This is a genomic window from Pseudomonas sp. OV226 (assembly GCF_003148705.1).
In the GTDB taxonomy this organism is placed as follows: Bacteria; Pseudomonadota; Gammaproteobacteria; order Pseudomonadales; family Pseudomonadaceae; genus Aquipseudomonas.
In genome coordinates this window covers 573,966-623,476 of record NZ_QGGS01000002.1, presented here as the reverse complement: position 1 = coordinate 623,476, position 49,511 = coordinate 573,966, and the positions used below count along the sequence as shown (strand labels likewise).

Here is a 49,511-nt window from a genome sequence, read left to right as displayed (position 1 = left end):
ACTACGAAGCGCTACTGCCGTGGAACTGCTCACCGGAAATGCCAAGGTAAACCAGAACTCCATCCTGAAGTAGGTGGGGTTTATGGATCACGTACGTTTAGATAGCATTGGATGATAGATCTTGTCGGATCCCACGGCGCAGTGTTAAACGCGACCCAGTGGTGGTTTTCTCCGATTTCAACTTCAACACGGGCGCCAATGTTTTTCCCATAAGCCCCAGCGGTTATCTCAACGTCTAACCTACCCGAGATCGGCTCAACGAGTTCAATTTCGACGATGTCTCCGTCGCTCCACGCTCCCCACTCTTCGATGAGCGATAAGCCATCGACGTGATCGACAAAGGCTGGGAGATCATTGACTCGAAAGTCGATGCCATCCTCCATCGTAGTTTGGGTATCGATGAAGGCTAGCGGATCCAAAAGCAGACGTCGTGGGACACGCTTGTATGTTGGGCTTCCACCACTCGATACCACTAGGGTGCTGTTAGCTGGATTCCGCATAAAATCGAGTAGACCGCTCTCAGCGAAGTTTTGTTTCCAAACATCCAGACAATAGGCTTCGGAAAATAGCTTACTCAAAATGCGCTGATCTTGCCTCACCGAATCAATGACATGTTGATCGCCTTCCAATATGGAAACGAGCAATTGGCGAGCGCGCTCAGTCGACTCTACGGCCCCCGCAATGGGGTGCCCGATCATGCGTGCGACAAGATTATCGGCATACAGGACAACGGGAACGCCAATCTCTGCCCCTTCGATAGGAGTGTAGTGAACGTGACGGGGCTCGTGCGAGTGGTAGTACATCGCCGCGCTTTTCTGCAATAGTTCAATAAACTGCTCATCGGATACAAAACCGCGCACATTTGGATCGTTCACTGGCGTCTTCTGTGAACCGATGATCACGTGAGGAAGATCGCCGAAGTCTCGTTTGAAGTCGTCATAAACCTGCTTATAATATTCGTCCGTCTCAATATTGGGACATACGAACAGTATGTGTTTGTCAGTGCCGCTCCAGGTATTTTTGTACAACTCGAAAGAGGCAGGCAACGCGATAGGCAGGAAGACATCGCGATCAGCTATCAGCTTCGGCTCGACCTCTTGAAGCTGCTCATAACTTGACGCAAACCAGAAGCGGTCCCGGACTGCATAAATCCACTTCATCGCGTCGGGATGCAGATATGTTAAAACACCCATATATGTCTTGGGCGATTCAAAGCCGAATGCACGCAGAAGAATGGCGCCGGTAAACCTTTGCAACCCACTTTCAAGGTGAATGGGCACCGGCATGATGAACGCCGCGCTGAAGTACTGATTCATATACCCAACGACTTCGTCTGACCACTCTTGCGTATATAGATCAGCCTCGTTAAGCACCTTAAGCACGTGATCCGGGATTGTCAGGTGCTTATCGTAGGAAAAGTCGACTACGCCACTACGGAAGCCTACGTCGTTCGGTATGATCTTCGGAATAAAAACTTCATATCCCATCGCTAACAAAATTGGAACTTCTGTCTTCAATAAGGTGACGTGGTTTAGCAACCAAAGCACCCGTTTGCTTTTCTTTTCCATTTATGATTTTCGCGGCTATTTGGAATGTCGGCCTCAATCTTACCGCATCTTTCAAAACTCACGACTTTAAAATGTGCAATTCAGCATCGGATGCCGCTTGTCACATCCTTGCCAACACTGACATACCGCTGCAGCGCAAACAGATAACTAGGCCCCTCCTTTGAGACAGAGATACCGACAAGCGCGCCGAACCGGCTCCATACTTGAAGTCCGGGCACTGTATAGGATTTGGCGACGATTGACCTCGCTCAAGGCCGTTGGCAGATAATCATGTGACGGTCACGGCACAGCGCACGAAAATCACACCCTTGCCGTGTTTTAATTGCATAGGCCTCGATAAACTGAAGCGTATGCCTTGGCCATTTCGTCAGCCGAAAAAACTTCTTCATAACGCAGCAAGGCACGCAGCCCCATAGACGCTGCCTGCTCAGGGTTTTTCCACAACGTCATCATTGCCTGGGCCAGCGCAGCCGAATCACGCGGAGGCACAACCAAGCCCGTCTCGTCCGCAATGTTGATATAGGTCGTGCCCGAACCAATCTCGCACGAAATCATTGGCTTGCCATACATCGCGCCCTCAAGCAGCGAAATGCCAAACGACTCGGATCGCAGATGCGACGGAAAGACGAAGGCATAACAAAGCGTCAGCAAAGCCGCTTTATCTTCGTCGGGCAGGCCGCCCAGGAAGTGCACATTTGAAAGACCGAGCTGGAGAGCTTGTGCCTTCAATTCAGCCTCAAGGTGCCCCCCTCCCAAGATAACAACGGGAAGTTGAGTTGCTTTGGCAGCCTCAAGCAGGTAGTCCAGCCCTTTGTAATAACGTAGCGCGCCTACAAACAGGAAGAATCGCTCCCCCAAACGAGTGCGCCAATATTCCAGCTTTTCAGCCGAAGGTTGTGGATAGGTCGCTCTGTCCAGACCATAAGGAATGATCTTGACCTTGTCCTTGAACTGCGTGAGCACAGGGCTGCTTTGGGCATAGTTCGGCGAGGAAGCAACGATGCAATCCACACTGGACAAAAAGCGATTCATCAGCGGCTGATAAAGCTTGAGCAGCGTCTTTTGCTTGACGATATCGGAGTGATAACTAACGACCGTTGGCTTACGAATACGACTGGCGAAATGCACCAGATCCATATAAGGCCAAGGGAAATGGTAGTGGATCACGTCGGCCTTCTTCGCAAGTTCGGCAAAATCCCTGAAGGCCGAAATCGAAAAACCAGTGGAAGCGATGTGAAAATCGAGCTTGGAACGGTGAGTAACATGGTGACCGACGACTTCATTACGTGCAGCACCACGATCGCTCAGGTACAAAACTTCGGATTCGAACCCGTACTTCGTACCGCCTTCAGCAATCTGAAAAATGACCTGCTCGATACCACCCATTGTTTCCGGATAGTAGGTTTTGAAAAAATGCAGAACCTTGATCATCAGCCTTTGAGCACCTTGTGATAAACCTGCAGCGTTTCCATTGCGCAGCGCTCCCAGGAGAAGCCAGCTGCGTGCTGCAATCCTTGTTCAATAGCCGTCATACGCCACGACTCATCTTCAAGCCCTCTCTGTAGAAGCGCAGTCAGCCCTTCGACGTCCAGCGGCTCGCACATCAGCGCAGCGTCACCAGCGACTTCTGGAAGCGATGAGCTGTTGGAACACACGACCGGCACACCCGAACTCATCGCCTCAAGCACAGGTAGGCCAAAGCCTTCATATAACGAAGGAAAGGTAAAAAGTCGCGCCCCAGCAAACAACAGTGGCAACTCTTCGCTCGGCACAAACCCGAGATAACGCGCCCAGCCTTCACGCCTGGCAGTCTCGAGTCGTTGATGAATAGCGTCATTTCGCCAGCCATGGTAACCGGTCAAAATCAACGGCCAGCGAGTTCGCACTGCCATCGGTAGCCGGCAATACGCATCCAGCAAGGTATCGATATTCTTGCGTGGTTCGATAGTGCCAACAAACAGGCTGTAACCATCGACCTCAAGACCATGGCGCGAAAGCGTATCCCGTAGCACTTCCGGACTGCGTGGATGGAACTCTGCGGAGCTGGCCAAAGGAACCGTATGGATACGCTCTATGGGCCAGGAGAAATAATCCGCCAATTCACGACGGGTGTATTCGGAGTCAGTGATCAGCGCATCGGCCCTGACCAACGTGGTCTTCAGCTCTTTTTGCAAATAGCGAACAAGCTGAGGAGCATGACAATGCGCCCAGGTAAAAGGCGATAGATCGTGGAATGTCGCCACGCTGCGACCGGCAAAGGGTGGCAGGTAATAATTCGGACTGTGGTACAGAAAATCCCCATGCCCCTTAAGCGCATGCTTCCTGAGCATCGGCATCAACAGCCGATAGGCTTCAACTGCCAGGAAGTTCTTCTGCACAGCACGCTTCAAGCCATAGCCATTACCCGACTCATCAGCTGCCGTCGGCAGGCTTGGCAAAAATCGCCGACCCGCAAAGAACTGCAGATCGGTAATTTCAGGATTCTGCTGGAGTCGCAGTGCCAATTCGTAGGTATAACGGCCAATTCCGGTCAGCGGAAAGCGGACCGGCTCAACAGACAAGACTAACTTCATTTATTTAGCCGCCAGCATCCAGCTCAGGGTTTCACTCAAAGCAGGGGTCTGCCAACCAACAACCAGCGAACGAAGACGCGAATTATCCCCGCACAGTATCTGCACGTCATTGCTACGTACAAACATCGGATTTACTTCGATATCGATATCGTGGCCGGTGAGTTCCTTGCACATCGCAATAACTTCGCGCAACGAGTGAGTGTTACCAGAGCTGACATTTACCGTCTGCCCTAATGGCTTCACCTCGATCAGGCCACGATAAGCCTTGACCACTGCCCGCACATCACTGTAATCGCGCCATACATCAAGATTCCCCAGTTCGATCTTTTCAGCCTTTCGACGGAAGTGAGCAACGATCTTGGGCAAGAGGAAGATATCCGTCTGCCCCACACCGGTATAGTTGAAGGGGCGCGTAATTACGATAGGCAGACGTCCATGCCATAAGTTGGCCATGTATTCCATGGCCAACTTGCTCACAGCGTAATCATTGGCCGGCGCGGGAATGGTGGACTCACTCAACAAACCAGCAGAAGCATTGCCATACACGTTGGCACTGCTTGCAAGCAAAACGCAATCGACTTGCTTGCCGCAGCGCTCGACCGCCTCGAGAAGATTATGAGTGCCTATCAGGTTGACTTGATAAAAAGCATCGGCAGTTCCATGCCCGACAAAAGCCATCGCCGCAAGGTGTACAACAATGTCAGGTTGAATGTCTGCCAGCAGCGCGCGCAGGCCAGGCCCATCAGCCAAATCCATCTGATGGTAGTCAGCATTGTCGGAAGCATGGCTACCCAATCCGACGACCTCATAACCATTGGCTTCGAGCTCGGCTGCCATATAGCGACCGGTAAAGCCATGAATACCTGTAATCAGTGCGCGCTTACCGGCAATTCTCATCAGAACGAAAATCCTTGCTCATTTCGACGAAGGTCGGCTTCAACCATCATACGGCACAGCTCTTCCAGTGTAGTTTTTGGCTCCCAGCCCAATACAGCCTTGGCTTTGGCCGGATCACCAATCAACAGTTCGACTTCGGTAGGACGGTAGAACTTCGGATTGATAGTCACAAGCACTTTGCCAGTGGCCGTATCAGTACCCTGCTCGTCTTCCGCCACGCCGCTCCAGACAAGATCGATCCCGGCAGCTTTGAACGCCATGGTCACGAAATCACGCACGGTTTCGGTACGGTTGGTCGCCAATACGAAGGTGTCTGGCTCGTCAGCTTGCAGCATGCGCCACATGCCTTCGACGTACTCTTTGGCAAAACCCCAGTCGCGCTTGGCGTCAAGGTTGCCCAGTTCCATCTTGTCGAGCAGACCCAGTTTGATTTTGGCAACCGAATCAGTGATTTTGCGGGTCACGAATTCACGACCGCGCAGTGGCGATTCGTGGTTGAACAGGATCCCGCTGGTGGCGAAGATGCCATAAGACTCACGGTAGTTGATGGTCATCCAGTGGGCATACAGCTTGGCGACACCGTAAGGGCTGCGCGGATAGAACGGCGTGCTCTCGACCTGAGGGATCGCCTGAACCTTGCCAAACATCTCTGAAGTCGAAGCCTGGTAAAAGCGAGCTTTCGGGTTGACGATACGGATTGCTTCAAGAAGATTCACACAACCCAAACCAGTAATTTCAGCAGTGGTCAGAGGCTGATCGAAAGACACGCCTACGAAACTCTGGGCCGCAAGGTTATAAACCTCAGTTGCTTCCGTGGTTTGCAGCAGGCGAATGCTGGCCGAGAGATCGGTCAAATCATATTCAACCAGATGCAGGTTGGGGTGCTGGCTTACGCCGAGCTCCTCAAGACGCCAGAAATTGACAGAACTGGTCCGACGGTAGGTGCCGTACACCGTGTAACCCTTTTCCAGCAGCAGTTCCGCCAGATAGGCGCCGTCTTGCCCAGTAATGCCAGTAACGATAGCTTTCATGCGAATCCTCTAAACTCCATTTGAGCGCCTAAGCAGGCTCTTATTGTGTATACGTTCAATCGGCTCATGCCGAAAGAGCCGCAAAATCTTGCAGATCATACAGAATGCAGCTCTGCACGACGAGACCCAAGCGGCACCCGACACGCATCCAGCGGCCTATTGTGCCAGCATCATGTGGCAGGCGCCCGACTTGACATCCAAAATGCGTGAAAACCCCACCGCTACCCCACCGACCAGAGTTTTCTTTCCATAAAAAAATCAAGCACCTGGAAGGTAAAACGCTGGCATCTGAGACTGAGCGTTTTTCGCGTGAAAGAAAAAATTTAGAAAGAGTGACACTCCCTGCACCCCAGCCTAAAATGGCGTGTTTTTTTACCAACAATCTGGTGCTTTTAATGCGCAACGGTTCAGTAAGTATCGCCCTGTCGGACATAATCGCAGCGACAGGACGATACGCTTTGATAGGGATGCTAGGCTGGCAAGATGTTCGTCAGCGCTACAGGAGATCGGCATTAGGCCCATTTTGGCTGACTATCAGCATGGGCGTAATGATCGGCACCATCGGCGTGGTCTTTGGGCAGATCTTCAACTCCCCGATGGGCGAGTTCCTGCCGTTCCTGGCGATCGGCATGATTTTTTGGGGATTCATATCGACGGTCGTCAGCGAAGGCTGCACCGGCTTCATTGCCGCCGAGGGCATAATCAAACAGCTTCCGATCCCTTTGTTCGTCCACATTCTTCGCATGATCTGGCGAAACATATTGATTCTGGGTCATAACATCGTGATTTTCCCGCTGGTGTTGCTCGCCGTTGGCAAACCGTTGACCTGGATCGCGCTCCTCAGTATTCCGGGGTTCGCTCTCGCCGTGCTGAACCTCACCTGGATTGCATTGCTGCTGGCCATTCTGTGTGCGCGCTATCGTGACTTACCGCAGATTATTGGCAGCCTGTTGCAGATAGTGTTCTATCTCACGCCGATCATGTGGCTGCCCAGCCTGCTGCCACAACGTGCCGGGATGTTCCTGCTGGACCTAAATCCGGCCTATCACATTATTTCGGTGGTTCGCTCCCCCCTGATCGGGCAACTGCCTAGCGCCACCAACTGGTGGTTTTCCTTGGGCATGGCCGCTGCAGGCTGGCTGGTTGCACTCGTGGTCTATGGCCGTTACAAGCGCCGCATCGCTTACTGGCTCTAAGAAGAACTCCTAATGTCCTTGATCGAATTCAAAAATGTTTGTGTAGATTTCCCTATCTACAACGCTAATGGGCGCTCCCTGAAAAAACGTTTGATCCAGGTAGCCACAGGTGGCCAACTGGGTGCAGACCAACAGGGTCGCGTTATCGTCAGAGCGCTGGAAGATCTGACGTTCACCTTGCGCGACGGCGACCGCGTTGGCCTGCTTGGACATAACGGCGCAGGCAAAAGTACCCTGCTGCGCCTGCTCAGCAGTGTTTATGAGCCCTCATCCGGCACCGCTCGAATTAACGGTGAAATCGGCTCTCTAATCGACATATCCCTGGGCACAGACCCGGAGGCCACCGGCAGGGAAAATATTTTTCTGCGCGGCGGCATCCTTGGACTGACCAAGGCTCAAATTGCAGAGAAGCTCGACGAAATCATCGAGTTTTCGGAACTTGGCGACTTTGTCGACATGCCGATTCGTACCTATTCCTCAGGTATGCACCTGCGATTGGCTTTCGCCGTCTCAACCACGATAAAACCGGAAATCCTGCTGATGGATGAATGGCTATCCGTCGGCGACGAAGGCTTCAAGCACAAAGCCGAAATACGCATGAACGAACTGGTGGAGTCGACCAACATCCTGGTCATTGCCAGCCACTCCCGCGAGATGGTCATGCACACCTGTAATCGGGTGCTCTGGCTGGAGCATGGGAAGATAAAGATGGATGGCGACCCGGAGACGGTCACCGCTGCCTACTTTGGAGCCAAGGCCGATGAACAGCATTAAGCGTAATGGTGTGGATATCGAGACGGCCTTTTCCATCGCGTCTAGCCGGCTGCACACCAAAACAAATGTAAGTTCCGGCGCCATTTCACTCGAGGACGCTCTTCTTACCTCCTTTTCGGGCACGAAACCAAGACTACTCCACCGCATCAAGCAAGTGATCCGGAGTATCGCTCGCGGAGTCTTCCGGTTAATAAAGCCAATTACGCGCCCGTTGCTTTTCCGTCTGCGCAACTATTTCACGGCGGATATCCGCCAGGAAATGATGGGAGAGCTCGCAAGGCTCAACGCCGAGCAGCATCAGCACCATCAGCACATCGTGCAGGAGCTTGAACGCCTGTCGAACGCGACAGGCTTACAAACACGGTTGTCGCAGAAGATTTTTTCCAGCCAGCTATCGCCGGAGGATATCGAACAACAACTGGACCGGATTGAGAAGTACAGTTTGGTGGACGCCAACCGTGTCGCAATTGATTCCGGCCTGGATGAAGTATTGGTCAAAGCCACAGTTGGATATGTGCTCTGTGCGGCAAAAGACTATGCACTGCTGACGAGCCTTCTCCAGGCAGGTGAACTGGAACCGGGCACTCGGCAGGTGATTGAACGAATCGTACAGCCTGGCGACGTGTTCATTGATGTCGGAGCCAATATCGGTTTGCACTCCATTGCCGCCGCCCGCGCCATGGCGGGACAGGGCAAGATTATCGCCTTTGAGCCTTTTGAGCAGACCTGTAAACTTCTTGAGAAAAACCTTTGGCTGAATGGTTTTTCAGCTATCAGCGAAATCTCGCGCCTTGCCCTCTCGGACAAAGCTGAAACTCGCAAGCTGCACCTAGGGATGACCAGCGGACACCATTCCCTTTATGAGCTGGAGAATCCGGCGTTTTACGCCTCGACTTCAGTGGATGTCACTACCATTGCGCTGGATGATTTCTTACCCGAGAACCTGACCGTCAAACTGCTGAAACTCGATGCAGAAGGCGCAGAAATCGATATCATCAAAGGCGCGAAAAAGTTACTGAAATCCAATCCGCAAATGTTTCTAATCGTTGAACTCGGCCTATCCCACCTGAATAGAAATGCGCTCACCCTCGAAGAGTGGCTCGAGCACTTCACGGGCCTGGGGCTGGTGTACAGCGTCATCAACGATCAGACGGGGGATCTTGAAAACTGGTCAGTCGAACAACTGAGTAAGGCAACCTCCGTCAACTTGCTGTTTTCATCATCCAATTCACAGCTTGCAGGAGGGGTGAATGCATGAAGAGTGAAGTCATTGTTGTAGGTGCCGGCGGACATGCCAAGGTATGCATAGAGCTACTACTGGCGCAAGGCGACAAGGTCGCCTACTGCGTTGGTAATCCGGACAGTCCGGACAAGTGCCTGGGCATCCCGGTGCTGAAAAGCGACGACCATCTTCCAGCATTGCTTAAGGAAGGGTACGAGCGTGTGTTCATCGCCATCGGATCAAATCCATTGCGCAACAAACTGGCGAAGAAAGCCACTGAAATGGGCTACCAGTTGGTCAACGCAATCAGTCCCGCGGCAGTGGTATCGCCCTCAGCCAGACTGGGCGTCGGAATCGCCGTCATGGCCGGGGCCGTTATCAACGCAGAGGCGACGATTTCCGACCTTTGCATCGTGAACACTGGTGCCACAATCGATCACGACTGTGTCATTGGACTGGCAGTACACATCGCCCCACAGTGCGCGCTGGCGGGCAATGTGAATGTCGGCAACCTAAGCTTCGTCGGCATCGGCAGCAAAATCGTCCCTGAGATTCAAATTGGTGAGTCGGTCATGGTCGGTGCTGGCAGCGTCATAATCTCGAATGTCGGGTCATCAACCACGGTTGTGGGTGTACCGGCCAAAGCAATACACAAAATTTGAAGGAAGAAACATGAAACGTATTTCCATTGCACAACCGAAGCTTGCTGGAAACGAACGCAAATACGTGCTCGATTGCCTGGACACAAACTGGATTTCTTCCAACGGCAAATACATCGGCGCCTTCGAAGAAAGCTTTGCGGCATTTTGCGGCGTCAAACACGCAATCGCGACCAATAACGGCACAACCGCCCTGCACCTGGCACTGGTCGTGTTGGACCTGCAGCCTGGCGACGAGGTCATCATTCCCACCGTGACCTACATCGCAACGGCAAACGCAGTGCGCTATTGCGGTGCAACGCCGGTGTTGGTGGATGTCTGTGCCGACACGATGAATATTGATCCGCAGACCATTGAAAGCAAAATTACGGCAAAGACCAAGGGCATTATCCCGGTGCACCTCTACGGTCATCCCGCGCAGATGGACGTTGTCAACGAGATCGCTCGCAAACATAACTTGTGGGTTGTCGAGGATGCGGCCGAAGCTCACGGAGCAGAAGTTCACGGCAGTAAAGTGGGCGGTCTTGGCACGTGTGCAACATTCAGCTTCTTTGGCAACAAGATCATTACCACCGGTGAAGGCGGCATGATCACCACCAATGATGACGAACTCGCGGCCAAGCTACGGTTGTTCCGCGGCCAGGGCATGGATCCGAATCGCCGGTACTGGTTCCCGGTAGTCGGTTACAACTACCGCATGACCAACATCCAGGCGGCAATTGGGCTGGCCCAGATGGAAGGCATCGCTACGGCATTGACTGATCGCGAACGCCTGGCTGGCTGGTATAACGAAGCGCTTGCAGATCTTAAAGACAAGATTGTCATGCCGACCCAGGCTTCATGGGCGAAACAGGTTTACTGGATGTACAACATTTTCCTCGCGGACGGAGATGAGCATAAGCGCGACGCGGTCATGCAGAAACTCGACGCGATGGGCATCGAAACACGGCCAGTATTCTACCCAATGCATGTTCTGCCTCCGTATAAGGAAGACAACGTCTATCCAGTGGCAGATCTGTGGTCGGGCCGTGGCATCAACCTGCCGACCCACCAGGACCTGACTCAGGAAGACATCATCAGAATCGCAGCCAGCTTGCGTGAGGTGTTGGCAGCCTGATGAAAATTGCACTTTGCTCAACGTTTGTTCCCTTCATCAGGGGGGGCGGCAGAAACATCGTCGACTGGCTTGCGTCAACCTTGACGGAGGCGGGACATCAGGTCGAAGTTGTTTATCTGCCCGAGCTTGACGTTCCAGACCTACTGTTTCAGCAGATGATGGCGTTGCGCTGGGTAGACCTTCAAGCCGCTGACCGGGTCATCTGCTTCAGACCCCAGGCTCACTTGATTCCGCATCCGCACAAAATACTGTGGTTCATTCACCACATTCGGGTGTTCTATGACTTGTGGGACACCCCCTATCGTGACTTTGCAGATAATGCGAAGCACTGTGCAATCCGCGAAGCTTTATTCGACGCGGATACTCGCGCGTTGAGCGAAGCAAAGGCAATTTTCACCAACTCAAAAGTTGTATCTGCACGACTCAAAACCTATAACGACGTCGACAGCGAAGTGCTGTATCCGCCCGTATTCGAATCAGAGCGTTTTTTCTGCGCCGGATACAACGACGAAATCGCTTATATATGCCGTCTGGAGCACCACAAACGTCAGCACTTGTTGATCGAAGCATTGAGTTTCACCACCACCCCGGTACGCATCCGGCTGCTGGGAACCGGCTCAGGACCCGATTACGGCATTGCCCTGCGACAAAAAATCAACGACTGCAATGTCGCGGATCGCGTAATCCTGGATGACCGCTGGATCACAGAAGAAGAAAAAGTGGAATGCCTGTCGACGTGTCTGGCTGCTGCTTACCTGCCGGTAGATGAAGATTCCTATGGTTATCCAAGCCTGGAAGCCAGTCACGCCGAGAAACCGATTCTTACCACCACGGATTCGGGCGGCGTGCTTGAACTGGTCCAGGACGGCTACAACGGATACATCGCGGAGCCGACTCCCGAATCGCTAGCCATAGCCATGGACAAGCTATACCGGGAAAGAAGCACAACCGAAGCCATGGGCAAGAACGCCAAACAGCGATTGGTTGATTTGAAAATATCCTGGTCGCATGTGCTGGAGCGCCTATTGGCATGAAAGTTTTAATCGTGAATAACATGGCCCCGTTCATTTGGGGCGGCGCAGAAGAACTGGCTGTCAACCTGCAAAAGAATCTGATCATCGCCGGACATGATGCGGAAGTTATGCGAATTCCATTTCAATGGGAACCCGCATCAACGATCCCCTCGCAGATGTTGCTGACGCGCACTCTGGAAATCTTCAATACCGACCATGTGATTGCCCTGAAATTTCCGGCCTACCTCGTCCGACATCACAGAAAATCGTTGTGGCTGCTACATCAGTATCGCCAGGCTTATGATTTGTACGATGTAGGCCAAACCAACCTGCCTGCCGATCAGACCGGCGCGGATATTCGCAAAGCCATTATTAATGCAGACAACGAAAGTTTTGCTGAGAGCCGGCATATTTACACCAACTCCGAAGTCACGAGAAAGCGCTTACTCAAGCACAACGGTTTTGACTCTCAGGTATTGCTTCCACCAGTCAACGATCCCGAATCATTTATCGGCGGTCAGTTCGATGACTATATCTTTGCGGGCGGCCGTGTAAACGGCATGAAACGCCAATACATGCTTTTGGAAGCTCTGGCCAAAGCTGACAAGCGAGTCAAGCTGATTATCGCCGGGCCTCCCGAGTCCCCTGCCGACACACATCAGCTGAACGTCATCATCGAAAAGTTCAGCCTGCAAGATCGTGTAAAGCTCGACTTGCGCTTCCTGCCACGAGCCACTTATGTCGATTACGTAAATCGTGCGCTAGCCGTCGCCTACATTCCGTTCGACGAGGACTCGTTGGGATATGTAGCCATGGAAGCAGCAACGGCTCGCAAGGCCTTGATCACGACCACAGACAGCGGTGGAATCCTTGGTCTGGTGACGCCCGGGGAAACCGGCTGGAGAGCTGAACCTACAACAGAGAGCCTGGCAGAAGCAATGAATGCCGCTTTTGAGAGCAAGACTCGAACAAAACAATATGGCGAGGGCGCCCAGGCACTGTGGAACGGTCTGGGCATCAATTGGCCCGAAACCATAGAGGCGCTTCTCAAATGAAACTTGTGATATTTACACCGGCTATCAAAACCTCTGCCATCGGCCGAATGACACGACTCGTCGTTCGGGCGCTATTGGCCCACCAGCATCAGGTCGTGGTGATTCGCACTGAAAGCCCGCACCTACTGGCCAAAGAAACCCACGACTTTGGCTGCACCATTCTACCTTGGACGAATGAGGCAGAAGCCGCACAGGAAATTTCGAGCGCCGACTGCTGCATCTACCAGATCGGGGACAACTACGAGTTTCATGAAGGTGGCGTTGCCTGGCTAGCCAGAGCTCCGGGGATCGTCTGCCTGCATGACTTCTTCCTAGGTCACTTGTTCTGTGGTTGGGCGCAGCAAAGACGCGACGAAGCGAACGATATACTGACCCAGTGGTACGGAAAAAAAATCGCCGCTGATTATTTCAGCGCCAGTAACAGCGCAACATTTATCCGAGAAACACAAGATCTGGCCCCGCTGACCGAATGGATCAGCTCCCTGGCCACCGGAGTGATAACTCATAGCAACTGGGGTTGTGATCGTGTCCTGTCAGCCTGTCCCGGGCCGCTTTTTGTCGTCCCACTCGCCTACGATGCCCCCGGCGCAATAAGCATCGAAAATGAATCTACGCCTAATAGCAAACTAAAGGTCTTGACGATCGGACACATCAATTCGAACAAACGGATTGAGAGCTGCATTGAGGCGATTTCAAACAACTCGATACTGCGTAAGAACGTCAGCTATCGCCTTGTCGGAGCCATTATTCCAAGCATGGAAAGGAAGCTTCGTGAACTGGCGACAGTCAGCGGCGTCGAACTGATCATTTCAAATGAAGTCGATGACGCAACCCTGTCCGAAGCAATCAGGAATGCCGACGTAATCAGCTGTTTGCGCTGGCCCAGCCTCGAAGCTGCTTCAGCTTCGGCTATTGAAGCAATGCTTTATGGAAAAGCCACCATCGTTACAGACGTCGGCTTTTATAAAGAATTACCTGACCAGTATGTGCTGAAAGTATCGGTTGACAACGAGATAGAGGATTTGAAAAAAACTCTCCTCTCACTCCAAAGCAATCGATCTGCAACTACCACCATCGGTAAACAGGCTCAAGCGTGGGCAAGTGAAACTTTTACCGCTGAAAACTACGCAGTCAGGCTGGAACAGGCGATACCTGTCGTACTTCGAGCAAATGTAATCATTTCGGCAGCCGATCATTTTGCGACCATTATAGACAAATGGTCAGCGAGCCCTCAGTTGCTCAGGACGCCTGAAATATTAGAACCGCTGAGCATTTTCAACACCAACACGATCGCTTAAAGCGAACTTGCGGTGAGCCAGTCCTCTGGCCCACCGCATGGCGCTCCCTCCCTTTCTGCTTCGCACTGTCAAAGACAAATAGAGCAGTCTCAGCCCAGGCCACAGACTGAGAGTGACGCTTGGCGGCATCCTCCTTGGCGGCAAGCGCTACAGGATCGAGCGAGCAAGGTTTTAAACCCCTTCAATCAGTGCTTCTATCTCTTTCAAACGCGCCCACATCAACGCTTGATCGCCTTTCGCTTCAACGTTGAGTCGCAACAGGGGCTCGGTGTTGGAGCCACGCAGGTTGAAGCGCCAATCAGCAAAAGAAAGGCTGATACCGTCAGTTTTATCGAGTTCAGGATTCAGCGGCAGATAATGCTCCAGAACCTTTTGCAACATCGCCGGCACATCTTCAACCCGGTAGTTAATCTCACCCGTGCACGGGTAAGCCTCGATGCGCTCATCAACCAACTGAGCCAGTGTCTTCCCGCTGGTGGACATCAAAGCCGTGACCAGCAGCCATGGAATCATCCCGCTGTCGCAATAGGCAAAGTCACGAAAATAATGATGCGCGCTCATTTCGCCGCCATAGATCGCATCCTCAAGGCGCATACGCTCCTTGATGAAGGCATGGCCGGTTTTGCAGAGAACCGGCACACCACCTGCTTGTTCAACCTGATCGATGGTATTCCAAGTCAGTCGTGGATCATGAATGATCTTGCTGCCTGGGTGCTGCTTGAGCAGCATCTCGGCCAACAGGCCTACAAGGTAATACCCTTCGATAAACCGGCCTGTTTCATCGAAAAAGAAGCAGCGGTCAAAATCGCCATCCCATGCCAACCCCACATCGCAGCCATGCTCCAACAGCGCCTGCCGGGTCAAGTCACGGTTCTCAGGCAGCAACGGGTTAGGTACGCCGTTGGGGAAGTTGCCGTCCGGTTCGGCGTTGATAATCACCCACTCGAAAGGCAGTTTACCGGTCAATGCCTGTAAGACGGGACCCGCGGCGCCGTTACCAGGATCGGCAAGTACTTTCAGCGGTTTCAATTCGGCAATATCGACGTAGCTGAGCAAATGCTCGATATAGCGGCTCTTATCGAGTTCAATACGGATAGCGCCAGGATTGGCCGCCAGTGCTCCGAGATCACCGCTTTCCACACGATCACGGATTGCATTGAGCCCAGTATCACCGCTGATTGGACGTGATTGCGACTTGACCAGCTTCATCCCGTTGTAACCCTTGGGATTGTGGCTGGCAGTGATCATCACACCACCATCAGCATTAAACACGCTGGTGGCGAAATAAACTTCTTCGGTGCCGCACAAGCCAATATCGATGACATCTGCACCGGCGTCTTGCAGGCCGCGGGTCATCGCGTCAGCGAGCATAGGGCTCTCAAGCCGCATATCCCGACCCAACACGATACTTTTGCCTCGCAGTTCGGCGACCATCGCACGGCCTATCCGATAAGCAACATCTTCATTGAGGTCGGACGGCACTTGGCCGCGAATGTCATAAGCCTTGAAGCACCGGGTTTTAATAGGGGTATGCATTTTGTTTCTTGCCTAAGTAACTGAAACGACGCACTGGGTGCTGCCCTTGTGCATCATTAAAGTGGTTTATATCAATGGCAGAAAATAAAAAGCCTGATCGAATGAGCACTCACCGACCAGGCTTTTATATCTACCAGCACGCTCTTACTTGTCGACGCGGCCGTAGTTATCTTCAAAACGGACGATATCGTCCTCACCCAGATAGTCGCCGCTTTGCACTTCAATGAGCACGAGGTCAATAACCCCAGGGTTCATTAAACGATGCTGATGACCGGCACGGATAAAGGTCGACTCGTTGGTATTAAGCATCAACTCCCGCTGATCGTTTACGACCACTGCCATCCCGCTGACGACGATCCAATGCTCGCTGCGGTGGTGATGCATCTGCAAAGACAGGGAGGCCTTTGGCTTGACGACGATACGCTTGATCTTGAACCGCTCGCCGTTTTCCAGAGTCGTGTAGGTACCCCACGGACGATGCACCGTGCGGTGCAGCAGATGAACCGTATGACTACAGGCTTTCAGCTGATTGACGATATGCTTGACGTCTTGCGCATGATCTTTGTGGGCGATCATAACGGCATCAGGCGTATCAATAACCAGCAGATCTTCCACCCCTACCAGAGCGGTCAGGCGTCCCTCGCTGTTCACGTAGTTGTTACGCGAGCCATGGGACAGCACTTCGCCCTCAAAACGGTTACCGTTTTCGTCGGGTTTCGTCAATTCGCTCACAGCGTTCCACGAACCAATATCGCTCCAACCGATATCACACGGGATGGTCGCAACCTTTTTCGAACGCTCCATCAATGCATAGTCGATGGAAATATCCGGGACCTGGGCGAAGGTCTCGCTGTCCAGCGCCAGGCAGCGATATTTGTTGGACGAGGTCACGCGGGACGCTTCAATGGTGTTGGCCACTGCTTCAACAACGTCCGGTGCGTGCTGACGCAGCTCTTCCAAGACGGTGCCCACACGGAAGCAGAACATACCGGAGTTCCAGTAGTAGTTGCCGGCACTGATATAACCTTGAGCAGTCTCCAGATTTGGCTTCTCAACGAAACGCGCCACTTTCAACCCACCCTTGAGCGGGGCGTCCTTTTGCGCTTCGATGTAGCCAAAGCCGGTTTCTGGATAAGTCGGCTGAATGCCAAAAGTAACCAGCCAGCCCTCAGAAGCCAGCGCAACCGCATTGGCCACTGCCGCCGCGAAGGCCTTTTCATCCTGGATCAGATGATCGGCAGCCAGTACGAGCATATGAGCATCAGGACCGTGGGTCGCTTCCAACTGAAGTGCCGCCGCTGCCACAGCCGCTGCAGTATTACGCCCGAAAGGTTCGAGAATGAAACCCTGGGCATGTTTGGCAGCATTGACAGCGCCGTACTCATCTTCAGTCTTGAACAGCAATTCACGGTTGGTTACCGTGAGCACTTCGACAACGCCCTCCAGACGTGCAGCACGCAGGAAGGTCTTCTGAATCAGATTCTGGCCATCCGGCAAGTCCATGAAAGGCTTGGGATGGGCTTCACGGGAAACAGGCCACAACCGGCTACCCACTCCGCCAGACAAAATTACGGGAATCAGTTCCATGCTCTAAATCCTTAATCCCCTTTCCTGTGAATGAGTGCCAGGAAAGTGGGCTCAGTTATGTTTCTATTCGTTCCTGCACCGTTCCGAGTGCAAAATCCTCGCTCCCACCCGCCCGTTTCAGGCGGCAGAGCCTCTGGCACCAGCGATCCACAGAACGCCATGTCCAATCATTGAGCAAAGGCCACCAGACTGAGTCCGAATGGTGTCCAATGCGTCGAATACACTGCTCGATTATGCGAGCCATTCTACAGCGCTGCTATGGTTTAAAACCCGGCAACCCGGTAACTCTATTCACCACTGCCCAAGGGGAACAACCTAACCGTTTGCGCCATGATAATGCGCAAATCGCCGGTAACTCAGTTCTTACCTAGAGGGGTGATCCAACAACTTCTGCAGATATTGTCCATAGCCTGTCTTCTTCAGGCTCTCAGCCTGAATCTGGACCTGCTCTGCGGTTATCCAACCGTTGCCATACGCGATCTCTTCCAGACAAGCGACCTTCAGCCCTTGACGGTGTTCGATGGTATGAACGAAATGACCCGCTTCAAGCAAAGAGTCATGAGTACCGGTGTCAAGCCAGGCAAACCCACGCCCCAGCATCTCGACGTTAAGCGTCTTTTGCTCGAGATAGGCTCGGTTAATATCGGTAATCTCTAACTCGCCTCGATCTGACGGTTTAATGTTCTTGGCAATTTCAACGACCTGGTTGTCGTAAAAATACAAACCAGTAACCGCGTAGTTCGATTTCGGCTTAAGAGGTTTTTCTTCGATACTGAGCGCGTTCCCCTTTGCATCGAACTCGACCACCCCGAAACGCTCTGGGTCAGAAACGTGATAGCCAAACACCGTCGCTCCAGACTGTTGTGCACTGGCCGAACGCAAATTCTCGGTAAAGTACTGGCCGTAGAAGATGTTATCACCCAGGATCAAACAGCACGGATCATCACCAATGAATTCCTCGCCAATGATAAAAGCTTGAGCCAGACCGTCCGGACTCGGCTGTTCGGCGTAGCTCAACTCAATGCCATATGAACTGCCATCGCCCAACAGTTTGCGGAAATTCGGCAAGTCGTCAGGAGTGGAAATGATCAGGATTTCACGCATGCCAGCCAACATCAGCACCGACAACGGATAGAAAATCATCGGTTTATCGTAGATCGGCAGTAGCTGTTTAGAAACGCCCAGGGTGACCGGGTGCAAACGCGTGCCCGAGCCGCCAGCGAGAATGATGCCCTTGCGGTTTGACTTGATCATTTATTCAGAACTTCCCTAAGCATTCGGGTTACACCACTCTGCCAATCCGGCAAGTGTAGAGAAAAATTGTCGCGCAGTTTCTGGGTATTCAAACGTGAATTCAAAGGACGGCGGGCAGGCGTTGGATAGTCGCTGGCTTTCATCGGGTTAATTGCCGTCACAACGAGTTGTTCGCCATTAGCCCGAGCGAACTCGATCACATACTCGGCATAGCGGTGCCATGACACTTCGCCGCTCGCCGCCAAGTGATACACACCTGCAAGCTCAGGGCGCAGCAAAACGCAACGAATTGCCTGAGCCGTTACATCGGCGATCAGTTCGGCACCCGTCGGAGCCCCGATCTGGTCTGCGATTACGCTAAGAGTTTCGCGCTCTCTGGCAAGTTTCAACATGGTCTTGGCAAAGTTGCTGCCCCGAGCGCTATAGCACCAGCTAGTTCGGAAGATCAGATACTTGCAGCCTGAGTCGATAATCGCCTGTTCACCAGCCGCCTTGCTCGCACCGTAATGATTCAGCGGCGCAACAGTGTCCGACTCCTCCCAAGGTTTAGTACCTTGCCCGTTAAACACATAGTCGGATGAATAATGAATCAACCAGGCACCCTGGGATACAGCTTCTTCAGCCATGACCCGGCAAGCCTCGCCGTTCAAGCGGTAAGCCAGTTCAATCTCGCCTTCCGCTTTATCAACTGCGGTATAAGCAGCGGCATTTACAATGAAATCAGGTTTGACCTTGCGAATCGTCGCTCGCAATGAGTCGAGGTCAGACAAGTCACCACACAAATCATCAACGACATGACGATCCAGGGCTATCAACTCCCCCAGCGGCGCAAGGGAGCGCTGCAACTCCCAACCTACCTGACCATTTTTTCCTAACAGAAGGATTTTCATGCCTTGCTCGAACGATCCGAATAGTTCTGATTGATCCACTGCTGATAACTGCCGCTCTTCACATGTGCGACCCACTCAGTATTATTCAGGTACCACTCGACAGTTTTGCGTATTCCGGTTTCGAACGTCTCTTGTGGCGTCCAACCCAGTTCACGCTGGATTTTTCCAGCATCGATCGCGTAGCGCTGATCATGTCCTGGGCGATCCTGGACATAGCTGATGAGGCTAGAGTGTGGGCGATAAGAGGATTCCGGCCGCAGTTCATCCAGCAGCGCGCAAAGGGTATGCACGACCTCGATGTTTTGCTTTTCGTTATGACCACCAATGTTGTAGGTCTCGCCGATTACACCTTCAGTTACGACTTTATACAGCGCACGGGCGTGGTCTTCGACGTAGAGCCAATCACGAACCTGATCACCTTTACCATAGACTGGCAGCGACTTGCCTTCCAATGCATTGAGTATGATCAGCGGGATCAGTTTCTCGGGGAAGTGGCACGGGCCGTAGTTGTTCGAACAATTGGTTACCAGGGTCGGCAGGCCATAGGTGCGGGCCCAGGCACGAACCAAGTGATCAGAGCTCGCCTTACTAGCGGAGTAAGGTGAGCTTGGCTGATATGGAGTGGTCTCTGTGAAGAGGTCTTCCGGGCCTTCGAGGTCGCCATAAACTTCGTCGGTCGAGATGTGATGGAAGCGAAAATCGGCTTTGCGCTCATCACCCAGCGCCGCCCAATAATGGCGTGCAGCTTCCAGCAATGTGTACGTACCAATAATGTTGGTCTGGATGAATTCGGACGGACCGGAAATCGAGCGATCGACGTGAGACTCTGCGGCCAGGTGCATGATCGCATCTGGTTGATGTTCACGCAGGATGCGGTCGATCTGATCGCGATCGCAGATGTCGACGCGTTCGAACACATAACGTGAGTTCTGGCTGACCTCGGCCAACGACTCAAGGTTACCGGCATAAGTCAACTTATCGACGTTAACAACGGAGTCGGTAGTGTTGGAAATAATGTGACGGATGACTGCCGAGCCGATAAACCCGGCGCCGCCGGTAACTAGAATTTTCACGCGAAACCATACCCTTGAGGTGCTGACAGGGCCGCCAACCGAGCGCTGTCTAATCCATAAATGCAAAAGCCATCAAGTTCGCCGAGGCTTCTGACAGAGTCAACCTGAACCGACATGGGAATATGCCACTATCGGATAAGCGCAGCATTTTACAGCTTAATGAAGGTTTTACTAATGGATATAGACAAGCTGTGGCGCAAAATCGACGTGCGTCATGCGACTGACGAAATCAGACCAGCCGCTTGCGTGAAGCACGGGCCGCGCGCCCCAGAAACCAGCCAAGCAGCGGACCGAAGACCATGCCGACCAGCAACGCAAGAACCACCACCAGCGACACTGGTAGTTGCGGCCCTGCCCAGCCAAGAAATAGCAGGGAAACCGATTGTTGATTCTCTAAAACAAACGCCAGAATCACCAATACGAGCAACAACACAAACAAGGCGAGCAATACACGCTTGAGATTACGCATAAGTGGCTCCTTGGATTACGGCAGCCGTCAAAGCCCCTCCTCCTCATCCTCGTTCACACGATCACGCAGCTCTTTGCCTGGTTTGAAATGTGGAACGAACTTGCCGTCGAGGCTGACGGACTGACCGGTTTTTGGATTGCGACCTACGCGCGGTGCGCGGTAGTGCAGGGAGAAGCTGCCAAAACCACGGATCTCGATACGATCTCCAGTGGCCAGACATTGGGACATTTGCTCAAGCATGGTCTTGATGGCCAACTCCACATCCTTGGATGAGAGCAGCCCTTGATGGGTGACAATTCGTTCGATCAACTCCGACTTCGTCATATTTTTCCCTTCTTTTTCAAGCAGCTAGGAAAATCGCTTCAGAGGTTTTAGCATGCCCGGAGGAATTTGAACAGTCCAGGACTTGACATATCGCCATCAAAATTGAGCCGCTCAATTTCAAGTCACCTCAAGACACACAGCCTCACCGGCAAATTACCAGCATGGTCCGCGTGAAGTATCCCGCCGGGTTGAAACCAAAGGGGAATTCATCTTCATCCTTGACGTCATCGGATCGAGCCAGGACCTTGTACCCCTGTTTTTTGCACTCCTTGTCCGCTCGCTTGCGACACTTCTCCCATCCGGATCCCATCCCGGAACAATCAATCTCGATACCACTAACCCCGCGCACGACGTGAGTCTTGGCATTAGTAGTACAACCCGCCAATGTCAGTACTGCTATTGCGACAATGAGCTTGTTCATTCACTTCCTTATGCCGGACGCTCTGCCCGGCTGTCGTTCACTTCAGGCTAAAGGTTAGCTGCAAACAAACGGTTTGATCCGACCAAAGTAAGAGACCGCTTATAGGAGATACTGGTTTCACAAGCAATCACGTTGCCGCAACCCAACTACATCGACAATCTCACCAAATCGCAGGCATAAAAAAGGGCGACCGAAGTCGCCCTTTTTCTATGGTCTGACAGAACTTAGTTCTGTTTTTCCATTTGTGCACGCAACAGGTCGCCCAGAGTGGTAGGACCAGCAGCGACGTCAGCAGCAGGCTTGTCTTTCAAGCTCTGGATTGCTTCTTTCTCGTCTTCAACGTCTTTCGACTTGATCGACAGCTGGATTACACGGCTCTTACGGTCAACGCTGATGATCTTGGCTTCTACTTCTTCGCCTTCTTTCAGAACGTTACGCGCGTCTTCAACGCGGTCACGGCTGATTTCGGAGGCTTTCAGAGTCGCTTCGATATCGTCGGCCAGAGTGATGATGGCGCCTTTAGCGTCAACTTCTTTCACGATGCCTTTAACGATTGCGCCTTTGTCGTTCTCTTGAACGTACTCGGAGAACGGATCGCTTTCCAGTTGCTTGATACCCAGGGAGATACGCTCGCGCTCTGGGTCAACCGACAGGATAACGGTGTCCAGCTCGTCGCCCTTCTTGAAGCGGCGAACGGCTTCTTCGCCCACTTCGTTCCAGGAGATGTCGGACAGGTGAACCAGACCGTCGATGCCGCCGTCCAGACCAATGAAGATACCGAAATCGGTGATCGACTTGATGGTGCCGGAGATTTTATCGCCCTTGTTGAACTGGCCAGAGAAATCTTCCCATGGGTTAGATTTGCACTGCTTGATGCCCAGGGAGATACGACGACGCTCTTCGTCGATGTCCAGAACCATAACTTCCACTTCGTCGCCGACTTGTACGACTTTCGAAGGGTGGATGTTCTTGTTGGTCCAGTCCATTTCGGAAACGTGTACCAGACCTTCAACGCCTTCTTCCAGCTCAGCGAAGCAGCCGTAGTCGGTCAGGTTGGTTACACGAGCGGTAACGCGAGTGCTTTCTGGGTAACGGGCTTTGATAGCAACCCATGGATCTTCGCCCAGTTGCTTGAGGCCCAGGGAAACACGATTGCGTTCGCGATCGTACTTCAGAACCTTGACATCGATCTCGTCGCCAACGTTGACGATTTCGGAAGGATGCTTGATACGCTTCCAAGCCATGTCGGTAATGTGCAGCAGGCCATCCACGCCACCCAGATCGACGAATGCGCCGTAATCGGTGAGGTTTTTGACGATACCTTTGACTTGCTGACCTTCCTGCAGGGATTCCAGCAGAGCTTCACGCTCGGCGGAGTTCTCGGCTTCGAGGACGCTGCGACGGGAAACGACAACGTTGTTGCGTTTCTGGTCGAGTTTGATGACCTTGAATTCCAGCTCTTTGCCTTCCAGGTGCGTAGTATCGCGCACAGGACGGACGTCAACCAGAGAACCTGGCAGGAACGCACGGATGCCGTTAACGTCGACAGTGAAGCCGCCTTTAACCTTACCGTTGATAACGCCCTTGACCACTTCTTCGGCTGCGAAGGCTGCTTCCAGAACAATCCAGCATTCAGCGCGCTTGGCTTTTTCACGGGACAGCTTGGTTTCACCAAAGCCGTCTTCAACCGAGTCCAGAGCAACGTGAACTTCGTCACCGACGTTGATGTTCAGTTCGCCAGCGTCGTTGTAGAACTGCTCAAGCGGGATGAGTGCTTCAGACTTCAGGCCAGCGTGAACGGTTACCCAGCGAGCTTGGTAATCGATATCAACGATAACACCGGTGATGATGGAGCCTGCCTGAAGGTTCAGGGTTTTTAGGCTTTCTTCAAAGAGTTCCGCAAAGCTTTCGCTCATTTTAATTCCTGTTGATGAGGGCGAAGACTACGCCCATCTCCACACCCCAGACGGTATGGGTTAGTTTCATTTAAAAGAAGCCACCGCAGGACTATGACTGGTCCCCTGCGGCCTTCTTGGTCACCCGGCGATATCGCGAATGGCGATCTCGCTCATGATGCGTTCCAGCACCTGATCGATGGATAATTCCGTGGAATCCAGCTGTATGGCGTCAGCCGCCGGTTTGAGCGGGGCTACCGCTCGCTGGGTGTCACGCTCATCGCGAACACGTATCTCATCTAGCAGACTCGACAGACTAACACCATCGACTTTGCCCTTCAACTGCAAGTATCGACGGCGCGCACGCTCCTCGGCACTGGCGGTGAGGAAAATCTTCAAGGGCGCGTCCGGAAAAACCACCGTGCCCATGTCGCGGCCGTCAGCGACCAGGCCCGGCATTTCCTGGAATGCACGCTGGCGCTGCAGCAGCGCCTCGCGCACAGCGGGCAGCGCCGCAACCTGGGATGCTCCGGCGCCGACACTTTCAGTGCGAATCACATCACTGACTTCATCGCCTTCCAGAATGATTCGCTGCAACTGACCGTCGGTCGCAGCGATGAATTGCACGTCCAGATGAGCGGCGAGTGCTTTCAGCAACTCTTCATTGGTCAGATCAACACCATGATTGTGCGCAGCGAACGCCAGCAATCGGTACAACGCGCCCGAATCCAGCAGATTCCAGCCCAGACGCTTTGCCAATATCCCGGCGATGGTGCCTTTACCGGAACCGCTCGGACCATCGATGGTAATGACTGGCGACTTGTTGATCACGACTGAGCCTCTTCAGCAACCCGGATACCGACCTGTGCGCACAACGCGAGGAAGTTCGGGAACGACGTCGCAACGTTGGCGCAGTCATGAATGCGGATCGGCGCAGTCGCGCGCAGCGATGCAACGCTGAATGCCATGGCGATCCGGTGGTCACCATGACCATGCACCACACCGCCGCCGATCTGGCCGCCGTCGATGATGATGCCATCCGGGGTCGGTTCGCATTTGACGCCCAGCGCCAGCAAGCCATCAGCCATGACCTGAATCCGGTCCGACTCTTTGACCCGCAGCTCTTCAGCGCCTCGCAGCACCGTGCGCCCTTCGGCACAGGCTGCAGCCACGAACAGCACCGGGAATTCGTCGATAGCCAGTGGAACCAGCGCTTCGGGAATCTCGATACCTTTCAGTTTAGCTGCACGAACGCGCAAATCTGCAACGGGCTCGCCGCCGACTTCACGCTGGTTTTCCAGCGTGATATCGGCGCCCATCAGACGCAGAATATCGATAACGCCAGTACGCGTCGGATTGATTCCAACGTGCTCAAGCACCAGCTCCGAACCTTCAGCGATCGACGCCGCCACGAGGAAGAATGCGGAGGAAGAGATATCGCCCGGCACTTCAATGTGGGTAGCAGTGAGTTTGTGACCGGATTCGACCGACGCGGTCGCGCCATTGACAGTAACCGGGTAGCCGAAGCCGCGCAGCATGCGCTCGGTGTGGTCACGAGTCGGTGCCGGCTCGGTAACAGTGGTCTTGCCTTCGGCATACAAACCGGCCAGCAACAGGCAGGATTTCACCTGAGCACTGGCCATCGGCATGGTGTAGGTCAGGCCTTTGAGCTTATTGCCGCCACGGATGATCATCGGCGGGCGACCTTCAGCAGCGGTCTCGATCACCGCTCCCATTTCACGCAGCGGATTGGCCACACGATTCATTGGGCGCTTGGACAGCGAAGCATCGCCCGTCAGGGTGCTGTCGAAGTTCTGCGCAGCCAGCAGGCCCGACAGCAGGCGCATCGACGTACCGGAGTTACCCAGATAGATCGGGCCTGGCGCAGGTTTCAGGCCATGCAGGCCAACGCCGTGAATGGTCACGCGACCATGGTGCGGACCTTCGATCACAACGCCCATGTCACGGAAGGCCTGCAGGGTCGCCAGAGCGTCTTCGCCCTCAAGGAAGCCTTCGACTTCGGTGACGCCTTCAGCCAGGGAGCCGAGCATGATCGAACGGTGGGAAATCGATTTGTCACCTGGTACGCGAATCCGACCGGACAAGCGGCCACCAGGTTGAGCCAGGAAAATCAGATCGTTGGAATTCATAGCGTCCACATAGGCCCGGCGGGCCAGGATTTTACTGAAATGCTCGCGGGCAACCCGGGCGCGCGTGAACACGCCCAACAATTGGTGCCCATCCCCTGCATCGACCGCGTCGCGCAAGGCGTCGAGGTCGCTGCGAAATGTATCGAGTGTGCGCAGGACAGCTTCGCGGTTGGCGAGGAAGATGTCGTGCCACATGACCGGGTCGCTCCCCGCGATTCTTGTGAAATCGCGGAAACCGCCGGCAGCGTAACGGAAGATCTCAAGGTTTTCATTGCGCTTGGCCAACGAATCGACCAAACCGAACGCCAACAGGTGTGGCAAATGGCTCGTCGCCGCCAACACTTCATCGTGGCGTTCGACCTGCATGTGTTCGACATCGGCGCCCAATTCGCGCCACAAACGGTCGACCACTGCCAGCGCGGCCGGATCGGTTTGATCCAGCGGCGTCAGAATCACTTTATGACGACGGAACAGCTCGGCATTGGAGGCTTCCACCCCGCTCTGCTCGGAACCGGCAATCGGATGCCCCGGCACGAAACGCGACGGCATGCCGCCAAAAGCTTCAGTTGCCGCACGCACCACATTGCCTTTGGCACTGCCGACGTCAGTCAGAATCGCAGCACCCAGATCCATTGCAGCCAGGCGCGCCAGCATTTTTTCCATGGCAAGGATCGGCACGGCCAGCTGAATCACGTCAGCGCCCTGGCACGCAACAGCCAGGTCTTCTTCGCAGCGATCCACCACGCCCAACTCGACCGCCAGTTTGCGCGACTGCGGGTCGAGATCGACCCCCACCACTTCGCGGCACAGGCCACTTTCACGCAAACCCTTGGCGAACGAACCACCGATCAATCCCAGACCGACCACCACCAGGCGACCGATCATAGGTGCAGCAGATTGCAGTGCAGTGACATCAACCACGAGCCAGAACCTTGGTCAGCGCCTCAAGGAAGCGACTGTTTTCAGCCGGCAAACCGATGGTGATGCGCAGATGGTTCGGCATACCGTAATTGGCCACAGGACGCACAATCACACCTTCACGCAGCAACCCCTGGAACACCGGCGCGGCCACTTGACCCAGATCGACACAGATGAAGTTGCCCTTGGATGGAATCCAGCTCAACCCCAGTTCACGAAAACCCGCTTGCAGTTGCTGCATACCGGATTCGTTCAGGCGACGGCTTTCAGCCAGGTACTCGACATCCTGCAACGCAGCACACGCCGCGGCCAGGGCCAGGCTGTTGACGTTGAACGGCTGGCGGACACGGTTCAGCACATCAGCGACGACGGCAGTGGACAAGCCATAACCAACGCGCAGCGATGCCAGGCCATAGGCCTTGGAGAACGTGCGCGAAACCAGCAGGTTCGGGTAAGCCGCGAGGAAATCCAGGCCATCCGGCAGATCACTGCCTTCGGCGTACTCGATGTAAGCCTCATCCAGCACCACCAGCACGTGCTCCGGCACGTCTTGCAGGAATTCGTCCAGCGCCTCGGTATCGAACCAGGTCCCGGTCGGGTTGTTCGGGTTGGCGATGAACACCACACGAGTATTGGCATCGATGGCCGCCAGCATTGCAGGCAGGTCATGCCCCCAATCCTTGGCCGGAACCACCTTGGCCTGCGCGCCGACAGCCTGAGTCGCAATGGGATAAACCGCGAACGCGTGTTCGCTGAACACGGCGTTGAGGCCCGGCGCCAGATAGGCACGCGCGACCAACTCAAGAATGTCATTGGAGCCATTGCCCAATGTCACCTGGCTCAGTTCGACGCGACACTGCTCGGCCAACAGGGACTTAAGTGCAAAGCCGTTGCCGTCCGGATAGCGGGTCAGCTCGGCCAGCGCATCACGAATCGCGGCCAGCGCCTTGGGGCTAGCGCCCAACGGGTTTTCGTTGCTGGCCAGCTTGACGATGCTCGCCGGATCAAGGTCCAGCTCGCGTGCCAGCTCATCCACAGGCTTGCCCGGAACGTAAGGCGAAAGTTGTTGCACGCCCGGCTGTGCCAGAGCGAGGAAGTCACCACTCATTTGCTACCCCTTAGAGAACTGCTTTCGGGTAGGAACCCAGCACTTTGAGTGCCACTGCTTCCTGACTGATCTTTTCCAGCACACCTTTGACCAATGGATCACGGTGGTGGCCGACGAAGTCGATGAAGAACACGTAGGTCCATTTACCGCTGCGCGATGGACGCGTTTCGATTCGCGTCAGGTCGATTCCGTTGTCGTGGAACGGCACCAGTAACTCGTGAAGCGCACCGGGCTTGTTGCTCATGGAGACGATGATCGAAGTCTTGTCGTCGCCGGTCGGCGGCACTTCCTGGCTACCGATCATCAGGAATCGCGTGGAGTTATCCGGGCGATCCTCGATTTTCTCGGCCAGGCGGGTCAGCCCGTACAGGCCGGCAGCCATGTCGCCGGCAATCGCCGCCGAGTTCCACTCACCTTTTACTCGCTTGGCCGCTTCGGCGTTGCTGGACACCGCCACGCGCTCGACATTCGGGTAGTGCGCGTCCAGCCACTTGCGGCACTGGGCCAGGGACTGGGCATGGGAGTAGATGCGGCTGATGCTGTCAGTCTTGGTGTTTTCACCGACCAACAGGTGGTGGTGAATCCGCAACTCGACTTCGCCACAGATGACCATGTCGTGTTCCAGAAAACTATCGAGGGTGTGGTTGACCGCACCTTCCGTGGAGTTTTCCACCGGCACCACGCCAAAATTCACCGCACCGGCCGCCACTTCGCGGAACACTTCGTCGATCGCCGCCATTGGCTTGCTGATCACGGCGTGGCCGAAGTGCTTCATGGCCGCCGCTTGAGTGAACGTGCCTTCAGGGCCGAGGTAAGCCACTTTCAGCGGCTGCTCGAGCGCCAGGCACGAGGACATGATTTCACGGAACAACCGCGCCATCTCTTCGTTGCCCAACGGCCCCTGATTGCGCTCCATTACGCGCTTGAGCACCTGGGCTTCACGCTCAGGACGATAGAACACCGGCACTTCGCCTTCGGCCAGCGAGGCCATCTTTACTCGCGCAACTTCCTGGGCGCAACGTGCGCGCTCACTGATCAGCTCAAGGACTTTTTCGTCCAGGGCATCAATGCGCAGGCGCAGTGCCTTGAGTTCTTGCTCAGACATCAGCCGTGTTCCTTCTCGAACTCTGCCATGTACGAAACCAGTGCGTTGACCGCAACGATATCGACGGCGTTATAGATGGAGGCGCGCATGCCACCCACGGAACGGTGGCCCTTGAGGTTCAACAAGCCACGCTCGTCGGCACCGGCCAGGAACGGCTTGTCGAGACGGTCGTCCGCCAGACGGAACGGCACGTTCATCCACGAGCGGTCAGGCGTGTTGATCGGGTTGCTGTACAAGCCGCTGGCATCGATGAAGTTGTACAGCGTGCGCTGCTTCACTTCGTTGAGCTTGCCGATGGCTTCAACGCCACCTTGCTCCTTGAGCCACTCGAACACCAGACCAGACAAGTACCAGGCCAGGGTTGGAGGCGTGTTGTACATCGAGCCGTTATCGGCGGCGACCTTGTAGTTGAGCATGGTCGGGCAAATGGAACGGGCGTGACCCAACAGGTCCTCGCGAACGATGTTCACCACGATACCGCTCGGACCGATGTTTTTCTGGGCGCCAGCGTAGATCATGCCGAAACGCGAAACATCGACCGGACGCGAAAGAATGTCCGAAGACATGTCGGCGACCAGCGGAACGTCGCCGGTTTCCGGGATCCACTGGAATTCCAGGCCACCGATGGTTTCGTTTGGTGCGTAGTGAACGTAGGCCGCGTCTTTCGACAGCTTCCATTCGTTCTGGCCAGGAATGGCGAAATAGTCGTAAGGCTTGGCGGTAGCGGCAACGTTGACGTGGCCGAAGCGCGAAGCCTCTTCGATAGCTTTCTGCGACCAGATACCGGTGTCGATATAGTCGGCAGAGCCGTTTTCCGGCAACAGGTTCAGAGGAATCTGAGCAAATTGCTGGCTGGCGCCACCTTGCAGAAACAGCACTTTATAGTTCGAGGGGATATTCAGCAGATCACGCAGATCCTGCTCGGCCTTGGTGGCAATGGACACGAACTCATCGCTGCGATGGCTCATCTCCATGACCGACAGACCTTTACCATGCCAGTCGAGCAACTCGGACTGGGCACGCAACAGGACAGCTTCAGGAAGCGCAGCAGGACCTGCGCAGAAGTTATAGGCTCGTTTGCTCACATCCACTCTCGCTATGCAATCACGGTAGCGGACAGAGCAAACACTCTGCCCTGCTACGATTTTGGTTAGTCTTGCGGCTCTTCTTCGTCTGCGGCGTCCGCCTGCAGGTTGTCGACAGCATCGTCCGGTTCGGCACCGATTACGGTTCCTTCCAGCTCAACACCCTCTTCACCTTCCAGTTCTTCACCTTCGACTTCCGACGGCTCCTGAACCCGCTCCAGACCGACCAGCGTTTCATCGCTGGCCAGCTTGATGAGGGTCACGCCCTGGGTGTTTCGACCCAGGCTGGAGACTTCGTCGACACGGGTACGAACCAAAGTACCCTGGTCGGAAATCAACATGATTTCCTCGCCGTCGAGCACCTGGACTGCACCGACCAGACGACCGTTACGGTCGTTGCTGACCATGGCGATAACGCCCTGGCCGCCACGCTTGTACTCAGGGAACTCGGTGATCGCCGTACGCTTGCCGAAACCACGCGCCGAAGCGGTGAGGATCTGGCTGCCTTCTTCCGGGATCAGCATGGAAATCAGCTTCTGACCTTCCGGCAGGCGCATGCCGCGAACACCGCGAGCGGTACGGCCCATGGCGCGAACGTCGGTTTCCTTGAAGCGAGTGACCTTGCCACCGTCGGAGAACAGCATGACTTCGCGCTCGCCATCGGTAATCGCGGCAGAGATCAGCACGTCACCTTCGTCCAGCTCCAGCGCGATCAGACCTACGCTGCGTTGACGGCTGAAGGATTCCAGCGGGGTCTTCTTCACGGTGCCTTTGGCAGTGGCCATGAAGATGAAATGACCTTCTGTGTACTCCTCGACCGGCAGCATGGTGGTGATGTATTCATCACTGTCCAGCGGCAGCAGGTTGACCAGCGGACGACCACGGGCAGCGCGGGACGCTTCCGGAATTTCATAGGTTTTCAGCCAGTACACCTTGCCCTTGCTGGAGAACAGCAGCAGCGTGGTGTGGCTGTTGGCGACCAGCAGGTGAGCGATGTAGTCCTCATCCTTGACGCCAGTCGCCGACTTGCCTTTACCGCCACGACGCTGAGCCTGGTACGCAGCCAAAGGCTGGGTCTTGGCATAGCCACCGTGGGAAATGGTCACGACGCGCTCTTCTTCCGGGATCATGTCACCCAGGGTCAGGTCGAGACGGGCATCGAGAATCTCGGTGCGGCGCACATCGCCGTATTCGGCGCGAATCACTTCCAGCTCTTCGCGGATCACTTCCATCAGGCGCGTGGCGCTGCTGAGGATGCGGATCAGCTCGCCGATCTGGTTGAGGATCTCTTGATACTCGGCCAGCAGCTTTTCGTGTTCCAGACCGGTCAGGCGGTGCAGACGCAGTTCCAGAATGGCTTGCGCCTGCTCTGGCGACAGGAAGTACTTGCCTTCGCGCAGACCGTATTGCGGGTCCAGGGTCTCTGGACGGCAAGAGTCGGCACCGGCACGCTCGACCATCGCCACTACGGCGGAGGATTCCCAGGCAGTGCTGATCAGCGCTTCCTTGGCTTCCGACGGCGTTGGCGAGGCCTTGATCAGGGCGATGACCGGGTCGATGTTCGACAGGGCAACCGCTTGACCTTCCAGAATGTGACCACGTTCGCGGGCTTTACGCAGTTCGAACACGGTACGGCGGGTAACGACTTCGCGACGGTGACGAACGAAGGCTTCCAGCAGGTCCTTGAGGTTCAGGATCCGCGGACGGCCGTCGATCAGCGCAACAATGTTGATACCGAAAACCGCTTGCAACTGAGTCTGGGCGTAGAGGTTGTTGAGGATCACCTCAGGCACTTCGCCACGGCGCAACTCGATCACGACGCGCATACCGTCCTTGTCGGACTCGTCGCGCAGTTCGGTGATGCCTTCAAGTTTTTTCTCTTTCACCAGCTCGGCGATCTTCTCGATCAGACGCGCCTTGTTGAGCTGGTAAGGGAGTTCGGTGATGACGATCTGCTGGCGGCCACCGACCTTGTCGATGTCTTCGATCGTCGAGCGGGCGCGCATATAAATGCGGCCACGGCCGGTGCGATAGGCTTCGATGATGCCGGCGCGACCGTTGATGATCGCGGCCGTCGGGAAGTCCGGACCAGGGATGTATTGCATCAGCTCATCGATGGTCAACTCGGGGTTGTCGATGAGTGCCAGGCAACCGTCGATGACTTCACCAAGGTTGTGCGGCGGAATGTTGGTCGCCATGCCCACGGCGATACCGCTGGAGCCGTTGACGAGCAGGTTGGGAATACGGGTCGGCATGACCGCCGGGATCATTTCGGTGCCGTCGTAGTTCGGCACCCAGTCCACGGTTTCCTTGTGCAGGTCAGCCAGCAGCTCGTGCGCCAGCTTGGTCATGCGCACTTCGGTGTATCGCATGGCCGCGGCATTGTCGCCGTCCACCGAACCGAAGTTGCCTTGACCGTCTACCAGCAGGTAGCGCAGCGAGAATGGCTGCGCCATCCGGACGATCGTGTCGTATACCGCGGTATCACCGTGCGGGTGATACTTACCGATAACGTCGCCGACAACACGGGCAGATTTCTTGTACGGCTTGTTGAAGTCGTTGCCCAGCTCGCTCATCGCGAACAGCACACGCCGGTGCACGGGCTTCAAGCCATCGCGCGCATCCGGCAAGGCCCGCCCGACAATTACGCTCATTGCGTAGTCGAGGTAGGACTGCTTCAGCTCGTCTTCGATATTGACCGGGAGGATTTCTTTGGCCAGTTCGCCCATGAGAAGCTCGATTCCTTTTTCTGGTGAAACTTCGTCACATCCATATGGGACGAACGAAGCTCGCCGCTGCAGGCTGAGTGCCATACACCGACTTACGACAAATCAACAAGTTGAACCCTGGATTTGCGCAGTAAAGACAACCCCGTGGGGCAGCCTCGGAAAACGCCGGATGTTATCACAAGAGCCGCCACGCACCTATCCCCCAGATGCGCATGGAGCATAGTTAGTTGACCGATGACAGGCTTGAAGGAGACGAGAGAGGCTCAGAGCTATCCCAAGTCCGGATTTGCAGGCGAAATGCGGGGGCAGACCGAGTAATCGTTCATCGCGGGCAAGCCTTGCTCCTACAGGAACGTGAAACCTGTGGGAGCAAAGCTTGCTCGCGACAGCAATTTATCCGACAACACAAAGCGTCAATGCAGGCGCTTGCGGCACATCAACTGCGCCATCTTCGCGGTATCCGGACGCTCGACGATGCCTTTTTCAGTAACGATCGCATCAATCAGGTCCGCCGGGGTGACGTCGAACACCGGATTGAACGCATCGACGTCCGCCCCGACCCGCTTGCCGCCGACTTCCAGCAACTCGCGACCGTCACGCTCCTCGATAGGAATTTCATCGCCACTGGCCAGGTTCATGTCGATGGTCGAGCTCGGCGCCACCACCATGAAGCGCACACCGTGGTGCATGGCGTTAACCGCCAACTGATAGGTGCCGATCTTGTTCGCGACATCGCCATTGGCGGTGATCCGGTCGGCGCCGACGATCACCCAGGTCACGCCTTTGGTTTTCATGATGTGCGCAGCGGCTGAATCGGCATTCAGGGTCACCGGAATCCCCTCGTTGGCCAGCTCCCACGCCGTCAGACGCGAACCTTGCAGCCACGGACGGGTTTCATCGGCGTAAACGCGCTCGACCATGCCTTCAATAAAAGCGCCGCGAATGACACCCAGAGCAGTGCCGAAGCCGCCGGTGGCCAGTGCGCCGGTATTGCAATGGGTCAGGATTGCCTGGGCATTGCCCTGATGTTTTCGGATCAGGTCCACACCCAGTTGGGCCATGGTCAGGTTAGCTTCGCGATCACTTTCGTGAATGGCGATAGCCTCCGCCTCCAGTGCCGCCAGCGGATCAGCATCTTCCTTGAGGCGATCCAGGCGGTCACGCATGCGACTCAAGGCCCAGAACAGATTCACCGCCGTTGGACGGGAATCGGCCAGCAACGCGTAATCCTCTTCCCACGAGGCCTGCCAGTCACCGCCCTCGGCAATTCGGGCGCGGGCGGAAAGCACCATGGCATAGGCCGCACTGATACCGATCGCCGGCGCACCGCGCACCACCATCGAACGAATGGCCTCGGCCACACCGGCTGCGCTGGTGTAGGCAATCCAGGTCTCTTCGAAGGGCAAAATACGCTGATCCAGCAGGTACAGGGCGCCATCACGCCAATCGATGGCCTTCACTTTCTCCGCAGCCAACAGTCGATCGCGCATCCCACACCCCGCACTCAAGCACAAAAGCCGCCGATTATAGCGATCCCCCCGCGAAGACGCTCGGGTATACTTCGCCATCCTTTACAAAAGCACTGGAACCGATCTTCGATGCCGAACACAGCCGCTGCGCTCGACCTGTTATTGCTGCCGACCTGGCTGGTACCCGTCGAACCCGCTGGCGTTGTCCTCAAAGAGCATGGCCTGGGCATCCGTGACGGACGCATCGTGTTTATCGGCCCACGCTCGGCTGCGCTGAAGCTTAACGCAACTGAAGTACGCGAGTTGCCAGACGTGCTGCTCAGCCCCGGCCTGATCAATGCCCACGGCCACGCCGCCATGACGCTGTTTCGCGGCCTGGCCGATGATTTGCCGCTGATGACCTGGCTGGAGAACCACATCTGGCCGGCAGAAGCCAAATGGGTCGATGAAGCGTTTGTACGTGACGGCACGGACCTGGCCATCGCCGAACAGATCAAAGGTGGCATCACCTGCTTCTCTGACATGTATTTCTTCCCGAAGGTTGCCAGCGAGCGCGTGCACAACAGCGGTATTCGCGCCCAAATCGCCATTCCGATCCTCGATTTCCCGATCCCGGGCGCCAGCACGGCGGACGAAGCCATTCGTCAGGGCGTGGAGTTGTTTGGCGATCTCAAGCATCACGAACGCATCAAAGTCACTTTTGGCCCCCATGCCCCCTACACCGTGGGCGATGAAAACCTGGAAAAAATCCGGGTGATTGCCGAAGAGCTGGACGCCTCGATCCACATGCATGTCCATGAGACGGCTTTCGAAGTGCAGCAGTCCCTCGAGCAGCGTGGTGAACGTCCTTTGGCCCGACTCGGGCGCCTGGGTTTGCTCGGGCCACGCTTCCAGGCCGTTCACATGACCCAGATCAGCGATGAAGACCTGGTGATGCTGGTAGAAAGCAACACCAGTGTGATTCATTGCCCGGAGTCCAACCTCAAGCTGGCCAGTGGTTTTTGCCCGGTCGAGCGGTTGTGGCAGGCGGGCGTCAATGTGGCCGTGGGCACCGATGGCGCCGCCAGCAACAACGATCTCGACCTGCTGGGCGAAACCCGCACCGCTGCCTTGCTGGCCAAGGCCGTTGCCGGCTCCGCCACTGCGCTGGATGCTCATCGTGCCTTGCGCATGGCCACGCTCAATGGCGCTCGCGCGCTGGGCATCGAGTCTGAAACCGGTTCACTGGAAGTCGGCAAAGCGGCAGATATCGTTGCCTTCGACCTGTCAGGCCTGGCGCAACAACCGGTCTACGACCCGGTTTCGCAACTGATCTACGCCACCGGCCGCGATTGCGTGAAACACCTGTGGGTCGCTGGCAAGCAACTGCTCGATGACCGACGCCTGACCCGCCTGGATGAAGAACAGCTTTGTGCCACCGCCAAAGCCTGGGGCCAGCGCATCAGTGGCCGTACCGAATCGTAAGATCCCCGGACCGAAAACCGGGGCAACAGGATTTTTCAAGTTTTAGAGGACTGAATCATGAGCAACGTCGACTACGCCGAAATCGCCAAATTCGAAGCCCTGGCCCATCGCTGGTGGGACCGTGAAAGCGAGTTCAAGCCGCTTCACGACATCAACCCGCTGCGGGTCAACTGGATTGACGAGCGGGTCAACCTGGCCGGCAAGAAGGTTCTGGACGTCGGTTGCGGCGGCGGCATCCTGAGCGAGGCCATGGCCCAGCGCGGTGCCACCGTCATAGGTATCGACATGGGCGAAGCACCGCTCGCGGTCGCCCAGCTGCATCAGCTGGAATCGGGCGTGAATGTCGAATACCGCCAGATCACCGCCGAAGGCCTCGCCGAAGAAATGCCCGAGCAGTTCGACGTCGTCACGTGCCTGGAAATGCTCGAGCACGTGCCCGATCCTTCTTCGGTCATCCGCGCCTGCTTCCGCATGGTCAAGCCCGGCGGCCAAGTGTTCTTCTCCACCATCAACCGCAACCCGAAGGCGTATATGTTCGCTATCGTCGGCGCGGAATACATCATGAAACTGCTGCCGCGCGGCACCCATGATTTCAAGAAGTTCATCCGCCCTTCCGAGCTCGGCGCCTGGAGTCGCATGGCCGGCCTGACCGTCAAAGACATCATCGGCCTGACCTACAACCCGCTGACCAAACACTACAAACTGGCGGCCGACGTGGACGTCAACTACATGATCCAGACCCTGCGCGAGGAGTAAGCCGATGCGTATCAGAGCAGTCCTTTTTGACATGGACGGCACGCTGCTCGACACCGCGCCGGACTTTATTGCCATCTGCCAGGCAATGCGCGCCGATCGTGGCTTGCCCCCCATGAATGACAAGCACATTCGTGACGAGATATCCGGTGGCGCCAAGGCGATGGTCGCCGTGACCTTTTCGATGGACCCGGAATCGCCTGGCTTTGAAGAGCTGCGACTGGAATTCCTGGAGCGCTATCTCGCCGGCTGTGCGGTTCACAGCAAGCTCTTCGACGGAATGGGCGAATTACTGGCCGACATCGAGAAGAGCAACCTGATCTGGGGCGTGGTCACTAACAAGCCGCTGCGTTTCGCCGAGCCGATCATGCAACAGCTGGGGCTGGCCGAGCGTTCCGCGCTGCTGATCTGCCCGGATCATGTGAAGAACAGCAAGCCCGACCCGGAGCCGCTGATTCTCGCGTGCAAGATGCTCGATCTGGACCCGGCCAGCGTGTTGTTTGTCGGCGATGACCTGCGTGATATCGAGTCGGGGCGCGACGCCGGCACCAAGACGGCCGCCGTGACCTATGGCTACATTCATCCGGACGATAACCCGCGGCATTGGGGTGCGGATGTAGTGGTCGATCATCCGCTGGAGTTGCGCAAGGTGCTCGATAGCGCGCTGTGTGGCTGCTGAGCGGCGACGCAGAGCGTCACTGGCTGCATTCCCACGCGGAGCGTGGGAACGATCTAACTCTCGTAGAGGTTTCTTATGTTTGATTATTCCGCCCGCCCCGAATTGCTCAAGGACCGGGTCATTCTGATTACCGGTGCAGGCCGTGGCATCGGCGCGGCCGCTGCGAAAACCTACGCAGCCCATGGCGCCACCGTACTGTTGCTGGGCAAGACCGAAGCGAACCTGACGCAGGTTTATGACGAAATCGAAGCGGCCGGGCACCCACAGCCAGCGGTGATCCCGTTCAACCTGGAAACCGCCCTGCCCCACCAGTACGATGAACTGGCGGCGATGATCGAGACCGAATTCGGCCATCTCGACGGCTTGCTGCACAACGCATCGATCATTGGTCCGCGCACACCGCTCGAACAGCTGTCCGGCGAAAACTTCATGCGGGTCATGCAAGTCAACGTCAATGCCATGTTCATGCTCACCAGCACCCTGCTGCCACTGCTCAAGCTGTCGCAGGACGCCTCGGTGGTGTTCACCTCCAGCAGCGTCGGCCGTAAGGGGCGCGCCTATTGGGGCGCTTATGGCGTGTCCAAGTTTGCCACCGAAGGCTTGATGCAAACCCTGGCGGACGAAGTAGACACCGTGGCCCCCGTTCGCTCCAACAGCATCAACCCGGGCGCCACGCGCACCAGCATGCGAGCCCAGGCCTATCCGGGGGAAAATCCGCTGAACAATCCAACCCCGGAGGAGATCATGCCGGTCTATCTCTACTTGATGGGCCCGGACAGTACCGGCATCAATGGTCAGGCTTTTAACGCGCAGTAATCACCACACGTCGCTTTTACGTGCCGCGCCGACTTCCCGTCGCGGCACTTAAAGCGCGTCGTAAACACTCCCGCAGCTGTCAAACAACCGCCACCCACTTTGCCAGCCGTCTTCCCTGCAAAGTCCAACCTGCTGAATTTGATAGCCTTTTATCTGAATGAACCGAATGGCACAACTTTCGCTCTAACGTTGCTCAAACACGCAGTGTGAAAGCAGTCGGGGGGATGTCTGAGTCGATAGGTTACTAATCTTCGGCAAAGCAGACTAAACTTGCGCCAAATGTCCTACGGGACTGATGGACCAGTACGACGCGCAGCCCAAAGCCGCTCTCACCCAGCCTGTAAGACAGTCTTACTGCTTTAGGGGCTCACGCCATATGAAATCACCTCCCCAGACCAACGCAATTGACTTCGATAGCGCGAAATTGCAACGCCTGGGACTTGGTCAGCAGCCACCCCTTCTGGAGCGGCCCGTCAGCCTTGCGCAATTGCGTCAGCAACTGGGCCAGCAGCTGCAAACCAGTCTTGAGCCCCAACGGATACTCGGACTTTTCTTTCGCGAAGTTCAGCGCCTGGTGCCGCTGGATGCCTTGAAATATGAGCATCAGGCCAGTGACCTGCGCCTGGAGTTTGGCCAGCGCGGCCATCACTCGGTCAGTTACAGCCTCAGCCATGAAGGCGAGCCCCTTGGTGACTTGGTATTCCGTCGTAATCAACGTTTCAGTGAACTTGATCAGGGCAACCTGGAGTCACTGCTGTCCGCATTGCTCTTTCCGATACGCAACGCCTTGCTGTACCGGGCGGCGACCCAAAGTGCATTACGCGACCCCTTGACCGATACCGGCAACCGCATTGCCATGGACCAGACCCTCGAGCGCGAAATCGAGATGTCGCGGCGCCACTTGATGCCTTTGTCGTTGCTGATGCTGGACATCGATCATTTCAAAAACGTCAACGACAGCTACGGTCACAATGCTGGCGATGAAGTGCTCAAGACAGTCGCCGGCGCAATCAAAAACCAGCTGCGCAATGTCGACATGGTGTTTCGGTTTGGGGGCGAAGAGTTCCTGATCCTGTTGTCCAACACCACTCGGGAAGCAGCAGCCATGGTCGGCGAGCGACTGCGGATTGCGGCCCAGTCCCAGGACTATCAGGCGGATGGCAATGCCGTTGAACTGACCGTCAGCCTTGGATGCTCGACCCTGTTGCCAGGTGAGTCTGCCGAAAGCCTGTTGCGACGCGCCGACAGTGCGTTGTATGTCGCCAAGCGCGAAGGACGTAACCGTTTGGCGATGGCGGGTTAAGCTTTTGAAAACTCAAAAAAGGGGAGCCAATCGGCTCCCCTTTTTTGTGCACAACCGTCAGATCAACTTTCCGCCAACGCCATGCGCTCACGCACCATCGCAGCTTTTTCTGAATGCTCCAGTTGCATGCATCGCTCCAGAAACAGATGCATGTAGTCGTAGCTCTTGCAGACAGCCTGGCGCAATTCCACTTGCAGGGATGCGCTCGGGTTCATGCCCGCCAGGGTGCAGATGATTTCCAGCGCTTCCCATGGATGCGCGTCGTCGTACTGAGCGTGCATCTTCAACCACTTCATGGCCCGTTTGCGATCTTCTTCAGGGAACGCTGCGGCGTAGATGCCACTGGAGCACACCAGCGCCGACCACTCCCCAGTGGCGCCTTCGATGGCGTAGTTGGTGGCCGCGATGGCGACGATCAACGAGTCTGCTGAACTGGTGTGCCAACACCAATGGCTCAGGGCATGAAGTTCGGGAGCGACTTGTTGCGCTTGCAGATCCTCCAGGCTGACACCATGAGCCCTGCTCCAATGCACCCAGTAATCGGCGTGGTTCAGCTCGACGCGAATATTGCGCATCAGCCAACGACGCGCCATGTCTTCACCTGGATGGCGGGCAAAGCGGGTCTTGGTCAGGTTTTGTGCCATGTATAACGCGAACTGTTCAACCACCGGCCAGCCACCGATAAGGTACTGGCGCATGGTTTTTGCACTGAGCTTGTTGTCTCGCATGCGTTGATACAGCTCGTGTTCGACAACCCGGCGCTTACTCTCGCTGCAATCCTTGATGAGCTGTTGCGCCCAGGCGGGATAACTTGCAGCTTCCATGAGTGGTCCGGTTCGGTTGAATGTGTCGATCACTGTCGGGCTCCTTTTGATTGTGATTGTTCGGATCAACAAGAGATTTCAACGGAACGTGCCCGGGGCCTTGAACAACAGAGGCTGGGGCCTGGCAGGACGACTTTGCAAACTATCGCAGGTAAACAGATGCGGGCGTTCAATCACATACCCTTGAGCGAAATCGACCCCGATCTCCAGCAATGCCTGTTCAATCTGGGGTGACTCTACAAACTCGGCAATCGTGCGCTTACCCATGACATGGCCGATGTGGTTGATCACTTCGACCATGGCGCGGTTAATCGGGTCGTCCAACATATCCTTTACGAAACTCCCATCGATCTTCAGGAAGTCTACAGGCAAATGTTTCAAGTAAGCGAACGAGGACATTCCGGCACAAAAGTCATCTAACGAGAAGTGACAGCCTAAACCTTTGAGTTCATTGATAAATCTAATTGCACTGCCCAAATTGGAGATTGCACTTGTTTCAGTGATTTCAAAACAAATCATTTCAGGCGGAATTGAATAATTAACAAACTGTTCACGCAGGAAGTCCAGAAACGCCTCATCTCCGATAGTTGTGCCTGACAGATTAATCGCACACATCGCGTACGGCCCCTTGCGCTCTTCGGCTTTGCATTGGGCAATGATCTTGAAAACATTCTCCACCACCCAGCGATCGAGAGCGGTCATCAGTCCATAACGCTCCGCCGCCGGAATAAAACTGTCCGGCAGGATCATACGACCGGCTTCATCATGCAGGCGCAACAGAATCTCGATATGCCCGCCACCGCGCTCGGTATGCCCCAACGGCGCGATTTCCTGGGAATACAGGCAAAACCGGTTCTCTTCCAGCGCCATGTGCAGGCGCTGCACCCACGCCATCTCGCCAAAACGCAGTGACAGTTCCGAGTCATCGGCGTGATAGACCTGAACCCGATTGCGCCCTTTTTCCTTGGCCATGTAACACGCCATATCCGCGGCGCGCAAGGAAGCCTCCAGGGTTGTAGGCGGTTGCGCGACATGCACCAGCCCGATACTCACCGTGGTGACAAAGGGTCGCCCCTTCCAGACAAAATGCAGGTTCTGTACGGTCTGACGCAAACTTTCGGCAATCTTCTCGGCCGCTTCCGGTGCGCAGTTTTCCAGCAAGATACCGAACTCATCGCCCCCCAGCCGAGCCAGGGTGTCTCCTTCACGCAAACCGGATTGCAACAAGGCACAAATATGCCGCAGCAGCTCATCGCCCGCCGCGTGGCCGCAGGTGTCGTTGACCAGTTTGAATTGATCCAGATCGAGAAACATCAGGGCATGGCGCCCGGAATGCCGTGTCAGGTTGTGCAGTGCCTGCTCCAGTCGGAACTCGAACTCACGCCGGTTGGCGAGCCCGGTCAAGGCGTCATGTGTCGCCTGCCAGGACAGATTGGCAATGTATTGGCGCTCCTGCGTCATGTCGTGCAACACCAGAACGGTGCCGCTGACCTTGCCCGCATTGCGAATCGGCGAACCGACCAGCGTCACCGACACCGTGCTGCCATCGAGCCGCTGAATCAGTTTGGAATGTTCGCTGCCCCCACTGAGTTGACCACTCAGAATATGTTCGATCAGGGTAAACCCGTCAGCCTGGGCGTTTTCGTCCAGCAAGTTGAACAGCGCCGCCAGAGGCAAACCCGTCGCCTGTTCGGCTTTCCAGTGGGTCAGGGCCTCGGCGGCGGGGTTCATGTAGGCGATAGCGCCTTCGACATCCGTGGTGATCACCCCGTCGCCGATCGATTGCAAGGTGATCTGAGCCCGGTCTTTCTCCAGTTGCAGCGCCTCGGCGAACTCATGGCGCTGTTTGAGCAACTTGTGCGTACGCAGCAACGCAAGGGCAATCAGGCCCAGCGCCGTGGCGAGGTTGGTCACCAGCAATAACCGGAGAATCAAGCGAGAGCCCTCGCCCAATGCGTCGCTGAACGCTTTGGCGGCTGGCGTCACGGCATCGTTGATGGCGAGTATCTGGTCTCTCCAGCGCTTGATATCGGCAGATGTGACCTGACTGTCGGCCACGCGCCGGTGCATCTCTTGCGCAACCTCATCGAGCTGCAGCAGGTACGCGTCCCCCACCGTCCAGCGGTCGATGGCTTTTTCAAGGTAACTGAAGTGTCGGAAGTTGAGGTAGAGCCAGATCAGACTGGAAACGTCGTCCGGGTGATTGCCGCCCTTGAGGATCGCCACTCGCGCGGCTTCGATATCAGGTGGCTGGTGGTCCAGCGCCAGGCGCAACTCGTGGCCACCCTGAGGTACAGCAATGGCTTTCTGGTATTTGAGAAAAATCGCCTCGTCGCGACTGTCCGCGTAAAGGTTGAGGTAATAGATGGCGTCTTTTTGCCCCTTCGACCACAAACTTTCACCGGCCACATAGCCGCGCACTGCCGACAGAACGTAAAGGCTGACGCCACCCAACAGGGCCTGAAACAGCACGACGGCAATAAATGGCCAGACAATGCCCAATAGCCGCGGCGTTCCGAGAGTCCGGGTTTGATTCATGAGGTCCCTTGTTTTAGCACTGCCAGATCATCATCCCAATGTGATCGCTCCTCCAAGACTAGGGTGCGTTGCCCCTACAGGCAAGCCAGAGTCGACATTTCACCCTCCGTGCTTCCTGAGAGGCATGTGGATGCATTCTCAAACACTAAAAAGCCAATGCACGCAAACCAATACAGTCACTCTGGATATCGACCTATGAACCGCTCTCGTCGGGGCCTCATGCCGAGAATCTGGAGCGATATATATGTACCTCACTATTATTTTTTGCCGGCGTAAAACTGGTCGTCTTTCTGTAAGCGCTTACAACTTGAACATCGCCTTACAGGAGTCCAACCAATAATAGAGAGACACCCATGAACATGCCGTCACCTACAACATCACCGAGTGACTTATCAGAAGAACAACATCTACCATTCTCCGCGGCCATGGAGTACCAAGGTGTGTTGTCCGACTACGACACACTTATCGCCGCTCTGAGAAAGCCCGATTTCTCATCAAAAGACCTGGAAACCTTCATAGTTCTCCAATCTACTTCCCTCCTCCGCGCCCAAGATAAAGAGCCAGGCACCCTCAAGCTTGTACAAATGATCAACCATTACGGCATTTCCCCCTGGGATCCGGGAAACGCCGCTGAACATCGTGCGACGATTCACACCCTGGAAGAAAAGCGCGCCCGCTACTCGCTGCAACTGGACAGTGGTGTTGATATCGAAGCGATCAATCGCACCCCAGACAAAAAAGACCTTAAGCTCCTGGCAACCATCCAGAAGGCCTCACCGAAAGATGGCATGACCCTCGATAGCCTGATCGCTCAACTGACGGATCGGGACATTATCGACATCGTTAAGCGATTCCTCCCCGAATCACAAACTTCACTCTTTAGCCACTTCGAAAAAAACACCTCCCCTCGCCCGACCATCGAGCAAGTTCGCGCGACGCCGATGGTTTTTCTCGAAAAAATTCTGCGCTCTGCGGAGTCCCAGCGACTAGGAAGTTTATTGCTGGAAGGATTGAACTGGTACGGCGGAAAACCGGGTGAGGATGCCTCTGCCGGGGTACGAATCAAATTAATCAGTAAAGCCATTCGGCTCTGGACAAATACATCACGGAACGACAAGCCAGAAAACATTTCCGGGTACCCTTGGCAACAGCGCTCAAACTGGGGAAAGAGTTACCAGAACATCTGGGCGGAATTCGAGCAGCATCTATTCGACAGCAAACGGGCGTCCTCAATGGTTGAGGCCATCTTGCTCGCTCGCTTGTTCCAAACCGAATTTCCAACAGAGTTTCAAGTCTGCGACATCCCGCCCGGCCTGCCCTATAGAAGCTCCGTCGTCTGGGTCAATTTCGTTCACGGAGTCACGCTCGCTGAAGCCATGGAGCCGGACTTGATCCAGCGCATGAGCTTCCAGCAATTGGTGGATTTGCCGCTTCGGCAGTCTATGCAAGCCAGTCCACAAGAGCTGGAACTCATCACCCTGTGCAGAATGCCTGCAACTCTCGAATGGGCGATTACCAATGGTGTTGTTACTGAGAGAACCGACTCGGATTACTCACTTGAGGAAAAAACTCAATCTATCAAGTCACTCGACGAACACACCGACGCCTTGAGAAAAGCGATCATTCAACTGGACGTCGACTACCCAAAAAGATCTTCTATCGCCGAGAGGGAGATGAGGACGTATTTCAGGGACTCTTTACGCTGGACGCCTGTAGGATTCAGAGAAGTCTTTGGCAACCGAACCCACTTTCCGTTCATCTCTGACGGGCGAAAGTTAATTGAAGACTTCGAATCCAGTGAAGCAGGTGGGTTTTTACGAACACCACCGCTACGGGACAAAATCTACACCTTTCAAGACGTCTACATGTCAGGGAGGCTGAACAGAAGCTGGCACATCACCCAGCAGGATGGAACACGCAAAAGCGCGTATCGAATCAGCCTCAACACAGACCGTACAATTAACTCCAATGATCCCAGTTTTCCTGCCGCACTGAAGCGAAAACCCCTGCCAGATGCGACGCAGTTATTTGAGGCGGAATTCAAAAGCTATCTCGATTTGAGTAAAAGCGCGTATCAAACACTGCTGAAAAGCCTGCTGACATCACTCCCCCATGATGAACGCCAAGCCATAGAGTTGGGCGAGGTAAAGATCTACACCTTGAGAAAATCCACCAACGAGATAGAGCTAGAAGACGAGACACCCGCCATCACGCTACCGCTTCGGCTTCGAATGGGCTTTATTTTGCAGATCTCTTACAAGAACCGGGTTGCCTATTACGAATGTTTACCACGTGCAGGAATTATTAGACTGCGTACGGATTTTTTATTATCCATGCTTGGCGGAACAGTAAGCTCCCAGCTAACCCCAGTGCCCCTCGTTAACTTTAAAGCCGTTTCTTTTCGCCATAAAACAAGAGTGCCGTTTGATTGGCAAGCTCATGAAGCCGGTAGTTTTCCAAAGAAAGATGCAGCGTGTGAGGCAATTATTGATCAGTTTGGTAAAACATTTACCGCCCCTTCCATTGGCATCGAGAATGAGCAATCGGCGCGCCCAAGCGTAACGAGTTCCCGAGCAACGGAACTTTCAAACTACATTGCCGACCACTTTTTTTACTATGACGAAAAACTGCTTCATGCTTCGGCCAAGGGCGAAACCGAGATTGAGCGTATCGCCGCGCGCCCTCATTGGCTGGTCTCCGTCAAAGGGTTCATACCGTTTTGGGGAGGCATAGAGGACCTGCTTTCAGGCGACCCGAAAAAAAGGGTATGGGCCATTTTTGGTTTGATTGTGGATGCGGCCTCGTTCGCGCTTCCCTTGGGGAAATTCGTATCGGGCTCAGTGAAGCTGGCCTCCATTGCAGTCCGCTCGGGTGTACGCGCTGCACTTCCGCGATTTGGCGCACTGGCTGAAAAACTGCTTATTTCATCCGTACAAAACGCAATTCCTTTCTATGGCCTTCCGACGCTGGCACTACGGCTCTCACGCGGAACTCTGAGAGGTTTGTATGCAGGCGTTAAATTCGCAGCCAAAAAGTCTTACAACAGCTTGAAGCCTGCACTCGGTAGAGCAAACACGTACAACTTCATCGAAGGCTTGCCTCAGGTCAATGATCCAGGCCGCTGGCGCCCCCTCACACAGAGCGATCAATTGGCGACCTTTCGCGGACTCGACGATGTCCCTGTACGCAACATCGGCTCGACCACCAAGCCCGCACACTATTTGATCGACCCCCTATCCGCCAAACCCTATGGGCCTGTATTGAAAGTGTCGGAAAAAGAACTGTCCATCGGGCCATCGATGTATCCGACCGTCAGAGAAAACAGCGAAGCACTGCTGTTCAATATCCCCGAAAACACTCGCGTAAACGAAGTCCTTGAAATTGACGGCCGAACGACGCTGTTCATCGACGACGTGCCGTATCGACTGGACGGCGACGCCCTACGGCGCGCAGACCTGCGGGATGCCCGGGAAACGCTCAAGCCGATACCTTGTCGGCCACGACGCGCCCCAGGGTCCGTTTGCGAAACCAGTTACGCATGGCGCGATCCCGCTCCGACGCCGGCCGCCGGCACATTCGACGAAACCAAAGGCTGGGCTCCATGGTTCGGGGACAGTATCTATACCTCAGCCATAACGGGGCGCGTTCCGTTACTGAAGACCGTGAATTATCCTGGCAGGCTCATGGCTACGATCGAGTATCAGAAAGGGATTTACGGAAGAATCAAAGCGAACATCTCCGGCCGCGGGAGTCAATTTGATACCTTCAAGACCGGCGCTATCATTGTCCCGGCACTGGACGGTTCGAAACACTATATTTTCACCCGACTGGGCGCCGGCGATTTTTACGTCGCCGAGCGCTTTGCGGGGCAAAGCCTCACCGCGCCCCTGACTTTGCGCAAGGCAAAAACATCGCCCCACGATGTGGTAGAGGAGTTGAAGAAGGTTTATATCGGCTCGCTGAATGCCAATAACATGGCCAGAATTTATGGTATTAACCGCGTCGAGCGCGCCTTGAAAGCCATGGATGACATTGCCATACCGATCGGTGGCCATACCAATCCACCCCAGACCCTTAAACATCTCAACGTGGATACCAGCCCCGCGGAAGCCGTGTTGTTCGATCACTCGACAAGAATGATCGTGCGTCATTCAACCGACGGTGCTGCGACGTGGTCACTGTCCCGGACGGCGCCGGACAGTGCTCGTGAAACCACTGCTGAAATCTTCAATACACTCTTTTGCAAAACGGTTGTCACTGTGGAGTCGTCGGTTCGGGGCGCACCCAAGGCCTTGAAAATCGATAACACGATGCGACAACTGCAAATAGAGATCAGTAAAAAACTGAATAGGCCGATACACAGTTCCAGAAACATTGCGTTCGCCGAGATCAAGACGAAGGCCGGGGTGCGTGAAGTGTATGTCAGTGTTTCTGGCAATCAAGGGGACACCCATTTCCTGCCCCTGTTTTCCAGAAGCAGACAGACAAACGAAGTGAAAGTAGACGGCACCAGTTACTTCAACATAGATCATGACATCAACTTCCCGCAGACATCACTTAGCGTCTCCGATTCCGGCAAGCTACGGGCGATCCCTCACACCATCGACAACATCGAAACATACACACCTGCGCTCACGTCGCGCCCTACCTCACTGGACACCGAGAGCAAGCTCATCAGCGCCATACGAGACAAATACCCTGACCCTAAAGAGCTGGATTCCATCACGATCGCCACCACCATGGCACCTTGCGATTCATGCGCGATCGTCATGAAGCAATTCAGCTATGACGGCAACCCTGATGCGCTGGGCGTGATATGGAAGTAAACATCCGACGTGGCTACAACTGCTGCAAATGCCCATAAAGCTTGGCGTACAAACCACCATCGGCAATCAACTGCTGATGGTCGCCATCCTCGGCAATCTGCCCGCCATCGAACACCAATACCCGGTCGGCCTGTTTCACCGCCGACAAGCGGTGCGCGATGATTAGCGTGGTGCGGTTGCTCAGGAACCGTGCCAGCGCCTGGTGCAGGTTGTATTCAGTGGCAGCGTCCAGTGCGGAAGTGGCCTCGTCGAGGATCACCACTTTGGGTTCGGCCAGTACCATCCGCGCAATCGCCAGGCGTTGGCGCTGGCCGCCGGACAAACGCACGCCGGAGCGTCCGACGATGCTGTCGAGGCCGTCAGGCAATTCTCGAACCGTGTGCTGCAATTGCGCAATTTCCAGCGCTTGCCAGCAGGCTTCGTCACTGCGCTCACGGCCCATCGTCAGGTTGGCGCGAATGGTGTCGTTAAACAGCGCGGGGTGTTGCAGGACGACAGCGACGTTTTCGCGGACCGTTTCCAGGCCGATCTCTTGCTGGGTCGAACCACCGAAGCGAATGGTCCCGGCCAGCGGCGTGTATAAACCCAGCAGCAACTGCACCAAGGTGCTTTTACCGCCGCCACTGGCACCGACGATGGCGACTTTTTCCCCGGGGGCGATGGACAGGTCCATCTTGTTCAACACCAACTCGTCGCCATAACCGAAACTCAGGCCCTGGACTTCAATGCCCACGGTGTCACGGCCCTGAAACGGGTCGACGCCACCCGGGTACTGCGGCTCATCGGCCCGGGACAGCAGTTCGTTAATCCGCGACAACGCGCCGCTGGCGGCGTAATAGGCGTACTGCAAGTTCAGCAGTTGTTCCACCGGACCGATCATGAACCACAGGTAGCTGAACACCGCCAGCATCTGGCCGATGGACAGGTCGGAAAACAGCACGGTGAGCATGGCCGCGGCACGGAAAATATCGATGCCAAACTGGAACAACAGGCCGCTGGCGCGGTTCGAGGCATCGGTTTTCCACTGAGAGTTCACCGCGTAATCGCGCACCTCCCGGGCTCGCAGGCCAAGGCGCCCGAGGAAGAACCCCTGGCGGTTACCGGCGCGTACTTCCTGAATTGAATCGAGGGTTTCGGTCAGTGCCTGGGTGAAGCGCGAGGTGCTGTCGTTTTCGAGTTTTTTCAGGTGTTTGACCCGCTTGCCCAACTGCACCGTGGCATAGATCACCAACGGGTTGAACAGCATGATCAGCAGCGCCAGCTTCCAGTGCATCCAGATCAGAATGCTCGCGGTACCCACCAGGGTCAGCATCGCCACGAGGAAACGACTGAGGGTTTCGCCGACGAATTTGTCCAGCGTGTCCAGGTCGGTGACCAGGTGCGTGGTCACGGTGCCGCTGCCCAGGCTTTCGTATTCGCCCAGGGAAATTCGCTTGAGCCGCTCGATCAGCCGGGTGCGAATGCGATAGACGATGTCCTTGGCCAGCGCCGCGAACAACTTTGCCTGCACGACGTTGAACAACAAGGCCCCGCAGCGCAACACCAAGGTCACGAGCAACATCAGGCCAATGTAGCCCGCCGCTTTCTGCCAGCCTTCGGGCAGGGCGTGGTTCATGACCTTCAGCGCGGCGTCACCGTGCCCCAGCAATACTTCGTCCACCAGCAACGGCAGCAGCAATGGAATCGGCACGCTGCACAAGGTCGCCAGCACGGCGACGCCGTTGGCGATCCACAGGGATTTTTTATGGTGCAAGGCCAGTCGGCGGATTTCGGCCCAGCTCAATCGATCGACAGGCTTGGGCGCCGGGACGTCATCGGGCACATCATGCACAGGCAGCACGCTCCAGCCAGCGGCCGAGCAACGGGGACAGTTCACTCAGAGGCTGATACCC

At 55.4% G+C, this 49,511-nt stretch carries 39 protein-coding genes (1 of these 39 only partly in view); 14 read left to right on the top strand and 25 right to left on the bottom strand.

The window, feature by feature from the left end; genetic code table 11:
• Positions 1-80: 80 nt before the first annotated feature.
• From C7534_RS06010 to gmd, 5 genes are all read right to left on the bottom strand, one after another.
• The gene (locus C7534_RS06010) at positions 81-1,568 is read right to left on the bottom strand and encodes a DUF7024 domain-containing protein (RefSeq protein WP_109785261.1); all 1,488 of its coding nucleotides are present in this window, start codon (positions 1,566-1,568) and stop codon (positions 81-83) included.
• A 318-nt stretch (positions 1,569-1,886) separates the two neighbouring features.
• The gene (locus tag C7534_RS06005) at positions 1,887-2,999 is read right to left on the bottom strand and encodes a glycosyltransferase family 4 protein (protein ID WP_109785260.1); all 1,113 of its coding nucleotides are present in this window, start codon (positions 2,997-2,999) and stop codon (positions 1,887-1,889) included.
• Positions 2,999-4,141, bottom strand: coding sequence for a glycosyltransferase family 4 protein (locus C7534_RS06000; RefSeq protein ID WP_109785259.1), 1,143 nt, complete (start codon positions 4,139-4,141; stop codon positions 2,999-3,001). Before C7534_RS06000 ends, C7534_RS06005 begins: the two co-directional genes overlap by 1 nt.
• Positions 4,142-5,038: a GDP-mannose 4,6-dehydratase gene (locus C7534_RS05995; protein ID WP_109785258.1), complete on the bottom strand. Its 897-nt coding sequence runs from the start codon at positions 5,036-5,038 to the stop codon at positions 4,142-4,144. It lies immediately after the preceding gene.
• Entirely contained in the window at positions 5,038-6,069 is a 1,032-nt protein-coding gene (gmd, locus tag C7534_RS05990; RefSeq protein ID WP_109785257.1) for a GDP-mannose 4,6-dehydratase, read from the bottom strand. Before gmd ends, C7534_RS05995 begins: the two co-directional genes overlap by 1 nt.
• A gap of 206 nt (positions 6,070-6,275) precedes the next feature.
• Between gmd and C7534_RS05985 the strand changes: the two genes are divergently transcribed.
• From C7534_RS05985 to C7534_RS05950, 8 genes are read left to right on the top strand one after another with little or no spacing between them, the layout of a single operon-like run.
• Positions 6,276-7,265, top strand: coding sequence for an ABC transporter permease (locus C7534_RS05985; protein WP_256594751.1), 990 nt, complete (start codon positions 6,276-6,278; stop codon positions 7,263-7,265).
• A 12-nt stretch (positions 7,266-7,277) separates the two neighbouring features.
• A complete protein-coding gene (locus tag C7534_RS05980; protein WP_109785256.1) occupies positions 7,278-8,039 on the top strand; it encodes an ABC transporter ATP-binding protein in 762 nt (253 codons plus the stop codon).
• The gene (locus C7534_RS05975; protein ID WP_158283919.1) at positions 8,026-9,297 is read left to right on the top strand and encodes an FkbM family methyltransferase; all 1,272 of its coding nucleotides are present in this window, start codon (positions 8,026-8,028) and stop codon (positions 9,295-9,297) included. The genes C7534_RS05980 and C7534_RS05975 overlap by 14 nt, the downstream gene beginning before the upstream one ends.
• Positions 9,294-9,923 (top strand): acetyltransferase, encoded by a 630-nt coding sequence (locus tag C7534_RS05970; RefSeq protein ID WP_109785254.1) that lies wholly within the window; start codon positions 9,294-9,296, stop codon positions 9,921-9,923. The genes C7534_RS05975 and C7534_RS05970 overlap by 4 nt, the downstream gene beginning before the upstream one ends.
• A gap of 10 nt (positions 9,924-9,933) precedes the next feature.
• Positions 9,934-11,037, top strand: coding sequence for a DegT/DnrJ/EryC1/StrS family aminotransferase (locus C7534_RS05965; protein ID WP_109785253.1), 1,104 nt, complete (start codon positions 9,934-9,936; stop codon positions 11,035-11,037).
• Complete coding sequence (locus tag C7534_RS05960; RefSeq protein WP_109785252.1) at positions 11,037-12,071, top strand: glycosyltransferase family 4 protein; 1,035 nt, start codon at positions 11,037-11,039, stop codon at positions 12,069-12,071. The genes C7534_RS05965 and C7534_RS05960 overlap by 1 nt, the downstream gene beginning before the upstream one ends.
• Positions 12,068-13,105 (top strand): glycosyltransferase family 4 protein, encoded by a 1,038-nt coding sequence (locus tag C7534_RS05955; RefSeq protein WP_109785251.1) that lies wholly within the window; start codon positions 12,068-12,070, stop codon positions 13,103-13,105. The genes C7534_RS05960 and C7534_RS05955 overlap by 4 nt, the downstream gene beginning before the upstream one ends.
• Positions 13,102-14,403, top strand: a complete 1,302-nt coding sequence (locus tag C7534_RS05950) for a glycosyltransferase (protein ID WP_109785250.1) — start codon at positions 13,102-13,104, stop codon at positions 14,401-14,403. Before C7534_RS05955 ends, C7534_RS05950 begins: the two co-directional genes overlap by 4 nt.
• 171 nt (positions 14,404-14,574) lie before the next feature.
• On the opposite strand, the gene C7534_RS05945 is transcribed toward C7534_RS05950, so the two are convergent.
• The 16 genes from C7534_RS05945 to mtnA all read right to left on the bottom strand — a co-directional run bounded on the left by C7534_RS05945 (position 14,575) and on the right by mtnA (position 34,437).
• On the bottom strand, positions 14,575-15,939 hold the full coding sequence (locus C7534_RS05945; protein WP_109785249.1) for a phosphomannomutase: 1,365 nt from the start codon (positions 15,937-15,939) through the stop codon (positions 14,575-14,577).
• A gap of 144 nt (positions 15,940-16,083) precedes the next feature.
• The gene (locus tag C7534_RS05940) at positions 16,084-17,526 is read right to left on the bottom strand and encodes a mannose-1-phosphate guanylyltransferase/mannose-6-phosphate isomerase (protein WP_109785248.1); all 1,443 of its coding nucleotides are present in this window, start codon (positions 17,524-17,526) and stop codon (positions 16,084-16,086) included.
• 363 nt (positions 17,527-17,889) lie between these two features.
• Entirely contained in the window at positions 17,890-18,780 is an 891-nt protein-coding gene (gene rfbA / locus C7534_RS05935; protein ID WP_109785247.1) for a glucose-1-phosphate thymidylyltransferase RfbA, read from the bottom strand.
• Entirely contained in the window at positions 18,777-19,670 is an 894-nt protein-coding gene (gene rfbD, locus C7534_RS05930; RefSeq protein ID WP_109785246.1) for a dTDP-4-dehydrorhamnose reductase, read from the bottom strand. The genes rfbA and rfbD overlap by 4 nt, the downstream gene beginning before the upstream one ends.
• Entirely contained in the window at positions 19,667-20,743 is a 1,077-nt protein-coding gene (rfbB, locus tag C7534_RS05925; RefSeq protein WP_109785245.1) for a dTDP-glucose 4,6-dehydratase, read from the bottom strand. The genes rfbD and rfbB overlap by 4 nt, the downstream gene beginning before the upstream one ends.
• Positions 20,744-20,972: 229 nt before the next feature.
• Positions 20,973-21,212: a lipopolysaccharide assembly protein LapA domain-containing protein gene (locus C7534_RS05920; RefSeq protein ID WP_109785244.1), complete on the bottom strand. Its 240-nt coding sequence runs from the start codon at positions 21,210-21,212 to the stop codon at positions 20,973-20,975.
• 27 nt (positions 21,213-21,239) lie between these two features.
• Entirely contained in the window at positions 21,240-21,536 is a 297-nt protein-coding gene (gene ihfB, locus C7534_RS05915) for an integration host factor subunit beta (RefSeq protein ID WP_003369729.1), read from the bottom strand.
• Positions 21,537-21,678: 142 nt separating this feature from the next.
• Positions 21,679-21,957 (bottom strand): hypothetical protein, encoded by a 279-nt coding sequence (locus C7534_RS05910; protein ID WP_109785243.1) that lies wholly within the window; start codon positions 21,955-21,957, stop codon positions 21,679-21,681.
• 224 nt (positions 21,958-22,181) lie between these two features.
• On the bottom strand, positions 22,182-23,873 hold the full coding sequence (gene rpsA, locus C7534_RS05905) for a 30S ribosomal protein S1 (protein ID WP_046031753.1): 1,692 nt from the start codon (positions 23,871-23,873) through the stop codon (positions 22,182-22,184).
• 120 nt (positions 23,874-23,993) lie between these two features.
• Positions 23,994-24,683 carry a (d)CMP kinase gene (gene cmk, locus C7534_RS05900; protein ID WP_027924112.1) on the bottom strand — a complete coding sequence of 230 codons (690 nt, stop codon included), beginning with the start codon at positions 24,681-24,683 and terminating at the stop codon, positions 23,994-23,996.
• A complete protein-coding gene (locus tag C7534_RS05895; protein ID WP_256594753.1) occupies positions 24,680-26,887 on the bottom strand; it encodes a bifunctional prephenate dehydrogenase/3-phosphoshikimate 1-carboxyvinyltransferase in 2,208 nt (735 codons plus the stop codon). Before C7534_RS05895 ends, cmk begins: the two co-directional genes overlap by 4 nt.
• 28 nt (positions 26,888-26,915) lie before the next feature.
• A complete protein-coding gene (hisC, locus tag C7534_RS05890) occupies positions 26,916-28,028 on the bottom strand; it encodes a histidinol-phosphate transaminase (RefSeq protein WP_109785241.1) in 1,113 nt (370 codons plus the stop codon).
• Between the two features lie 10 nt (positions 28,029-28,038).
• Positions 28,039-29,133 carry a prephenate dehydratase gene (gene pheA / locus C7534_RS05885; RefSeq protein ID WP_007899727.1) on the bottom strand — a complete coding sequence of 365 codons (1,095 nt, stop codon included), beginning with the start codon at positions 29,131-29,133 and terminating at the stop codon, positions 28,039-28,041.
• Entirely contained in the window at positions 29,133-30,218 is a 1,086-nt protein-coding gene (gene serC, locus C7534_RS05880) for a 3-phosphoserine/phosphohydroxythreonine transaminase (protein WP_046031750.1), read from the bottom strand. The genes pheA and serC overlap by 1 nt, the downstream gene beginning before the upstream one ends.
• Positions 30,219-30,283: 65 nt before the next feature.
• Positions 30,284-32,947, bottom strand: coding sequence for a DNA gyrase subunit A (gene gyrA, locus C7534_RS05875; protein ID WP_046031749.1), 2,664 nt, complete (start codon positions 32,945-32,947; stop codon positions 30,284-30,286).
• Between the two features lie 413 nt (positions 32,948-33,360).
• Positions 33,361-34,437 (bottom strand): S-methyl-5-thioribose-1-phosphate isomerase, encoded by a 1,077-nt coding sequence (mtnA, locus tag C7534_RS05870; RefSeq protein WP_046031748.1) that lies wholly within the window; start codon positions 34,435-34,437, stop codon positions 33,361-33,363.
• Between the two features lie 108 nt (positions 34,438-34,545).
• On the opposite strand from mtnA, the gene C7534_RS05865 reads away from it, so the two are divergent.
• From C7534_RS05865 to C7534_RS05845, 5 genes are all read left to right on the top strand, one after another.
• A complete protein-coding gene (locus tag C7534_RS05865) occupies positions 34,546-35,880 on the top strand; it encodes a TRZ/ATZ family hydrolase (protein ID WP_109785240.1) in 1,335 nt (444 codons plus the stop codon).
• Positions 35,881-35,937: 57 nt separating this feature from the next.
• The gene (gene ubiG, locus C7534_RS05860) at positions 35,938-36,636 is read left to right on the top strand and encodes a bifunctional 2-polyprenyl-6-hydroxyphenol methylase/3-demethylubiquinol 3-O-methyltransferase UbiG (RefSeq protein ID WP_109785239.1); all 699 of its coding nucleotides are present in this window, start codon (positions 35,938-35,940) and stop codon (positions 36,634-36,636) included.
• A 4-nt stretch (positions 36,637-36,640) separates the two neighbouring features.
• Positions 36,641-37,312, top strand: coding sequence for an N-acetylmuramic acid 6-phosphate phosphatase MupP (gene mupP, locus C7534_RS05855; protein ID WP_046031745.1), 672 nt, complete (start codon positions 36,641-36,643; stop codon positions 37,310-37,312).
• Between the two features lie 75 nt (positions 37,313-37,387).
• The gene (locus C7534_RS05850; RefSeq protein ID WP_046031744.1) at positions 37,388-38,128 is read left to right on the top strand and encodes a YciK family oxidoreductase; all 741 of its coding nucleotides are present in this window, start codon (positions 37,388-37,390) and stop codon (positions 38,126-38,128) included.
• A gap of 376 nt (positions 38,129-38,504) precedes the next feature.
• The gene (locus tag C7534_RS05845; protein WP_046031743.1) at positions 38,505-39,431 is read left to right on the top strand and encodes a GGDEF domain-containing protein; all 927 of its coding nucleotides are present in this window, start codon (positions 38,505-38,507) and stop codon (positions 39,429-39,431) included.
• Between the two features lie 62 nt (positions 39,432-39,493).
• Here the strand turns inward: C7534_RS05845 and C7534_RS05840 are convergent, their stop codons facing one another.
• Together C7534_RS05840 and C7534_RS05835 are read right to left on the bottom strand one after the other, a co-directional pair.
• Entirely contained in the window at positions 39,494-40,255 is a 762-nt protein-coding gene (locus C7534_RS05840) for a TenA family transcriptional regulator (protein ID WP_442963197.1), read from the bottom strand.
• A 78-nt stretch (positions 40,256-40,333) separates the two neighbouring features.
• On the bottom strand, positions 40,334-42,793 hold the full coding sequence (locus C7534_RS05835; protein WP_046031741.1) for an EAL domain-containing protein: 2,460 nt from the start codon (positions 42,791-42,793) through the stop codon (positions 40,334-40,336).
• 353 nt (positions 42,794-43,146) lie between these two features.
• Between C7534_RS05835 and C7534_RS05830 the strand changes: the two genes are divergently transcribed.
• Positions 43,147-47,619, top strand: a complete 4,473-nt coding sequence (locus tag C7534_RS05830) for a deaminase domain-containing protein (protein WP_109785237.1) — start codon at positions 43,147-43,149, stop codon at positions 47,617-47,619.
• Positions 47,620-47,632: 13 nt separating this feature from the next.
• On the opposite strand, the gene C7534_RS05825 is transcribed toward C7534_RS05830, so the two are convergent.
• Together C7534_RS05825 and C7534_RS05820 are read right to left on the bottom strand one after the other, a co-directional pair.
• Positions 47,633-49,450, bottom strand: coding sequence for an ABC transporter ATP-binding protein (locus tag C7534_RS05825; RefSeq protein ID WP_046031740.1), 1,818 nt, complete (start codon positions 49,448-49,450; stop codon positions 47,633-47,635).
• Positions 49,443-49,511, bottom strand: the end of a protein-coding gene (locus C7534_RS05820) for a DsbA family protein (protein WP_175649043.1). It continues 534 nt past the right edge of the window; only the last 69 of its 603 coding nucleotides appear in the window; its start codon lies off the right edge, out of view — the gene reads right to left on this strand; the stop codon is at positions 49,443-49,445. The genes C7534_RS05825 and C7534_RS05820 overlap by 8 nt, the downstream gene beginning before the upstream one ends.

Bases quoted from the DNA above. Each gene is read 5' to 3' on its own strand.
- C7534_RS06010 (WP_109785261.1), bottom strand. From the start codon at position 1,568: ATGGAAAAGAAAAGCAAACGGGTGCTTTGGTTGCTAAACCACGTCACC.
- C7534_RS06005 (WP_109785260.1), bottom strand. From the start codon at position 2,999: ATGATCAAGGTTCTGCATTTTTTCAAAACCTACTATCCGGAAACAATG.
- C7534_RS06000 (WP_109785259.1), bottom strand. From the start codon at position 4,141: ATGAAGTTAGTCTTGTCTGTTGAGCCGGTCCGCTTTCCGCTGACCGGA.
- C7534_RS05995 (WP_109785258.1), bottom strand. From the start codon at position 5,038: ATGAGAATTGCCGGTAAGCGCGCACTGATTACAGGTATTCATGGCTTT.
- gmd (WP_109785257.1), bottom strand. From the start codon at position 6,069: ATGAAAGCTATCGTTACTGGCATTACTGGGCAAGACGGCGCCTATCTG.
- C7534_RS05980 (WP_109785256.1), top strand. From the start codon at position 7,278: ATGTCCTTGATCGAATTCAAAAATGTTTGTGTAGATTTCCCTATCTAC.
- C7534_RS05975 (WP_158283919.1), top strand. From the start codon at position 8,026: ATGAACAGCATTAAGCGTAATGGTGTGGATATCGAGACGGCCTTTTCC.
- C7534_RS05970 (WP_109785254.1), top strand. From the start codon at position 9,294: ATGAAGAGTGAAGTCATTGTTGTAGGTGCCGGCGGACATGCCAAGGTA.
- C7534_RS05965 (WP_109785253.1), top strand. From the start codon at position 9,934: ATGAAACGTATTTCCATTGCACAACCGAAGCTTGCTGGAAACGAACGC.
- C7534_RS05960 (WP_109785252.1), top strand. From the start codon at position 11,037: ATGAAAATTGCACTTTGCTCAACGTTTGTTCCCTTCATCAGGGGGGGC.
- C7534_RS05955 (WP_109785251.1), top strand. From the start codon at position 12,068: ATGAAAGTTTTAATCGTGAATAACATGGCCCCGTTCATTTGGGGCGGC.
- C7534_RS05950 (WP_109785250.1), top strand. From the start codon at position 13,102: ATGAAACTTGTGATATTTACACCGGCTATCAAAACCTCTGCCATCGGC.
- C7534_RS05945 (WP_109785249.1), bottom strand. From the start codon at position 15,939: ATGCATACCCCTATTAAAACCCGGTGCTTCAAGGCTTATGACATTCGC.
- C7534_RS05940 (WP_109785248.1), bottom strand. From the start codon at position 17,526: ATGGAACTGATTCCCGTAATTTTGTCTGGCGGAGTGGGTAGCCGGTTG.
- rfbA (WP_109785247.1), bottom strand. From the start codon at position 18,780: ATGATCAAGTCAAACCGCAAGGGCATCATTCTCGCTGGCGGCTCGGGC.
- rfbD (WP_109785246.1), bottom strand. From the start codon at position 19,670: ATGAAAATCCTTCTGTTAGGAAAAAATGGTCAGGTAGGTTGGGAGTTG.
- C7534_RS05920 (WP_109785244.1), bottom strand. From the start codon at position 21,212: ATGCGTAATCTCAAGCGTGTATTGCTCGCCTTGTTTGTGTTGTTGCTC.
- ihfB (WP_003369729.1), bottom strand. From the start codon at position 21,536: ATGACGAAGTCGGAGTTGATCGAACGAATTGTCACCCATCAAGGGCTG.
- C7534_RS05910 (WP_109785243.1), bottom strand. From the start codon at position 21,957: ATGAACAAGCTCATTGTCGCAATAGCAGTACTGACATTGGCGGGTTGT.
- rpsA (WP_046031753.1), bottom strand. From the start codon at position 23,873: ATGAGCGAAAGCTTTGCGGAACTCTTTGAAGAAAGCCTAAAAACCCTG.
- C7534_RS05895 (WP_256594753.1), bottom strand. From the start codon at position 26,887: ATGATCGGTCGCCTGGTGGTGGTCGGTCTGGGATTGATCGGTGGTTCG.
- hisC (WP_109785241.1), bottom strand. From the start codon at position 28,028: ATGAGTGGTGACTTCCTCGCTCTGGCACAGCCGGGCGTGCAACAACTT.
- pheA (WP_007899727.1), bottom strand. From the start codon at position 29,133: ATGTCTGAGCAAGAACTCAAGGCACTGCGCCTGCGCATTGATGCCCTG.
- gyrA (WP_046031749.1), bottom strand. From the start codon at position 32,947: ATGGGCGAACTGGCCAAAGAAATCCTCCCGGTCAATATCGAAGACGAG.
- mtnA (WP_046031748.1), bottom strand. From the start codon at position 34,437: ATGCGCGATCGACTGTTGGCTGCGGAGAAAGTGAAGGCCATCGATTGG.
- C7534_RS05865 (WP_109785240.1), top strand. From the start codon at position 34,546: ATGCCGAACACAGCCGCTGCGCTCGACCTGTTATTGCTGCCGACCTGG.
- ubiG (WP_109785239.1), top strand. From the start codon at position 35,938: ATGAGCAACGTCGACTACGCCGAAATCGCCAAATTCGAAGCCCTGGCC.
- mupP (WP_046031745.1), top strand. From the start codon at position 36,641: ATGCGTATCAGAGCAGTCCTTTTTGACATGGACGGCACGCTGCTCGAC.
- C7534_RS05850 (WP_046031744.1), top strand. From the start codon at position 37,388: ATGTTTGATTATTCCGCCCGCCCCGAATTGCTCAAGGACCGGGTCATT.
- C7534_RS05845 (WP_046031743.1), top strand. From the start codon at position 38,505: ATGAAATCACCTCCCCAGACCAACGCAATTGACTTCGATAGCGCGAAA.
- C7534_RS05840 (WP_442963197.1), bottom strand. From the start codon at position 40,255: ATGGAAGCTGCAAGTTATCCCGCCTGGGCGCAACAGCTCATCAAGGAT.
- C7534_RS05835 (WP_046031741.1), bottom strand. From the start codon at position 42,793: ATGAATCAAACCCGGACTCTCGGAACGCCGCGGCTATTGGGCATTGTC.
- C7534_RS05830 (WP_109785237.1), top strand. From the start codon at position 43,147: ATGAACATGCCGTCACCTACAACATCACCGAGTGACTTATCAGAAGAA.